Origin of the sequence: Pseudomonas sp. NBRC 111132 (genome assembly GCF_001320565.1) — a bacterium.
Taxonomy (GTDB): domain Bacteria; phylum Pseudomonadota; class Gammaproteobacteria; order Pseudomonadales; family Pseudomonadaceae; genus Aquipseudomonas; species Aquipseudomonas putida_P.
The window spans coordinates 115,344-170,228 of record NZ_BCBI01000002.1; the positions used below are offsets into that span (position 1 = coordinate 115,344).

General features: G+C 62.7%; 57 protein-coding genes (2 of these 57 running past the window's edge). 26 read left to right on the forward strand and 31 right to left on the reverse strand.

From position 1 onward, the window contains the following. The 6 genes from APH35_RS01660 to mcpP form a co-directional block, all read right to left on the reverse strand. Positions 1-1,104 carry the 5' portion of a hypothetical protein gene (locus APH35_RS01660; RefSeq protein WP_060514103.1) on the reverse strand. Its footprint begins 348 nt before the window's first position, so only the first 1,104 of its 1,452 coding nucleotides appear in the window; the start codon lies at positions 1,102-1,104; the stop codon falls past the left edge of the window. Positions 1,105-1,153: 49 nt separating this feature from the next. Continuing rightward, positions 1,154-1,732, reverse strand: coding sequence for a hypothetical protein (locus APH35_RS01665; protein ID WP_012272552.1), 579 nt, complete (start codon positions 1,730-1,732; stop codon positions 1,154-1,156). Position 1,733: 1 nt separating this feature from the next. Further along, a complete protein-coding gene (locus APH35_RS01670) occupies positions 1,734-2,174 on the reverse strand; it encodes a hypothetical protein (RefSeq protein WP_012272551.1) in 441 nt (146 codons plus the stop codon). A 297-nt stretch (positions 2,175-2,471) separates the two neighbouring features. Continuing rightward, positions 2,472-3,041 carry an AAA family ATPase gene (locus APH35_RS01675; protein WP_012272550.1) on the reverse strand — a complete coding sequence of 190 codons (570 nt, stop codon included), beginning with the start codon at positions 3,039-3,041 and terminating at the stop codon, positions 2,472-2,474. After that, a complete protein-coding gene (gene pnuC, locus APH35_RS01680) occupies positions 3,038-3,604 on the reverse strand; it encodes a nicotinamide riboside transporter PnuC (protein WP_060514104.1) in 567 nt (188 codons plus the stop codon). The genes APH35_RS01675 and pnuC overlap by 4 nt, the downstream gene beginning before the upstream one ends. Before the next feature lie 194 nt (positions 3,605-3,798). Beyond that, a complete protein-coding gene (gene mcpP, locus APH35_RS01685; protein WP_060514105.1) occupies positions 3,799-5,433 on the reverse strand; it encodes a methyl-accepting chemotaxis protein McpP in 1,635 nt (544 codons plus the stop codon). A 299-nt stretch (positions 5,434-5,732) separates the two neighbouring features. On the opposite strand from mcpP, the gene APH35_RS01690 reads away from it, so the two are divergent. Next, on the forward strand, positions 5,733-6,563 hold the full coding sequence (locus APH35_RS01690; RefSeq protein ID WP_012272547.1) for an undecaprenyl-diphosphate phosphatase: 831 nt from the start codon (positions 5,733-5,735) through the stop codon (positions 6,561-6,563). Beyond that, positions 6,556-6,969: a DUF1294 domain-containing protein gene (locus tag APH35_RS01695; RefSeq protein ID WP_012272546.1), complete on the forward strand. Its 414-nt coding sequence runs from the start codon at positions 6,556-6,558 to the stop codon at positions 6,967-6,969. The genes APH35_RS01690 and APH35_RS01695 overlap by 8 nt, the downstream gene beginning before the upstream one ends. Before the next feature lie 38 nt (positions 6,970-7,007). On the opposite strand, the gene APH35_RS01700 is transcribed toward APH35_RS01695, so the two are convergent. Further along, entirely contained in the window at positions 7,008-7,367 is a 360-nt protein-coding gene (locus APH35_RS01700) for an MmcQ/YjbR family DNA-binding protein (RefSeq protein ID WP_012272545.1), read from the reverse strand. Further along, positions 7,360-8,262, reverse strand: a complete 903-nt coding sequence (locus APH35_RS01705; protein ID WP_012272544.1) for a LysR substrate-binding domain-containing protein — start codon at positions 8,260-8,262, stop codon at positions 7,360-7,362. Before APH35_RS01705 ends, APH35_RS01700 begins: the two co-directional genes overlap by 8 nt. Positions 8,263-8,395: 133 nt before the next feature. Between APH35_RS01705 and APH35_RS01710 the strand changes: the two genes are divergently transcribed. After that, positions 8,396-9,007 carry an FMN-dependent NADH-azoreductase gene (locus tag APH35_RS01710; protein ID WP_012272543.1) on the forward strand — a complete coding sequence of 204 codons (612 nt, stop codon included), beginning with the start codon at positions 8,396-8,398 and terminating at the stop codon, positions 9,005-9,007. Positions 9,008-9,068: 61 nt separating this feature from the next. On the opposite strand, the gene APH35_RS01715 is transcribed toward APH35_RS01710, so the two are convergent. The 3 genes from APH35_RS01715 to APH35_RS01725 all read right to left on the reverse strand — a co-directional run bounded on the left by APH35_RS01715 (position 9,069) and on the right by APH35_RS01725 (position 12,943). Next, entirely contained in the window at positions 9,069-10,271 is a 1,203-nt protein-coding gene (locus APH35_RS01715) for an NAD(P)/FAD-dependent oxidoreductase (RefSeq protein ID WP_060514106.1), read from the reverse strand. A gap of 80 nt (positions 10,272-10,351) precedes the next feature. Then, positions 10,352-10,951, reverse strand: a complete 600-nt coding sequence (locus APH35_RS01720) for a helix-turn-helix domain-containing protein (RefSeq protein WP_060514107.1) — start codon at positions 10,949-10,951, stop codon at positions 10,352-10,354. A 39-nt stretch (positions 10,952-10,990) separates the two neighbouring features. Then, on the reverse strand, positions 10,991-12,943 hold the full coding sequence (locus tag APH35_RS01725; RefSeq protein ID WP_012272540.1) for an oxidoreductase: 1,953 nt from the start codon (positions 12,941-12,943) through the stop codon (positions 10,991-10,993). A 177-nt stretch (positions 12,944-13,120) separates the two neighbouring features. On the opposite strand from APH35_RS01725, the gene APH35_RS01730 reads away from it, so the two are divergent. From APH35_RS01730 to APH35_RS01750, 5 genes are all read left to right on the forward strand, one after another. Continuing rightward, positions 13,121-14,164 (forward strand): ABC transporter substrate-binding protein, encoded by a 1,044-nt coding sequence (locus tag APH35_RS01730; protein ID WP_012272539.1) that lies wholly within the window; start codon positions 13,121-13,123, stop codon positions 14,162-14,164. A gap of 240 nt (positions 14,165-14,404) precedes the next feature. Next, complete coding sequence (locus APH35_RS01735; protein WP_012272538.1) at positions 14,405-15,289, forward strand: O-acetylserine/cysteine exporter; 885 nt, start codon at positions 14,405-14,407, stop codon at positions 15,287-15,289. Between the two features lie 70 nt (positions 15,290-15,359). Next, positions 15,360-15,680, forward strand: a complete 321-nt coding sequence (locus APH35_RS01740; protein WP_012272537.1) for a YbjQ family protein — start codon at positions 15,360-15,362, stop codon at positions 15,678-15,680. A 138-nt stretch (positions 15,681-15,818) separates the two neighbouring features. Beyond that, on the forward strand, positions 15,819-16,007 hold the full coding sequence (locus tag APH35_RS01745) for a hypothetical protein (RefSeq protein ID WP_003253897.1): 189 nt from the start codon (positions 15,819-15,821) through the stop codon (positions 16,005-16,007). A gap of 140 nt (positions 16,008-16,147) precedes the next feature. Further along, positions 16,148-16,459 (forward strand): hypothetical protein, encoded by a 312-nt coding sequence (locus APH35_RS01750; protein ID WP_012272536.1) that lies wholly within the window; start codon positions 16,148-16,150, stop codon positions 16,457-16,459. Between the two features lie 46 nt (positions 16,460-16,505). On the opposite strand, the gene APH35_RS01755 is transcribed toward APH35_RS01750, so the two are convergent. Further along, complete coding sequence (locus tag APH35_RS01755) at positions 16,506-16,838, reverse strand: hypothetical protein (RefSeq protein WP_012272535.1); 333 nt, start codon at positions 16,836-16,838, stop codon at positions 16,506-16,508. A gap of 301 nt (positions 16,839-17,139) precedes the next feature. After that, the gene (gene ampC / locus APH35_RS01760) at positions 17,140-18,282 is read right to left on the reverse strand and encodes a class C beta-lactamase (protein WP_060514108.1); all 1,143 of its coding nucleotides are present in this window, start codon (positions 18,280-18,282) and stop codon (positions 17,140-17,142) included. 118 nt (positions 18,283-18,400) lie between these two features. Between ampC and APH35_RS01765 the strand changes: the two genes are divergently transcribed. Then, positions 18,401-19,393 carry a bile acid:sodium symporter family protein gene (locus APH35_RS01765; protein ID WP_223296380.1) on the forward strand — a complete coding sequence of 331 codons (993 nt, stop codon included), beginning with the start codon at positions 18,401-18,403 and terminating at the stop codon, positions 19,391-19,393. 46 nt (positions 19,394-19,439) lie between these two features. Here APH35_RS01765 and APH35_RS01770 read toward each other — a convergent pair whose 3' ends face one another. Next, entirely contained in the window at positions 19,440-20,033 is a 594-nt protein-coding gene (locus tag APH35_RS01770; RefSeq protein WP_012272532.1) for an eCIS core domain-containing protein, read from the reverse strand. Continuing rightward, entirely contained in the window at positions 20,020-20,583 is a 564-nt protein-coding gene (locus tag APH35_RS01775) for a TetR/AcrR family transcriptional regulator (protein WP_012272531.1), read from the reverse strand. The genes APH35_RS01770 and APH35_RS01775 overlap by 14 nt, the downstream gene beginning before the upstream one ends. Before the next feature lie 89 nt (positions 20,584-20,672). Between APH35_RS01775 and APH35_RS01780 the strand changes: the two genes are divergently transcribed. Continuing rightward, positions 20,673-21,404, forward strand: a complete 732-nt coding sequence (locus tag APH35_RS01780; RefSeq protein WP_060493133.1) for an SDR family oxidoreductase — start codon at positions 20,673-20,675, stop codon at positions 21,402-21,404. 29 nt (positions 21,405-21,433) lie between these two features. Then, a complete protein-coding gene (locus tag APH35_RS01785) occupies positions 21,434-22,048 on the forward strand; it encodes a 2-hydroxychromene-2-carboxylate isomerase (protein WP_012272529.1) in 615 nt (204 codons plus the stop codon). On the opposite strand, the gene APH35_RS01790 is transcribed toward APH35_RS01785, so the two are convergent. The 5 genes from APH35_RS01790 to APH35_RS01810 all read right to left on the reverse strand — a co-directional run bounded on the left by APH35_RS01790 (position 22,021) and on the right by APH35_RS01810 (position 25,824). Further along, positions 22,021-22,320 (reverse strand): DUF7693 family protein, encoded by a 300-nt coding sequence (locus APH35_RS01790; protein WP_256213698.1) that lies wholly within the window; start codon positions 22,318-22,320, stop codon positions 22,021-22,023. The two genes, APH35_RS01785 and APH35_RS01790, sit on opposite strands and share 28 nt — an antisense overlap. A gap of 2 nt (positions 22,321-22,322) precedes the next feature. Beyond that, positions 22,323-22,868, reverse strand: coding sequence for a cupin domain-containing protein (locus APH35_RS01795; protein ID WP_003248033.1), 546 nt, complete (start codon positions 22,866-22,868; stop codon positions 22,323-22,325). An 81-nt stretch (positions 22,869-22,949) separates the two neighbouring features. Beyond that, the gene (locus APH35_RS01800) at positions 22,950-24,155 is read right to left on the reverse strand and encodes an MFS transporter (protein WP_012272527.1); all 1,206 of its coding nucleotides are present in this window, start codon (positions 24,153-24,155) and stop codon (positions 22,950-22,952) included. Between the two features lie 86 nt (positions 24,156-24,241). Beyond that, positions 24,242-24,775: a cytochrome b gene (locus tag APH35_RS01805; protein WP_012272526.1), complete on the reverse strand. Its 534-nt coding sequence runs from the start codon at positions 24,773-24,775 to the stop codon at positions 24,242-24,244. Beyond that, positions 24,772-25,824, reverse strand: a complete 1,053-nt coding sequence (locus tag APH35_RS01810; protein WP_060493134.1) for a catalase family peroxidase — start codon at positions 25,822-25,824, stop codon at positions 24,772-24,774. Before APH35_RS01810 ends, APH35_RS01805 begins: the two co-directional genes overlap by 4 nt. Positions 25,825-25,948: 124 nt before the next feature. Here APH35_RS01810 and APH35_RS01815 point away from each other — a divergent pair, with 124 nt between their 5' ends. Together APH35_RS01815 and APH35_RS01820 are read left to right on the forward strand one after the other, a co-directional pair. After that, positions 25,949-26,470, forward strand: coding sequence for a sigma-70 family RNA polymerase sigma factor (locus APH35_RS01815; protein ID WP_012272524.1), 522 nt, complete (start codon positions 25,949-25,951; stop codon positions 26,468-26,470). Next, entirely contained in the window at positions 26,467-27,219 is a 753-nt protein-coding gene (locus APH35_RS01820) for an anti-sigma factor family protein (protein ID WP_012272523.1), read from the forward strand. Before APH35_RS01815 ends, APH35_RS01820 begins: the two co-directional genes overlap by 4 nt. Positions 27,220-27,258: 39 nt before the next feature. Here the strand turns inward: APH35_RS01820 and xthA are convergent, their stop codons facing one another. Next, positions 27,259-28,071 carry an exodeoxyribonuclease III gene (xthA, locus tag APH35_RS01825; protein WP_012272522.1) on the reverse strand — a complete coding sequence of 271 codons (813 nt, stop codon included), beginning with the start codon at positions 28,069-28,071 and terminating at the stop codon, positions 27,259-27,261. A 162-nt stretch (positions 28,072-28,233) separates the two neighbouring features. Here xthA and APH35_RS01830 point away from each other — a divergent pair, with 162 nt between their 5' ends. From APH35_RS01830 to APH35_RS01840, 3 genes are read left to right on the forward strand one after another with little or no spacing between them, the layout of a single operon-like run. After that, entirely contained in the window at positions 28,234-28,884 is a 651-nt protein-coding gene (locus APH35_RS01830; RefSeq protein WP_012272521.1) for a GNAT family N-acetyltransferase, read from the forward strand. A gap of 52 nt (positions 28,885-28,936) precedes the next feature. Continuing rightward, positions 28,937-30,679 (forward strand): autotransporter assembly complex protein TamA, encoded by a 1,743-nt coding sequence (locus APH35_RS01835; protein WP_012272520.1) that lies wholly within the window; start codon positions 28,937-28,939, stop codon positions 30,677-30,679. Beyond that, a complete protein-coding gene (locus APH35_RS01840) occupies positions 30,676-34,350 on the forward strand; it encodes a translocation/assembly module TamB domain-containing protein (protein ID WP_060514109.1) in 3,675 nt (1,224 codons plus the stop codon). Before APH35_RS01835 ends, APH35_RS01840 begins: the two co-directional genes overlap by 4 nt. 19 nt (positions 34,351-34,369) lie before the next feature. Here APH35_RS01840 and APH35_RS01845 read toward each other — a convergent pair whose 3' ends face one another. The 4 genes from APH35_RS01845 to APH35_RS01860 all read right to left on the reverse strand — a co-directional run bounded on the left by APH35_RS01845 (position 34,370) and on the right by APH35_RS01860 (position 36,796). Next, positions 34,370-34,924, reverse strand: coding sequence for a DUF2589 domain-containing protein (locus APH35_RS01845; RefSeq protein WP_060514110.1), 555 nt, complete (start codon positions 34,922-34,924; stop codon positions 34,370-34,372). A gap of 74 nt (positions 34,925-34,998) precedes the next feature. Continuing rightward, entirely contained in the window at positions 34,999-35,643 is a 645-nt protein-coding gene (locus APH35_RS01850; protein ID WP_012272517.1) for a DUF2589 domain-containing protein, read from the reverse strand. A gap of 64 nt (positions 35,644-35,707) precedes the next feature. Then, on the reverse strand, positions 35,708-36,088 hold the full coding sequence (locus tag APH35_RS01855) for a Mor transcription activator family protein (protein ID WP_012272516.1): 381 nt from the start codon (positions 36,086-36,088) through the stop codon (positions 35,708-35,710). A gap of 249 nt (positions 36,089-36,337) precedes the next feature. Next, on the reverse strand, positions 36,338-36,796 hold the full coding sequence (locus APH35_RS01860; RefSeq protein WP_060514111.1) for a hypothetical protein: 459 nt from the start codon (positions 36,794-36,796) through the stop codon (positions 36,338-36,340). 151 nt (positions 36,797-36,947) lie between these two features. Between APH35_RS01860 and APH35_RS01865 the strand changes: the two genes are divergently transcribed. Next, positions 36,948-37,136 (forward strand): hypothetical protein, encoded by a 189-nt coding sequence (locus APH35_RS01865; RefSeq protein ID WP_003248064.1) that lies wholly within the window; start codon positions 36,948-36,950, stop codon positions 37,134-37,136. Between the two features lie 36 nt (positions 37,137-37,172). Here the strand turns inward: APH35_RS01865 and APH35_RS01870 are convergent, their stop codons facing one another. Next, on the reverse strand, positions 37,173-37,547 hold the full coding sequence (locus APH35_RS01870; RefSeq protein WP_012272514.1) for a hypothetical protein: 375 nt from the start codon (positions 37,545-37,547) through the stop codon (positions 37,173-37,175). 196 nt (positions 37,548-37,743) lie between these two features. On the opposite strand from APH35_RS01870, the gene pvdQ reads away from it, so the two are divergent. Beyond that, a complete protein-coding gene (pvdQ, locus tag APH35_RS01875) occupies positions 37,744-40,053 on the forward strand; it encodes a bifunctional acylase PvdQ (RefSeq protein ID WP_060514112.1) in 2,310 nt (769 codons plus the stop codon). Between the two features lie 66 nt (positions 40,054-40,119). Here pvdQ and APH35_RS01880 read toward each other — a convergent pair whose 3' ends face one another. Both APH35_RS01880 and APH35_RS01885 read right to left on the reverse strand, forming a co-directional pair. Next, positions 40,120-40,842: a UDP-2,3-diacylglucosamine diphosphatase gene (locus tag APH35_RS01880; RefSeq protein WP_012272512.1), complete on the reverse strand. Its 723-nt coding sequence runs from the start codon at positions 40,840-40,842 to the stop codon at positions 40,120-40,122. After that, entirely contained in the window at positions 40,839-41,339 is a 501-nt protein-coding gene (locus APH35_RS01885) for a peptidylprolyl isomerase (protein ID WP_060493140.1), read from the reverse strand. Before APH35_RS01885 ends, APH35_RS01880 begins: the two co-directional genes overlap by 4 nt. Before the next feature lie 248 nt (positions 41,340-41,587). Here APH35_RS01885 and APH35_RS01890 point away from each other — a divergent pair, with 248 nt between their 5' ends. Then, positions 41,588-43,291, forward strand: a complete 1,704-nt coding sequence (locus APH35_RS01890; protein WP_060493141.1) for a glutamine--tRNA ligase/YqeY domain fusion protein — start codon at positions 41,588-41,590, stop codon at positions 43,289-43,291. 9 nt (positions 43,292-43,300) lie between these two features. After that, positions 43,301-44,683 (forward strand): cysteine--tRNA ligase, encoded by a 1,383-nt coding sequence (gene cysS / locus APH35_RS01895; RefSeq protein ID WP_060514113.1) that lies wholly within the window; start codon positions 43,301-43,303, stop codon positions 44,681-44,683. Positions 44,684-44,716: 33 nt separating this feature from the next. On the opposite strand, the gene APH35_RS01900 is transcribed toward cysS, so the two are convergent. The 3 genes from APH35_RS01900 to csiR form a co-directional block, all read right to left on the reverse strand. Beyond that, positions 44,717-46,108, reverse strand: coding sequence for a sensor histidine kinase (locus APH35_RS01900; RefSeq protein ID WP_012272508.1), 1,392 nt, complete (start codon positions 46,106-46,108; stop codon positions 44,717-44,719). Further along, positions 46,086-46,766 carry a response regulator transcription factor gene (locus APH35_RS01905; RefSeq protein WP_012272507.1) on the reverse strand — a complete coding sequence of 227 codons (681 nt, stop codon included), beginning with the start codon at positions 46,764-46,766 and terminating at the stop codon, positions 46,086-46,088. The genes APH35_RS01900 and APH35_RS01905 overlap by 23 nt, the downstream gene beginning before the upstream one ends. A 74-nt stretch (positions 46,767-46,840) precedes the next feature. After that, positions 46,841-47,536: a DNA-binding transcriptional regulator CsiR gene (gene csiR, locus APH35_RS01910; protein ID WP_012272506.1), complete on the reverse strand. Its 696-nt coding sequence runs from the start codon at positions 47,534-47,536 to the stop codon at positions 46,841-46,843. 196 nt (positions 47,537-47,732) lie between these two features. Between csiR and glaH the strand changes: the two genes are divergently transcribed. The 6 genes from glaH to proP form a co-directional block, all read left to right on the forward strand. After that, positions 47,733-48,710, forward strand: a complete 978-nt coding sequence (gene glaH, locus APH35_RS01915; RefSeq protein WP_012272505.1) for a glutarate dioxygenase GlaH — start codon at positions 47,733-47,735, stop codon at positions 48,708-48,710. Between the two features lie 114 nt (positions 48,711-48,824). After that, on the forward strand, positions 48,825-50,075 hold the full coding sequence (lhgO, locus tag APH35_RS01920) for an L-2-hydroxyglutarate oxidase (RefSeq protein ID WP_012272504.1): 1,251 nt from the start codon (positions 48,825-48,827) through the stop codon (positions 50,073-50,075). A gap of 150 nt (positions 50,076-50,225) precedes the next feature. Next, positions 50,226-51,617, forward strand: a complete 1,392-nt coding sequence (gene gabP, locus APH35_RS01925) for a GABA permease (RefSeq protein WP_060493701.1) — start codon at positions 50,226-50,228, stop codon at positions 51,615-51,617. 87 nt (positions 51,618-51,704) lie between these two features. After that, a complete protein-coding gene (locus APH35_RS01930) occupies positions 51,705-52,598 on the forward strand; it encodes a PA4780 family RIO1-like protein kinase (protein WP_012272502.1) in 894 nt (297 codons plus the stop codon). Positions 52,599-52,771: 173 nt separating this feature from the next. Further along, a complete protein-coding gene (gene hemB, locus APH35_RS01935; RefSeq protein WP_012272501.1) occupies positions 52,772-53,746 on the forward strand; it encodes a porphobilinogen synthase in 975 nt (324 codons plus the stop codon). Positions 53,747-53,886: 140 nt separating this feature from the next. Further along, positions 53,887-54,885 carry the 5' portion of a glycine betaine/L-proline transporter ProP gene (gene proP, locus APH35_RS01940; RefSeq protein WP_060514114.1) on the forward strand. It continues 504 nt past the right edge of the window, so only the first 999 of its 1,503 coding nucleotides appear in the window; it begins with the start codon at positions 53,887-53,889; the stop codon falls past the right edge of the window.

The window sequence follows — 54,885 nt, forward strand, 5'->3', positions numbered from 1 at the left end:
GTCGTAGTTGGAGTCGAAGGCTTTCTCGAACGACGAGTCGTAGGCACTTTCGTGCGACTTGTCGACCGAGACATCCAGCGATGCATTCAACGAACCGTCGAAGGTGCTGGAGCGGGTGCGCTCGCGACGGCCATCATCGGTGGTGAGGGTGCGGGTAGCGTTGGCTGCTGCATCCAGCGATGCGTTGAGGTTGGCGCTGCTCGACGAGCTGTTGCTGCCGCTGGCTGAGCCGTTCAGGCCCCAGCTGTTGGAGCCACTGGCGCTGGAGTTGTTGGAGCCGCTGGCGTTCGAGCTGCTCGAACCGCTGGAATTCCAGCCACTGGAGCCGCTGGAGCTGGCGCTTTGCGCGCCGGCCACGCTGAAGCTCGACGACGAGCTGCGGTCGTCGGTCGAGTTGAACGTGCCATCACGCGAGCTCGAGCCGCTGGCCGAGGTGGTGATGGTGATCGTATCCACACGGTAGGTGCGGTCGGCGCCGTTGTTTACCGTCAGGCCTGGCCCGTCCTGATTGGCCGAAGCGGTGGCGGTGGCGTTACCCAGTGGGGCGCCGGTGTTGGCGATGGCCATGGTGTTTTTCTGCTGGTTGAGGTCGCCGCCGGCGATGTTGATGCCGATGTTGCCCTCAGCCCCGCTGGCCGAGCCGCTCATCACAGCCGAAGACTGGGTCGAGTAATTGTCGACCCGGTTGTTTCTGCTGGTTTGCTCGACGTCGGCGGTGGCGTTGGCCATGCCGAATACGAAGCTGTTGTCCAGGCTCGACTCGGAGCCGGCGTTGGCAATGGCCGCGGCGTTATCCTGCTGGTTACCGTTACCAGCCGCCACGTTGATGCCGACGTTGCCGCTGGAGCCTGTGCCAGAGTCACTCATCTCGGCTTCGTTGATGGTGCCTTGGTTGGTGATGCGGTTATCGGTGCTGGATTGGGTATCCCAGGCATTGGCCGTTGCATACACAGGGATTTTGGTGGGTGGAGGCGTGTGCTGACCATTGTTATGGTGGCCGTTATGGTGGTCATTACGCCGATCGTTTTGCCCAGCTTGTACAGCAACAGCCATGACCGCAGCAATTGCGAAAACCAGAGGCTTGATTGCCATCGAGGGTTTCATGGTGATTCTCCGTACTCTATTAGGTTAAGTGTCGTTCTTAACTGAAGGGTCAATCCGCGACCCGGATGCTCAAGGTGTTGGCCATGCGGTTTCCCACCCCGGCACTCTGGTTCAACTGGATCACGCCACGGCTACCGGTGAAGGCCTGATCACTGGTGGTGACCTGGCGATAGCCGGCTGGAATGTCAGTTGCTCCGGAGTTGTTGATCAGCGCCACGTTCTGTTGCATGAGGACGCTGTCGTCGATGCTTTGCGGCTGCGCACCAATACTGATGCTCAGTGCGTTGGCTTGCTGGGTGTTGGCGCCGGCGCTCTGGTTGACCCCCAGGGCGCCACTGCCGTTGCTGAAGGCGTTGCCCTGGATGGTCGAGCGGGCATCCATCGCGGGGTCGGCGGGGGTGTTCAGGCGTTGGCGGATCTGCGTGCTGGCGTTTGCTTCAGGGCCGACGGCGATGGCGCGCGCATTGACCTGTTGCTGCTTGTCGCCAGCGGCCTGGTTGACCGACAGGTTGCCCTGATAGCGGCTACCGGAGCTGTCGATGTCGGCGTTGTTGATGACTGGAACCAAGGATTGCGCGAAGGCCGGTGCGCTGCACAGGGCGGCCAGAATCAGCAGCATGTGCTTCATCTCACTTGCCCCCGCCGGTCAGGATCTGCAGCGGTGCGAGGCCACGCTGCACACTTGAGTTGACCATGTTGGCGATGCCGTTACCTGAGCCACCGGTGCCGCGCCCGCCCGACAGATTGGGTAATTGGTTCTGGTTACCGAGGTTACCGCCCAGGTTGTTGGTCTGCTGGGTGATCATGTTGCTGATGCCTGCGCCGCTGCTGATGCTGGCGAAGTCGCCATCACTCAGTTCGTTGGTTTGCTTGAGCACGTAGGCAGAAGGGTTGGCGTTGACCGTGGTAGGGCTTGGGTCTGGGATCAGGGGAGGGATCGTCGCGTTGCGTACCTGCACGTCGCGCTTGATGATGATGATCCCGTTGTCCGCTTGGGCCGTCAGGCTCAATGACCCCAATACGCAACCTACCAACAGCAGGTGATGGAGGCGTTTGTCTCTTTTCCTCACGACGGCAACTCCTTCTTTGAGCGCTGGCCCTGTTCAGCGATGCGAACAACAGAGCAGAAGGTGTGCCGTTTTTGAGAAGCGTTTGCAGATCAAGCGGTTAGCCTGGATGGCTAACAAACTGCGGCGTATTCTGTCTCAGTGATGAAACAGCTGGCCGCAAGCGTTGCTAGGCAAGCCAGCAGTGGCCTTGATTGGAAGGGTTTTTGCAAGGGTGTTTCATGAGCTTGACACTGTGCCCGAAGCGGGGGAAAGCCCCGCAATTTCGGGGGCTTTGCCCCAGCGGAGTGTGTCAGGGGCTTAACACTCGGTCGGGCAGGCTGGCGTATCGCTATCAAGCAGCGTAGCAACTGCTTGCAAGGCCAGCAATTGGCGCTGTGGCCAATTGCCCTCAAGTATCTGGTGCGGCTGATTGTGCCGCTTCAGCCAGGCCAGGCTGTCGTCGAAAAAGCGTTGGCGGTCGCCAAGGTCGGGCTGGCAACGCTGGCCATCGCCAACCCAATCCACCCCTTGCGGGCTAAGCAACAGGTGCAGGTCGTAACGCCGCGCCAGCAGTGCCTGTTCAAGCCATGTCGGGCAGTCATCGAACAGCGCTTGGCTCCAGAGCATATTGCTGAGCAGGTGGGTGTCCAGAATCAGCAGCGGCGGTGCCTGCTCGCGTGCCCGGTCTTCCCAGGCCAGTTGCCCGCGGGCGATGGCGGGAATGTCGGCGTAGCAGGTATCGCGGCGTTCCTGGTCGATGAAATGGCGCACGTACTCGGCCACTACCACGCCACCGAAATGCGCCTGGATCACCCCGCCAAGCCAGCTTTTGCCGCTGGACTCGGGGCCGCATAGCACCAGTACCTTCATGGCCTGCTCTGCGTTCATGGCTGCACCAATGCCGGGTCACGGCGCCATTCCAGCCAGCCGCGCAGGGCAATCAGGGTGAGTACGGCGAAGAAGCCTGCGGTGAAATACAGCTGCTGGTGCAGGTATTGGCCTACATAGATGATGTCGACCACCACCCACAATGGCCAGCACTGCAGGCGTTTCTGTGCCATCCACAGTTGCGCCACCAGGCTGAAGCCGGTCAGGGTGGCGTCCAGCCAGGGCAGGGCAGCATCGGTCCAATTGGCCATGGCCGCGCCCAGGGCGGCGCTCAGCAGCAACCCGGCGGCCAGGCCGGTGAACAGCGCCGGGCGTTGCAGGCGGGAGACCTGGCGGGCTTCTTCTGCGTGCTCGGGGCGCTTCCACTGCCACCAGCCGTACAGTTGCAGGATGGCGTAGGCCACTTGCAGCAGCATGCCCGAGTACAGCTTTACCTCGTAGAACAGCCAGCCGTAGATCAGCACCATGACCAGACCGATCGGCCAGCACCAGGCGTTCTGCTTGACCGTGAGCCAGACAGCGGTGACGCCGAGGACGGCGGCGATGAGTTCAAGGCCGGACATCGGCGATCCTTGGAGAGACTATCGGGGAAGGGGCGCGATTGTAACGGGTCGGCCGGGGAAGGTGTAGGGCCGTGAGGGAGCGGCCTTGCGTCGCGAAAGGGCCGCAAAGCGGCCCCAGGATTACGGCGTCAGCGCATAGATTGCCGGCCTTTCGCGGCACAAGGCTCCCACAAGGGCTGCGCTGCGTTCTATCGCTATACCCGAAACTGCCGCAGTAACTGCTCCAATTCCTCGCTCAACTGCCCCAACGCCATCCCGGCATCGCTGGACTGCCGCGCCGCATCAGCGGTCTGCTGGGACAGCCCTGCGGTGTCCAGCACGTTGCGGTTGATTTCTTCGACCACATGCGCCTGCTGCAAGGTGGCACTGGCGATGGATGCATTCAATGCAGTGAGGTTGTTCAGTGCCTGGTTGATGGCGTCCAGGCTTGCTCCGGCCTCGCGGGCTTGCTCGACGGTCTGGCGTGACGCCTCGCTGCTGGTGTCGATGGCCTTGACCGCAGCGTCCGACTGGCTTTGCAGGTGCTCGATCATGGTGTGGATTTCGGCCGTTGACTGCGCCGTGCGCTGGGCCAGCAGGCGCACCTCGTCGGCGACCACGGCAAAACCGCGGCCTTGCTCGCCGGCCCGTGCCGCCTCGATGGCCGCGTTCAGCGCCAGCAGGTTGGTCTGCTCGGCAATGGAGCGAATCACCTCCAGCACGCCGCCAATGCGTGTACTGTGCCCGGCCAGGTCGCGGATTACCTGCACGGCCTGCTCGATGGTCAGCGACAGCCGATCGATTTGCGCCAGGCTGCCGTGAATGGCCTGCTGGCCGTGCGTCACCTGCTGCTGTGCGGTGCGCATTTCCCCGGCGGCTTGTTCGGCAGTCTTGGCCACGTCCTGCACGGCGTAGGTCACCTCATTCACCGCCGTGGCCACCTGGTCCATCTGCAGCGATTGCTGGGCGCTGTGTTGTTGTGCGGCGCCCGCATTGTCGCCGACGTGCCCAGCGGACTGGGCCAGCGCATGGGCCGCCCCCTGCAGCTGGCCGACCACGCCTTGCAGCTTGCCGTTGAAGCGGTTGAAGTGCTCGCCCAGGTGGGTGATTTCATCGCGGCCATGGGTGTCCAGCCGTCGAGTAAGGTCGCTTTCGCCGCTGGCGATGTTGCCCATCGCCTGCACCGCTTCTTGCAACGGGCGGGCGATGCTGCGGGCAATCAGCATGACCAACAGCGCCATCAACAGGGCAATGCCCACGCCGACCAGCGAGGCGTCGCGTAGCTGGCGAGCGAACTCGGCCTGTACGTCATCGACGTACACGCCCGAACCGATGATCCAGCCCCACGGTTTGAACAGCTGTATATAGGAGGTTTTAGCGACCGGCTCGCTGGCGCCGGGCTTGGGCCAGCGATAGTTGACCGGGCCGGCGCCCTGCTGGCGGGCCAGGGCGACCATTTCGTTGAACACGGCAAAGCCATCGGGGTCGCGGATGGCGGAAAGGTCCTGGCCGTCGAGCTTGGGGTTGGCCGGATGCATGATCATCTTCGGCCCCAGGTCGTTGATCCAGAAATAGTCGTCGTGGTCGTAGCGCAGCGCTCGCACCACTTGCAGTGCTTGCTGCTGGGCGGCTTCGCGGCTGAGCGTGCCGGCCGCCTCCAGGCCTTGGTAATAGGCCAGCACACCGGCGGCGGTCTGCACCACATGACGGGTCTTTTCTGCCTTGGCCTGGTACAGGTCACCGTGGATCTGGCGCAGCATCAGCAGGCCCAGCACCACCAGCATGGCCACCGCCACTACAAGGATCAGCCACAGGCGACGACTGATCGACATCGATCTCAGAGTGTTCATCCACCAGCTCCCGCATTGTTCTTTTTATTGAGGTGCATCGAAGCATGCTTTGCAGCAAGCCCCCACTCGACTAATGGCTAAGTGCTATCTTCGTAATAGTCTGCAGCAGGTCGCGTAAAGCGATTGCAAAGGCGCTCTGCTAGGATTTCGGCCGCGCAAGATGAAACCTTTAACAAGCGTGAACTTTTCTACTGGCGTTGCGCCCAACAGTCGCTGTAAAACAGCCGGGCCGCGTGCGGCAATCACAAGCAAATCAAGAACAAGGGGCCTGCAACGAGCAGCGCTCCATCGGGGGAATGATGGATTTTTGGACTGCCTTCCAGGCAATCATCTTGGGCGTGGTCGAGGGGTTGACGGAGTTTCTGCCGATCTCCAGTACCGGCCACCAGATCATCGTCGCCGACCTGATCGGTTTTGGCGGCGAACGGGCCATGGCTTTCAACATCATCATCCAGCTGGCGGCGATCCTGGCGGTGGTGTGGGAGTTTCGCGGCAAGATTCTCGAAGTGGTCTTCGGCCTGACCAGCCAGCCCAAGGCGCGCCGCTTCACGGGCAACCTGCTGTTGGCGTTCATGCCGGCGGTGGTCCTGGGCGTGCTGTTCGCCGACCTGATTCACGAGTACCTGTTCAACCCGATCACCGTGGCAACAGCACTGGTGGTCGGTGGCGTCATCATGCTCTGGGCCGAGCGCCGCGAGCATCGTGTGCAGGTGGACCATGTGGACGACATGCGCTGGAGCCATGCGTTGAAAATCGGCTTTGTCCAGTGCCTGGCGATGATCCCGGGCACGTCACGCTCCGGCTCGACCATTATCGGTGGCCTGCTGTTTGGCCTGTCGCGCAAGGCAGCGACCGAGTTCTCGTTCTTCCTGGCAATGCCAACCATGGTCGGTGCAGCGGTGTATTCGGGCTACAAGTACCGCGACCTGTTCCAGCCCGCTGACCTGCCGGTGTTTGCGATTGGCTTCGTGACTTCGTTCATCTTCGCCATGATCGCCGTACGGGCGTTGCTCAAATTCATTGCCAACCATAGCTACGCGGCATTCGCCTGGTACCGTATCGTGTTCGGCCTGCTGATTCTGGCGACCTGGCAGTTTGGCTGGGTTGACTGGTCGACCGCACATGGCTGAGGCACTGCGCGGGCAACGAGCCGAAGGCGTGCGCAATGTGCGCCTGAAGCTGTTGCTGTTAGGTCTGCTGTGCCTGTTGCCAGGCTTGGGTGCGGCGCGCATGGCCTGGAACGACCAGGCCTGGTGGCCGCTGGCGCTGTACCCGGCGATGAGCCTGATCAGCCTGTTGCTGTACTGGCAGGATAAACAGCAGGCGCGTACCCAGGCCTGGCGCACACCGGAAAAAGTGCTGCATGCCAGTGAATTGCTGGGCGGCTGGCCGGGAGCGCTGTTGGCGCAGCAGCTGTTCCGACACAAGACCCGCAAGGTCTCGTACCAGTTGGTGTGCTGGGGGATTGTGCTGGTGCACCAAGTGTTCTGGGCCGACTGGCTGTTTTTTGAAGGGCGCTATCTGCCTTTTGCTTGAGGTTTACCTGTACCGGCCTTTACGCGGGTACAGGTCGATCACATGACCAGCCCCACTTGCAACCGCTTGGGCAGGCGTCGCACCACCAATTGATGCGAGCGCTGCAATAAGTCACACAGCTCATCACGCCCCATTGGGTAGGGCAGTGCCATGCTGACCCACTTTGCCCGCGCCAGGTATGGCGCCGGCCGAACCCCCGGGCGGTCGCAATAGCCGAGAAACAGCTCGTCGGCCACCTTGAACGACAAGCCTGCGCCGGCCAGGTCGAGTACCGCGAACATCTTGTTGCCCGCCACCGAGAACACCCGGATGCCGCCCCATTTGTAGTCTTCCCGCGCACCCGGCAGGCTCAGGCAAAACGCCGCCACCTGGGCTTGGCTCATCTTTCGCTCAGACATACCGCTCTCCACAGGCTTCGAATGATGCCGCCAGGTGATCGATCCACACCCGTACTGCAGGCAGCAAACCACGCCGATGGGGATACACCGCCTGCAGATAGCCACCCGGTAGCGACCAGTCTGGCAGCAGGCGCACCAGTTCGCCGCGCTCCAGTTCTTCTTCACAAAACATGCTGGGCAACGCAGTGAAACCCAGGCCGGCTCGTACAGCAGCATTACGTACTACGAAATCATCGATCGCCAAGCGTGGCTCCAGGGCGATTTCCTGCTGCTTGCCATCGGGGCCGAGCAGGCGGAAGTGCACCAGCCGGTCTGCCTCGGCGGCGCCCAGCACCGGTAATGACGCCAACTCGCCTGGTTCACGAATGTGGTCAGCGAAACCGGGCGCGGCCACCAGTTGCATTTGCGCCTGGCGCAGGCGGCGGGTAACCAGGGCCGGGTCTTCGTCGCCCAGGTCGCGTACGCGCAACGCCACATCGATACCTTCGGAAATCAGGTCTACCCGGCGGTTGATCAGCACCATGTCCAATTGCACCAGCGGGTACTGCTCAAGAAAGCGGCTGATCACATCCGGCAGGAACGCATGCGCCAGAGCTACCGGGCATGACACGCGCAAACGCCCGCGTGGTTCGCTGCTCATGCTGGCCACGGTTTCATCGGCAGCTTCGGCCTCCAACAGCATGGCCTGGCAATGATGCAGGTAGCGCTCACCTACCGCGGTGAGCTTGAGTTGCCGGGTGGTGCGTTGCAGCAGGCGTGTGCCCAGGCGCTCTTCAAGTTCGGCGATACGCCGTGACAGGCGCGACTTGGGGATGCCTAGCTGGCGCCCGGCGGCGGCGAACCCGCCGGCTTCGACCACGCGTGCGAAGTAAAAGAGGTCGTTGAGGTCTTGCATGGGAATGTCTCACTGTTCCACCTGTGGGACAAACTAACGCATTTTTGCCAGCTTATCAGCCATTGTTCACCTCGGTAGGATTCTCCCCATCGTGATCGCCCACTGATGCGGTCTTCAATAACAGGAGAGTCCCATGAAACTGTTGCACATCGATTCGAGCATCCTGGGCGACAATTCCGCCTCCCGCCAGCTGAGCCGCGAAGTGGTCGAGGCCTGGAAGGCTGCAGACCCAAGCGTCGAGGTGGTTTACCGCGACCTGGCGGCCGATGCCATCGCCCACTTCTCTGCCGCTACCCTGGTAGCTGCGGGCACCCCTGAAGACGTGCGTGACGCCGCCCAGGCTTTCGAAGCCAAGCTGAGCGCCGAGACCCTGGAAGAATTCCTGGCTGCCGACGCTGTTGTGATTGGCGCGCCGATGTACAACTTCACCGTGCCGACCCAGCTCAAGGCCTGGATCGACCGCGTCGCTGTCGCCGGCAAGACCTTCCGCTACACCGAAGCTGGCCCCGAAGGCCTGTGCGGTGACAAGAAAGTGGTGCTGGTTTCCACCGCCGGTGGCCTGCACGCTGGCCAGCCGACTGGCGCCGGGCATGAAGATTTCCTGAAAGTGTTCCTGGGCTTTATCGGTGTCACCGACCTGGAAATTGTTCGCGCCCATGGCCTGGCCTATGGCCCGGAGCAGCGCAGCCAGGCGATTGATGCTGCACAGGCGCAGATTGCCAATGAGCTGTTTGCTGTGGCCTGATTCAACGGCCCTGCTCGGAACATGAAGGTTTTCGCGCCCCCACAGCGGGGGCGCGACAGCCTTACGCTACCGGGATCGCCGGATCAGCCGCAGCCAGTGCTGCTGTGCGATCGGCTGCTGGCGGGTAAATCCACACGGTATTGATTTGCGATTTCAGTATTTTGGCCTCGGCCTTGTCCTGCGGTGGTGACACCGTACGTTCCCATCCCTCGGTATACACCGCACCCCAGGCGCCCAGGTCAAGGCAAGTCACGTACTTGGGCTGGCTATAGGTCTTCGGCGCCACGCCAACCAGTTCGGCGGCCGCATTGTTGCCCGCATGACGCCCCAGCGCAATCGCGTGCTGGCAAGACATCACCGCATGGTTGCCAAGTTCGTCACAGGCGGCGTAAGCCACGTCTCCAGCGGCATACACCGAATCACTACCCTTGACCTTGAGGTTGCCATCGACGTGCAGGCGCCCCTGATGGTCGCGCTCGCCACTGATCTGCTCGGTGAGCGGGTTGGCCTTGAAGCCCACAGTCCAGATCACCGTACCCGCGTCGATGCGTTGGCCGTTGTCCAGCAGCACGCCGGCAGGGTCTACCGAAGCCACCGTAGCGCCACAGATCCATTCCACGCCCAACGCCTCGCTTGCCTGCTCGATGCTCGGGCGGATGCCGTCACCCAGGGCCGCGCCAATCCTTGCGCCTCGGTCGACTATCACCACACGCAACGCAGCGTCTTCACCCAGTATCGCGCGCAAGCGGGCCGGTAGTTCGGTGGCGGTCTCTATGCCGGTAAAGCCGCCCCCGGCCACCACCACGGTATTGCGTGCCGGCGTGTCGGGCAGCCTTGCCAGCGACTTGAGATGGGTTTCCAGGCGTGCGGCACTCTCGAGTTTGTCGACATCGAAGGCATGTTCGATACCGACCCTGTCAGGCCGGTTCAGCTCGCTGCCACAGGCCATGATCAGGCGGTCGTAGGGCAGGGCGCACGACGTGCCGCTGGGGGTGCGATAGCTGACTCGGCGCGCCCCTTCATCAATATGGCAGGCGGTGCCTTGCACGAAGCGGACATTGACGGCATCGAACAGCGCCTGCAGCGGCGCGGCCATGGTGTGTACGTCGGGTTCGTAGAAACGCGGACGCACATGCAGCTCGGCCTGAGGCGCAAGCAGGGTGACCTCGACATCCCTGCTGCCGTTGAGGTCAAGCTGACGGATGGCGCTGAGCGCGCTCCACAGGCCGGCAAAACCCGCGCCAATGATCAGGATCTGCTTCATGGTTGTGCTCCTTTGAAGTTCGGATGACAAGGTAGACCCAATTGCGGGTCAACGGTGTTACCAGCGCCTGCAGGAGTGCTTCAGAATGTTGGCGGCGTGATTACCCAGATCACCACGGCATCCACTTCACCGGGGTTGCCATAACGGTGTGGTTCCTGGCTCGAGAAGCTGAAGCTGTCGCCTTCGCTCAGTTGGAAATGGCGCTCGCCTACCCATAGCTCGAAGATGCCGCTCAGCAGGTAGCCGGCTTCTTCGCCGTCATGGCTGTAGCTTTGCTGGCTGTAGGTGCCCGGGGGGAAGCGTGAGTGCAGGATCTCCAGCTGGCGGTTGGGCTGCGGGGTGAGCAGTTGATCGACGATGCCGTCTTCATAGTGCACGCTCAGGCGGCTGTTGCGCCGCACCACATAGCCCTGGTCCTCGGGCGCGGTGGTGGCTTCGCTGGCGAAGAACCACTGGATGGTCACGCCCAGGCTGCGGGCGATGTTGAACAGCGCCGGGATAGACGGGTAGGAGAGGTTACGTTCCAGCTGGCTGATGTAGCCCGCAGTCAATTCACTGTGTGCGGCCAGCTCCGCCAGGGTCATGCCGCGGCGCTTGCGCAGGCCGCGGATGCGTGTGCCGAGAAACTGCGGCGCGGCGCCCCCGGTTTCGCTGGCGGGGGGCTGGGGGAGTTGGCTCATGCACGTCGGTCCATCGCAAAAGCCGCAGTATGTACAGCCTCAGAGCGCCCAGGCAACTGTCAGGCCATCGTGAATGGCCTCTTCGGCCGTGCGCGGCGCCAGGCAGTCGCCAATCCGTCGTACCTCCACCAGGCCTGCCAGTTCAGTGGCAAGGCGGTCTTCCGGTTGATGGCCCAGGCACAGCACCAGGGTGTCGATGCCTTCGAAGATCATTGGTTCGCCGCTGGCGGTGTGCTGCAGGTACACCGTATTGTCGTCGCTGCCATACAGGCGGGCATAAGGGGTGATGGGGATGCCCAGGCGATGCAGCTCGCCGGCCAGTTGATCGCGTACATAAAGCGGCAGGCTTTCGCCGCAATGGGTGCCGTTTACCGCCAATTGCACCTGATGGCCCTCGCGTACCAGGCGTTCGGCGATACCGGGGCCGATCCAGTCGCAGCGCCAGTCGACCACCAGCACCGAACGCCCCAGCTTCACTTCATTGCGCAGGACTTGCCAGGCGTCCACCACCTGCAGCTCCCCGGTACGCTCGAACGCCGGCCAGTATGGGGTGGCACCGGTTGCCGCGATGACCAGGTCCGGGCGCTCGCGTTCGACCAGGGCGCGGTCGACCCGGGTATTGCGCACTACCTCTACACCGGCCAGGGCCATTTCCCGCTGCAGGTTGGTGCTGGCACCGCCGAACTCGCTACGCCGTGGCAGCAGCTGGGCCAGCAACACCTGCCCACCCAGCTGCGGGCCGGCCTCGTACAGGGTGACCTGGTGCCCGCGCGCGGCGGCCACGGCGGCGGCCTTCATACCGGCAGGCCCGCCACCTGCGACCATGATGCGCTTGGGCGAAATGGCGGGCGTAAGTTGCCCGTATTGCAGCTCACGACCGGTTTCTGGACGCTGAATGCAGGAAATGGCCAAACCACGGTGGAAATGGCCGATACAGGCCTGGTTGCACGCGATGCAGGCACGTACGTCCTCGACCTGGCCGCGTTCGGTCTTGCTCGGCATCAACGGGTCGCAAATCAACGCTCGGGTCATGCCGCACACATCGGCCTGGCCGCGCGCCAGGATCAGCTCGGCTTCCTGGGGCTGGTTGATGCGCCCGGTGACGAACAGCGGTATATCGAGCTGTTGCTTGAAGGTGCCGGCCTCGCGGGCCAAGTAAGCCGCCTCGATCGCCATCGGCGGCACGATATGCACGGCGCCGCCCAGCGATGCCGAGGTGCCGGCGACGATATGCAGGTAATCGAGCTGGCCCTGCAAGGCCACGGCGGCCGCCAGTGACTCGTCTTCGCTCAGGCCCTGGGTGTCGCGCTCGTCAGCGCTGATGCGCAGGCCGATGATGAAATGTTCGTCGGTGGCGGCGCGCACAGCGGCCAGCACTTCGCGCAAGAACCTCAAGCGCTGCGCCAGTTCGCCGTTGTAGCCATCGCTGCGCAGGTTCACCCGCGGGTTGAGGAACTGCGCGGGCAGATAGCCATGGCTGGCGACCACCTCGACGCCATCCAGCCCGGCCTGGTGCAGACGGCGGGCGGCGCTGGCGTAGCCCTGGACGATTTCGTCGATCATCGCCTGGTCCAACGCACGCGGCATTACCCGGAAGCGCTCATTGGGCACTGCTGAGGCCGAGTAGGCCACCGCCAGCAGGCCGTCCGCCGACTCCATGATCTCCCGCCCGGGGTGGAACAGCTGCGACAGCACCACGGTGCCGTGCGCATGGCAAGCCTCGGCGAGCTGGCGGTAGCCATCAATGCACGCATCGTCGGTGGCCATCAGTACGTGTGAGGTGTAGCGGGCACTGTCGTGCACCCCGGCGACCTGCAGCACGATCAGGCCGACGCCACCGGCAGCACGGTCCCGCTGGTAGGCGATCAGCTTGTCGTTGACCAGGTTGTCGGTGGGCAGGCAGGTGTCGTGCCCGGTTGACATGATGCGGTTCTTCAAGCGTTTGCCGCGGATCTGCAAGGCTTCGAACAGGTGAGGGAAGGCGGTTTGCATTCTGGCGGCTCCGGTGCGGTGTTGTTCTTGTTTTTATTATGAAAGTGTAGCAACAGTAAAAAATCAACTTGTTTTTTTAATGGTGCACGACTAGGTTTTCGTCACCCTCTCAGCGAGGGTGTGACCTCACAACAACAAGAAAACGGGCCCGTAGGGCACCAGCAGAGGGAAACTACGATGCAGCTATTTCCACGTGTGACCAGCCTTTGTGCAGCCTTGCTGGCCCTTGGTCTGGGCAATGCGCATGCCGCGCCGCAGATGGTCGTGGTCGGTTACGGCGGCGCAGGCCAGAAAGCCCAGGATGAGGCGATCTTCAAGCCCTTCAGCGCCCAGGATGGCAGCAAGCTGATCCAGAGTGAGTACAACGGCGAGATGGCGCGCATTCAGGTAATGGCCGACACCGGTAATGTCGACTGGGACGTAGTGCAGATCGAGGGGCCGGACTTGATGCGCGGCTGCGATGAGGGCGTCTACGAGCACTTGGACTGGCAGCGCCTGGGCCATGCCGCCGAGCTGGTCCCTGACGCGGCGCAGGACTGTGGTTCGGCTGCGCTGGTGTGGAGCGTGGCCATCGCCTATGACCGTAGCAAACTAGCCCAGGCGCCGGCCTCGTGGGCCGATTTCTGGGACGTGAACAAGTACCCGGGCAAGCGGGGCCTGCGCAAGCGCGCGGTGTACAACCTGGAGTTCGCTCTGTTGGCTGACGGGGTCAAGGTCGAGGACGTTTACCAGGTTCTGTCCACGCCGGCGGGTGTCGAGCGGGCGTTCGCCAAGCTCAGTGAACTCAAACCCTACATCCAGTGGTGGGACGCCGGCGCCCAGCCAGCGCAATGGCTGGCGGCGGGGGATGTGGTGATGACGTCGACCTACAGCGGGCGTATCGCTGTGGCCGCGCAGCAGGGCAGCCCGCTGGCCGTGGTCTGGCCTGGCAGCCTGTACGGCATGGACTATTGGGCAATCATCAAAGGCTCGCGGCATGTCGACCAGGCGAAACGGCTGATCGCCTACGCCAACCAGCCAGATACGCAGGTGCGGTATGTGCAACAGATCCCCTATGGGCCGACCAACACCCAGGCAGCCGCCAAGCTTGACCCGGCCTTGGCCAGCTGGGTGCCTACGTCGCCGCAAAACCTGCAGGGGGCGCTGGCGATGAATGTGGAATTCTGGGTCGATCATGGCGAAGAACTGGAGCAGCGCTTCAATGCCTGGGCCAGTAAATAGCGCTCAGCACAGGCACAACCATGATGACTGCAACAAAAAAGCCAGCGGCAGGCGCTGGCGGCCTGGCTACGGATGCTGAGCAAGGTCTCGCCCGATTATCAAGCATGAACGTGCCGATACTGGTGAGTAGGAACAGTCACTGTTGCGCAACCCTTGGCCACAACTGTGCTGGTCCCAACTCAAGGAATAGCCTTATGCTGTAACGAAATATGTCTAGAAAGATTGCAGAAGGAAGTCGCAATGCCGCTCAAGGACCTGCTCATCGCCCTGGTGGTGATTGTCGCCTGGGGAGTCAACTTCGTGGTCATCAAAGTTGGCCTCGATGGCTTGCCGCCGATGTTGCTGGGGGCATTGCGCTTCTTGTTGGTGGCGTTCCCGGCGGTATTGCTGGTCAGGCGGCCGAAACTGCCGTGGCGCTGGTTGATCGCCTACGGCGCGACCATTTCGCTGGGCCAGTTCGCGTTCCTGTTCCAGGCCATGTACAGCGGCATGCCGCCAGGGTTGGCTTCGTTGATCCTGCAGTCGCAAGCCTTCTTTACCCTTGGTTTCGCTGCGCTGTTCCTCGGTGAGCGGCTGCGCCTGGCCAGCGTGCTTGGGCTGTTGGTAGCGGCCAGCGGCCTGGCGTTGATCGGCAGCGAGGACGGCGGCCACGTGCCAATGCTGGCGCTGGTGCTGACCCTGTGTGGCGGTGCCATGTGGGGGCTGGGCAATATCATTACCCGGCGTTTTGGCTCGGTTGACCTGGTGGCATTGGTGATCTGGGGTGGGTTGATCCCGCCGCTGCCATTCCTGGCGCTGTCCTGGTGGCTGGAAGGCCCTGAACGCATCGGCCATGCCCTGGCCAACATCAGTTGGAGTTCGGTACTGGCCCTGGCGTACCTGGCGTTTGTCGCCACCATGCTTGGCTACAGCCTGTGGAGCACACTGCTGTCGCGTCACCCGGCAGGCAAGGTGGCACCGTTCTCGTTACTGGTACCGGTGATCGGCTTGAGCTCGTCGGCGTTGCTGCTGGGCGAACGCCTGACCACTACCCAGGGCTGGGGCGCATTGCTGGTGATGGCTGGTTTGCTGGTAAACGTGTTTGGTGCGCGGATCGGCCAGCGTTTGCGGGCTGCCATGGCATAAAGGGCTTAAATTCATTGAGCTGCGCTCTGTTAGAATCGGTCTCTTTTGGCCAGACCTGCGGAGCGCATTCATGATCATTTCCACCACCAGCCAACTCGAAGGCCGCCCGATTGCCGAGTACCTGGGCGTGGTCAGCTCCGAATCGGTGCAAGGCATCAACTTCGTGCGCGATTTCTTTACACGCTTTCGCGATTTCTTCGGCGGCCGTTCGCAAACCCTGGAGAGCGCGCTGCGCGAGGCCCGCGAGCAGGCCACCGAAGAACTCATGGCACGGGCACGCCAGTTGCAAGCCGATGCGATAGTGGGGGTGGATTTCGAGATCAGCATGCCGTCGGTACAGGGCGGCATGGTCGTGGTATTTGCAACCGGTACGGCAGTGCGCCTGAAGTAGAGCCGTCTGCCACTGGTCGGCGGCAAGGTGCTTGTCCGAGCGGTCTGCAAATGACCAGCTAGTCTCACTTTCACAGGCCGCGTTTCCTGGGCAACTTTTCTGGTTGCCGGCGCGACCGCCACTGGAGGGAGACAGGGCATGAGCGAATCCTTTTTCGAAGACCTGAACGATGCGTTCCCGATCAACAGCCAGGTGCGTTGCGGCCAGGCGGCATTCCGCCTGGGGTTCGCCCACATGACGCTGGATGATTCCGAACAGCTCCAGCCTGCACATCTGCAGCGCAGCAAAAAAGGCCGCTTCATGCCGCGGGTACCACTGAAGAAGTAAGCCCGCTCCAGCAAAGCCCCGCCCAATGGCGGGGTTTTTTTTGCCATTCGTTGATACGCCTCATGGTATTGCCGGGTAACGCTCGCCGGATGGCCAAGGCTGTGGTTTTCTGATGCGGCATTCCAGTAACGGAGGATTGAATGCTCATGCGAGTCAGGGAACAGACCTATTGGCAGTGGGCCGACGCCCAGCTGCACAGCCGCTGCCACGACGAAGCACTCAGCGACGGCACCACACTGGACGTACAGGTGCGCTTGTCGCGCCTTGGGGCGACGCAGCTGTTTCTGGGTTTGTACGCCGGGGATGGGCGGGCGTTGCTGGAAGAGTATTACCCCGCCCGGCCAGGCGAGACCATGACCCGCGCGCTGGTATGGGGTGTCGACCGCGCCCGAGCGATGGCAACGGGCGCCTTGCCCTTGCCGGAAACCCGCCTGCAGCGGCGCCAGGCATGAAAAAGCCCGGCCTATGCTGGCCGGGCTCTGGTAAGGGTGCGAACCCTCAGTTAAGCGGTTCGATCACCTTGACTGCCTGCTGCTCACGGGCAGCGGGCCATTCTTGTTGCAGGGTCTGCAGCACGCGGCCAACGAACTCGGTGTCGGCGGCGGCCTTCTTGCCGACGTAGCCTTGGCCACGGCGGTAGACCTTGAAGCGGGCACGCATGCTGGGCAGGTGCTCTTCAAATTCATCTTCGACGGTGTTCGGTGGCAGGCGGTCGAGGCGCACTTCACCGGTTTGGCTAACCCACAGCAGGTGGTCGTCGAGGCTGTCCTTGCGGATGGCGAACAGCTGAGCCAATTGGTCGATAGTCGGATTGTTGTTCAAGTTCATCATAAAGCCCCCATTACCCATTCGTAGGTGATTTTCACAGTTGGCGCTACCACGGTGTAGCGCACTACCAAGGCTGCTACAGCAGCATCGCAACAGGGGCTTTCTCACGCTGCCTTTTGGACAGTTTCCCTCTCCACGGACGGCCTGCGTTACCGCGCAGGCCGTCTGGAACACCCTTGCCACCGCTCCCGATCGGGGAGACGGCTTCATCATGCACAAGCGCGATGAACGGCGTCAACTATTTTGTAGTGAATATTTTCGAGCACTACATTTCTGTCGTTTTGTTCGACAATCGCGGCTTCGGCTACAGCCCGGACAGTATTTCGAAGGCCGCGCGAACCCGCGCTTCGTTCGGATAATTCCGGTTGGCCAGCAGCACTACTGCCAGCTGTTCGGAGGGGACAAACGCGGCATAGGCGCCGAAGCCATTGGTTGAACCTGTCTTGTTGTACCAGGCTGCCGACAGCGCGGGCAGGGCCGGTTGCAAGCGTGTGGTTGCCTGCGGTTCACGGATCAGCCGTGGGCTGTTGCCATCGACCAGGGTGCTCAACGTAACCGGGTAGGGGTAGCGTTCCCAGCCCAGGCCTTGGGTCATGGCGCCGACCTGGAAGTAGCCCTGCTGGGTAATGGCCGTGGCTTTCACCAGCGCCGCTGGCAGGCCCTGTGGCTGCATCTGCAGGCGCACATAGCGTAGCAAGTCGCTGGCGCTGGTCTTGATACCGTAGGCCTCGTCGGCATAAGGGCCGGGGCCGACGCGCACTGGCTTGTCGGTGGCGTCGTAGCCTTGGGCATAAAGGCCGTGGGCACTGGCTGGAACCTGCAAGTAGGTGTTCTCCAGGCCCATTTTCGCCAACAGGCCTTCGCGCATCAGCATGGCGAACGGTTGGTGCTGTGCGCGGGCGGCCAGGTCACCGAACAAGCCCAGGCTGGGGTTGGAATAGCAGCGTTGGGTGCCGGGTTTGGCGCGAGGTTGCCAGTGGCGGAAGAAATCGACCACCTGCTGTGGTGTTTGCACCGTATCCGGGAACTGCAGCGGCAGGCAGTCGGCGCTGTAGGCGCCCAGTTCCAGCACGGTCGCGTCGCCAATGGGTACGCCGGCCAGTGCTGGATGATAGCGCTTTGCCGGGGCATCGAGGTCCAACTTGCCTTCGGCACTGGCCAGTGCGGCGAGGGTGGCGGTGTAGGTCTTGCTCAGCGAGCCGATCTCGAACAGCGTGTCGCGGCTTACCGGCACGTTGTCGGCCTTGCTGGCCACGCCGTAGCTGAAGTAGTGCGCATGGTCGCGGGCATAGATGGCCACAGCCATGCCGCTGATGCCTTGTTCCTGCATCAGCGGGCGGATGATCTGGTCGACCTTGGCCTGCAACTGGTCGTCGGCCTGTGCGCAGGCGTGACCCAAAGTGAGGGTAATGGCGGCTGCAAGTGCAGCCAGGCGAGGGCGGGGCATGGCGGGTCCTTTTATGGCACGTGTCCGTTGAGCGATACCGCTGGGGGTTCCGGCGTTAGCAGCGAAAAGCCGCAGACCTTATCGTCTGCCCTTGCACAATGACAAGATGGACACAGTGATGAAGTATCTACGCATGTTATTCGACAATTTCACCCTGGCCTTGCTCGGGGTGGTGCTTATCGCCACCGTGCTGCCTTGCTCGGGCGATGGCGCGGTGTATTTCGGCTGGCTGACCAACCTGGCCATCGGCCTGCTGTTCTTCCTGCATGGCGCCAAGCTGTCGCGTGAAGCGATCATTGCCGGTGCCGGGCACTGGCGCCTGCACCTGCTGGTGTTTGCCTGTACGTTCGTGCTGTTCCCGCTGCTGGGCCTGGCATTCAAGCCGCTGTTCGTGCCACTGGTGGGTAACGAGCTTTACCTGGGCGTGCTCTACCTGTGCGCCTTGCCGGCTACCGTGCAGTCGGCCATCGCCTTCACCTCGTTGGCCCGTGGCAATGTGCCGGCGGCGATCTGCAGTGCGGCGGCTTCCAGCCTGCTGGGTATCTTCCTGACGCCGTTGCTGGTGATGATGTTGCTGGGCGCCAGTGGTGATACGGGCTCTGGGCTGGATGCGGTGTTGAAGATCACCCTGCAACTGCTGGTGCCGTTCGTTGCTGGCCAGATTGCGCGGCGCTGGATTGGCGCCTGGGTCAAGCGCAATGCGCGTTGGCTCAAGGTGGTGGACCAGGGGTCGATCTTGCTGGTGGTGTACACGGCCTTCAGCGAGGCTGTGGTGACCGGCCTGTGGCACACCGTATCGCCGCAGCACCTGGCCGGCTTGTTCGTGGTGTGCGGTATTTTGCTGGCGGTGGTGCTGTTTGGTACTCGCCTGCTTGGCAAGGCATTGGGCTTCGACCTCGAGGACCGCATCACCATCCTGTTCGCCGGTTCCAAGAAAAGCCTGGCTACCGGCGTACCCATGGCCCAGGTGTTGTTCGTGGGCAGTGGTATTGGCGCGATGATCTTGCCGCTGATGCTGTTCCACCAGATTCAGCTGATGGTGTGTGCTGTGCTGGCGCAGCGTTACGCCAGCCGTGAGCAGGTGGCGCAAGAGGCTTCGGCGGCGCCCTGACTGTCACGTAGCAGCAGATGCCGCACCCGCGCAGCGGCAACTGCGGCTATCTGGCCTGCCCGGAAGTACGCTCGCGCAGCGCCTTGCTCACCTCGGCCTCGATCTTGTAAGCGGGGCCTTCCAGGTCGTCATAGTTGCGCGTATAGCGTCGGGCAAACTCCTCCACGCCCAGTTCCTGGTACTGCTGCACATGCTTGAGTTCGTGCGCCCACAAGGCCACGTTGTCCTCGGCATCGTTGGCACGGCGGAAGATGATCGTGTCGATCAATGTCACGGCGTTCACATCGGGGTTCTGCAATAGCGCATTGGCTGCGCTCATCTGTTGCTCATCCCCCACCCGAAAGCGCGCCGCATCGAGCACGGCAAAGTCGTACCAAGGTTCAAGTTGCGCCCGAATATGCAACGGAATCGGCTGCACTCCGCTGGCCGTGGCCTCGTCGCGAGCCTGGCGCAAGGCGTAGGTCAGGCTGGACGAGGCCATCACCTCAACATCCTTGAGGATCTGCCCGGCCTGGCCAGGGTCGATCGGGGCGCAGAAGCAGCCCATCAGGCACACCTGGTACTGGCCTGGCGGGCAGGCCTGTTCGGCGAACGCTGGCAGGGCCAGCAGCAACCCCAGCAGGGCACTAATCCGCCTCATGCAAGGCCTGTTCGACAAATTGGCGGCTGGCGTCCAGTACCTGCGCTTGTACGCTTTCACTGGCCAACATGCGCCCGACCAGCAGTGCGCCGACGCACTGGCTGATCAGCACCCAGGCCAATTGTTCATCCTCCAGGGTTGTGCTCCAGGCACGGTGCAGTTCCAGCAGCCAGTGCTCAGCCACTTCACGCACTGGTGCTTCGGCGCGGGCAATTTCCACTCCCAGTGGCGGCAGTGGGCAGCCACCCTCGGCATTGTGCAGATGGGCCAGGCTCAGGTACTGCTGCAGGCAGCGGCCCAGGCGCTCGCGGTTGGCACCTTGGCTGGTCAGGCGTGTCAGCGGGCTGTTGCACAGCTCCTGGCGTACTACCTCGGTGAACAGGTCGTCCTTTGACGGGAAGTGGTTGTAGAAGGCACCGCCGGTCAGGCCAATCGCCTTCATCAGCCCTGCCACGCCGGTACTGGCGAACCCTCCGCGTTTGGCCAGCGCGCCGCTGCTGGCCAGCAACCGGTCGCGGGTTTGCTGTTTGTGTTCGTTGGAGTAGCGCATTCACATGCCTCTGCAAGCGGGCTTGACGAAGACCGCAATCATAACATAGCGTTCGTTTACTAAACGATCATTCACCAATGGAGGCGGGCATGACAGAACAACAAAAAGTGGTGCTGGTGATCGGGGCAGGGGACGCCACCGGGGGCGAGATTGCCAAGCGCTTTGCCCGTGAGGGCTACATCGCCTGCGTAACCCGGCGCCAGGCTGAGAAATTGCAGCCGCTGCTGGAGGAGATACGCGCCACTGGCGGCCAGGCCCACGGGTTTGGCTCTGATGCGCGAAAAGAAGATGAGGTAGCTGCACTGATCGAGACCATCGAGCGCGATATTGGCCCAATCGAAGCTTTTGTCTTCAATATCGGCGCCAATGTGCCGTGCAGCATTTTGGAAGAAACCCCACGCAAGTACTTCAAGATCTGGGAAATGGCCTGCTTTGCCGGCTTTCTGACGGCCCAGGCGGTGGCCAGGCGCATGGTCCAGCGTGAGCGCGGCACGATTCTGTTCACCGGTGCCACTGCCGGTACCCGCGGCGCGGCTGGTTTTGCTGCCTTCGCCGGGGCCAAGCATGGCCTGCGTGCCCTGGCGCAGAGCATGGCGCGCGAGTTGGGGCCACGCAACATCCATGTCGCCCATGTGGTGGTGGACGGTGCCATCGACACGGCCTTCATCCGCGACAGCTTTCCCGAGCGCTATGCCCTCAAGGACCAGGATGGCATCCTTGATCCGGCACACATTGCCGACAGCTACTGGTTCCTGCACGCCCAGCCCCGCGATGCGTGGACGTTCGAGCTGGACCTGCGCCCCTGGATGGAACGCTGGTAAGCCCCTATCACCCCGCAAGGACCCTAAGCATGAACAAGACTGTCGATTTCTATTTTGACCTGGGCAGCCCGGCCAGCTATCTGGCCTGGACCCAACTGCCGAGCCTGTGTGCCCGCCAAGGTGCCACACTGCGCTACCAGCCAATTCTGCTTGGAGGGGTGTTCCAGGCCACCGGCAACGCCTCGCCGGCGACGATCCCGGCCAAGGGGCGCTACATGTTTACCGACCTGGCACGCTTTGCCGCACGCTACGAGGTACCGTTCGGGATGCCATCAGGGTTCCCGATCAATACCCTGGCCTTGATGCGCGGCGTGCTGGGTACCCAGTTGCGTTCACCGGAGCGGTTCGAGGCCCTGTTGTCGGCGCTGTTCAATGGGCTATGGGCACAACGCCGCAACCTGGGCGATAACGCAGTTCTGGATGAGACGCTGACCCAGGCAGGCTTCGACCCGCAGGTATTTCACGGGTTGACGGCTGACGGTGAGGTAAAAGCTGCGCTGAAGCAGGCAACCGAGGCGGCTGTGGCGCGCGGGGTGTTTGGTGCGCCCACCTGCTTTGTGGGCGATGCGATGTTCTTTGGCCAGGACCGCCTGGACTTTGTCGAAGAAGCGCTGCGTCAGGGCGCCAGCAGCTTCTCCAGCTGAGTGCGCTCCCACAGGCTAAGCAGGTCGGTGGGGTTGGTGCCGTAGCGCTGCCAGTCCTCAAGCCCGGCCTGTTCACCGCCGGGGGCCTGGCAATGAATGCAATGTGCCAAGCCTTCGGCATCCAGGGCCAGCGTCAATCGCCAGCCCTGGATGTCGACATCGACCAGACCGCCATCGTGGCGTGCACTCACCTCCAGGTGCTGCACACCAAGGGCCGCGTTGCGCAGGCGCTGGTAAATATCCCGAGTGTTCAGTGCACCGCTGCGCGCCAAGATCAGAAATTGGCCGGCGTGTTGGCGCTGATGATCTCGGCCTCGTCCGGGCCGATGTTCTTGAAACTGTGCGGCAGGGTAGTGGGGATGTAGTAGCCGTCGCCCGAGTTGAGCACGCTGACCTGCCCATCGACCCACAGCTCTACGGTGCCGCGGGTGACCAGGCCACATTCTTCGCCCTCGGCATGCACGATCGGCTCGCCCGAATCGGCGCCGGGTGCATACAGCTCGCGCAGCATGCGCATCTGCCGGCCTTCGACGCTGGCGCCGACCAGCAGCATGCGCAGGCCGTTGCGGCCCAGATCCGGTTGTTCGCCACCCCGGAACACGTAGCGCTCTTCACGCACCGGCTCGTCGAAGCTGAAAAACTCCGCCAGGCTCATGGGTATGCCTTCGAGCAGCTTTTTCAGGGAGCTGACCGAAGGGCTGACGCGATTCTGCTCGATCTGCGAGATCGTCGAATTGGTCAACCCGCTGCGGCGGGCCAGTTCCCGTTGGGAGAGGTTGTTGCGTTCACGCACCAGTTTGAGTCGCGTCCCCGTGTCCATAGCCGCCTTGTAATCAGAGGTGTCAATAATAATGAGCGATGCGCATTAAAACACACTCTGCGCGCTTGCGCGCTGTGCTTGTCAAACCCGCTGTTCACGTGGCATCGGCCACAGTCCGACGAGCAGCAACAGCACGGCTACGGCCAAGAATGGCAGGCGCGGATCAAGGGCATATACCAAGGTGCCGGCCAGCGGCCCGATCACCGCACCCATGCCCTGGGCAGCTCCCACGGAGCCGGCTGTGGCGCCCTGCTCGGAGGCGTGCATGGCATTGGCTGCCAGTGCCGAAAACGCTGGGAACACAAAGCCCATGCCGGCTGCCGCAACAAAGTAGCAAGCCCATAGCCAAGGGGCCGTGGTGGCCAGCGACCCGCAGGCAAAGCCCAGTGCCGATACCGTGGCACCTACCCGGATCATCTTCAGCGGTGGCCACTCCAGCTGGCGCAGCAATACCTGCGCCAGCATCAGCGCTACGCCCACCGTGGTCAGCGCGATGCCGGCAGCCTGGGCCGCTTCGGCGGGGCCCAGATGCAAGCGGTCGAGGGCAAAGAAACCGACGATGATCTGCGACACGGTCACGCTGAGCATGGCGCTGAATGCCACCAGCAACGGCCTGCGCAGGCGCGGGTCGTTCAGCCGCACCGGGCTGGGGGCGTGGGCGTGCGGCAGCGCCTGTGGTTTTAGGGTAAAGAGCAGCACGAGGAAGGCCGTGGCCGGTAGCAGCGACATGATGTGGAACGGCAGGCTCAGGCTGTGCCGTGCCAGTAGCGCCGCCAGCGCTGGCCCGACCACCAGGCCGACGGCGTTGGCCGCGCCCAGCGAGGCCATGGCCCGGGCCCGGCGTTGCGGCTCGACATGGTCGGCTATCAGCGCATTGCAGCCCACTGGGATGGCGGCGTAGAAGGCGCCGATGCAGCCGCGGGCGACGATCAGGCCGATGAACGCCAGGGTCGCGCCCGGCAACCAGCGCAGCGCGCCTTCAACGAACAGGCATAGCAGCCAGTAAGCCAGGGTGAAGCCGGCGCTGCCCAGCAGCAGGATGCGCCGGCGGCCGAGGCGATCCGATAATCGCCCCCAAGGCCGGGCCAGCAGCACCCAAACCACGCCAGCCACGGTTACGGCGGCGCCAGCTTGCCAGGTGGCCATGCCGAGTTGGCGGGCAATCGGGCCGATCAAGGCGACGAAGGCCATCATCGACATGGTACAGGCCATGTTGGCCAGCAGCAGCGGGCGCAAGTCCAGGGTGCTGGCAGGTAGCAGGGTTGCAGGATCCTTTGCGACGTTCATAGGGCAGTCCAGGGCAGTACGGCAAATAGAAAGCCGATCTTATTAAGAATGATTATTGATTGTCGAACCCCCCGGCATGCAGCAGGTCATTCGCTGCGGCGCAAGGGGCCAGGCCACATGCTACGCAACACACCGTCGCGGCGCACCCATGCATGCATCAAGGCTGCACCCACGTGCACCAGCACCGTGGCAAACAGCAGGTAGCCGGCCCAGCCATGGGCCTGACGCAGCACGGCATACAGCTGCAGGTTGTGCGGGGCGATGGCGGGTAAACCGAGCGGGCGCGGGTAGTCGCCCGCCGATAGCATGGCCCATCCCAGCAGCGGCATGGCCAGCATCAGCCCATAGAGCAGCAGGTGCGAGGCCCCGGCGGCCCAGCGCTGCAGCACTGGCAGGTCGTGTGGCAGCGGTGGGTGCGGCACGCTCAGGCGCACGGCGATGCGCAACAGCACCAGCACCAGCAGGGCCAGGCCGGTGGCCTTGTGCAGGCTGATCAGCAGCGGGTGGCGTGGCGACAGGTCGGCGACCATGCTCACGCCGATGAACAGCATGGCCAGGATCAGCACGGCCATCAGCCAGTGCAACAGACGGGCGAAGGGGTGGAAGGCTTCGGGTTTCATGGACGGGCTCCAGTGCTGAGCGATTCACGGCTGCGGCGGTTGAAGGATTCCGAATAGGCGGCGGACCGGGCGGCGAGGATCGGGTCGCCGGACGCTTCGATACCCCGTGGCAGAATCAGCGGGTCGAAGTTCAGGTCGCGGCAGGCCCCTTGCTCTGGAGCGTCGACGTGCTCCAGCACCAAGGTGCCGGCGTCCACGCTACGACGCTCGGCGGGCCAGAGGCGGGCAGGGTCATCCACGGCATCGCCCGGTTCGGCCAGCACCAAACGCAACGTCCAGCGCAACGGGGCCTGGGCCAGGCGTTGCTGCAGGTCGTGTTGCAGGAACTGTTTGTCATCAACCTGGCCAGGTAGTGCGGCAAACGCGGTTTGTGGCTCGAGCTGCCAACGCACCGGGTGGGCCGTGCCAGCTGAGTCGATCAGGCGGAAGGCATTGATGCTGTGATACTGCGTGCTGGCGAAGCTGTCACTTGGCTTGTAGCTCGCCGCCCACTGGCGAAATGCCGCGCTTTCGGGGTGGGCGGCGAAGAACGCTTGCATCTTGGCCGGGTTAGGTTTGCCGGTGGCCGGGTCGGGCGCGCCCGCGAGCACTTGCTCATAGAACCCTTGCGGGGTACTGACCGCCAGCACTGGCGGGTTGTTCATGCCGGTACGCCAGACCTGGCCGTCGTCGGTGCTGAGTTGAACTGCCAGGCTGCGCACCGGGATGCCTGTATCCGGGGCGAACGGGTTGGCACCGCCGATGGCGAAACGGCCGATAACCGGCACCCGTTGCTGGCTGAAGGCGCGTGCAATGGACAGGTTGGCGGCCTGCCCGCTGGGCTGGAAGTAGCCGCTCACGCACAGGCCCTTGGCGTGGTTCTTGCGGTAGCCCGGGTAGTGACCGGCCTGGGCCTCGAAGGTGTCGATGATGCGCTGTGGCGTCAGCCGGGGTTCGCCGAGCCAGCCGGCGGCATAGGCAAAGCCGGCACCTGCGGCCAGCATCACGGCGCCAATGGCTGCCAGGCGCAGCGCTTTGGCCGGGCCGTGCAAGGGTGAGTTCATGGTCATCGTCCGGTTCAGGGAAGGTGCCAGTACGACGGAGCAGGGAAAAACTTATTCCATCGCCGGGAATAGAATTTGTTCACAGGCGTCTGCCCTTTACACTGACAATCCCAAAGGCCGGTACCTAGCGATGCATGACCTGGACGACCACCAGTGGCGCGAACTGCTTGCCCGTCTGCGACGCTTTGCCGTGTGGCTGACCCGCGAGCCGGGCAGCGCCGACGACCTGGTGCAGGCAACGGTCGAGCGGGCCCTGAGCCGGCGCGACCAGCAACGTGACGCCGATGCCCTGCGCGCTTGGTTGTTCACCATTCTTTATCGACAGTTTCTCGACGGTAAACGCCGCGAGCGTCTGCATGCGCGTTGGTTGTCCTGGTTTGGCGGCAGCGGGCACGACGAGGAGCCTGTCGGTGACAACCTCGAAGCCATCGTCCTGGCCCAGGCCGACCTGCAGGCGTTTGCCCGGCTGACGGCGGAGCAGCGTGCCTTGTTGCTGCTGGTCAGCATCGAAGGCCTGAGTTACAAGGAGGCCGCCCAGGCTTTGGGCATCCCAATCGGCACTGTGATGTCGCGCCTGTCGCGCGCGCGCAATGCCTTGCGCGAATTGACCGAGGGCAACCCCCAGCCACCGGCCTTGCGGAGACTGAAATGACCCGTCTGATCCCCAGCGAAGACGAACTGCATGCTTATGTCGATGAGCGCCTGGAGCCTGTGCGCCGGGCCCAGGTGCAGGCCTGGCTGGAGGCCAACCCGCAGGCGGCGGCACGGGTGGAAGGCTGGCGTGCCGATGCCCGCCGGCTACGCGCGGCGTTGGCCGGGTTTGATGACCTGCCTGGTGCCGCGCAGCTGGAATTGGGCCCGTTGCGTCGGCAATTGCGCCAGCGCCGGCAACGGCGTTGGGCCGCTGCGGCGGTGGTGATGTTGGCGCTGGGTGTGGGTGGTTTAGGCGGTTGGCAAGTGCGCGATGCAAGCTTGGCGCGCGTTGACTTGCCCATGGCCGACGCTGTGCAGGCGCATCGCTTGTTTGCTGGCAGTGAAGCCTTGGATATCCAGGCCAGTGACCCAGGGCAGTTGCGCGACTGGCTTGGGCGCCATTTCAGCCGCGTGGGCCAGCTGCCGGACCTGGCGGGCTACGGCTTCAAACCGGTGGGTGCGCGCTTGCTCAGCAACGAGCAAGGGCCGGCAGCGTTGCTGGTGTTTGAAGATGGCAAGGGCCAGCGCATCAGCCTGTTCCTGCGCTCACCCGGCGAGCAATATCGGCGCATGCCGGACGGTCAGCGGGTCGACGGTCAGCTGGAGGCACGGTATTGGTCGCATGGGGCGTACAACTTTGCTTTGGTCAGCGCGGCGGACGATGTGCGCGGAGCGGGGGTGGGGGAGGCGTTGCGGTTGGGGTTGTGAGTGAGGCCAAGGCATGCACCTTGGCGCCCACCCTCCGACTCAGCTCAATTCCAGCCAGATCGGCGCATGGTCCGACGGCTTTTCCATTGCGCGCAGTTCATAGTCCACACCTGCTGCCTTGATGCGTGGCACCAGATGCTGCGAGGCCATGATCAGGTCGATGCGCAGCCCGCGCTTGGGGTCGTCCTCGAAGCCGCGGCTGCGGTAGTCGAACCAGCTGAAGCGGTCCGTCACCTCCGGGTACAGGTGACGGAAACTATCGACAAGGCCCCAGCCTTTCAAGCGTTCCATCCACTCGCGCTCTTCCGGCAGGAAGCTGCACTTGCCGGTCTTCAGCCAGCGCTTGGCGTTGTCCGCACCGATGCCGATATCGCAGTCCTGCGGCGAGATGTTCATGTCGCCCATCACCAGCAGTGGCTGGTCGTTGCGGAACTGGCCTTCGAGCAGGGCCTGCAGGTCGCTGTAGAAGCGCTGCTTGGCCGGGAACTTGGTGGGGTGGTCGCGGCTTTCACCCTGGGGGAAATAGCCGTTCATGATGGTGATCGGGTTGCCGTCGGCATCAGGGAAGGTGCCCCAGATAAAGCGGCGCTGGGCGTCGTCTTCATCGGTGGCAAAGCCTTTGTGCAGGCTCAGCGGCGCCTGGCGCGACAGCAGCGCCACGCCGTAGTGGCCTTTCTGGCCATGGTAGTGCACGTGGTAGCCCAGTGCCTGCACGTCGGCCAGCGGGAACTGATCGTCGCTGACCTTGGTTTCCTGCAGGCCGATCACGTCCGGCTGGTGCTTTTCGATCAGCGCCGCCAGCTGGTGCGGGCGGGCCCGCAGGCCGTTGATGTTGAAACAGACGATCTTCATGGAAAGACAATCCCGGTAAAAGCCGCGATGCTAGCCGACATCGTCCATCATCACCAGCATGGCGGCATGGTCATCCTGCTGCTAACGTGCTCCAGGGGGTGAACGAAGCGCGCAGGGGCACCTCCAAGGCACTGTACGCCCATTCCAGGAGGTCTGCCCGCAATGCCCGAAACCACAGCCGCTCCGGCCCGTGTCTGCTTGCTCGATGATGGTTACAGCCGCGAAGCGCGTTCATTGCTGTACAACGCTTACCGCCATGAGCCTACCTTCGCCTACATCTTCGAGGCCCAGCGCCCCGGTTATGAGCGGCGCTTGCGGGTGATGGTGCGCGAATGGGTGCGCCAGCACTTCTATCTGCAACTACCCGCCATCGGCTTGCTGGTAGAGGATCGCCTGATTGCCCTGGCCCTGATCGTGCCGCCACTGCGCCGCCTGGGCGTGGCCGACAGCTGGGCCTGGCGCCTACGCATGATGCTGGGTACAGGCCTGCGCTGCACGCGGCGCTACATGGACTACCAGGCCGCGCTGGCCACCTGCCTGCCCACTGACCGGGTGCATGTGCTGCCATTGCTGGGGGTGCACCCGCAATTCCAGGGCAAGCACTACGGCGAGCAATTGTTACAAGCTGTGCACGACTGGTGCGCGGAGGACCCAGGCACCCAAGGGGTCGTGCTGGATACCGGTAACGAGCACTACCTGGCTTTTTATCAGCGCCAGGGTTATGAAGAGATAGGCGAGGTAGCTGTAGGACCAATCCGAGAAAGGGTGTTCTTTCATCCTAATCCAATCTCTTCAAATTCCGCTTTTGCCTGAACAGGCCGCCAGGCGGCTCCCTTGAGCGCCTGGCTCTGGTAGCATTCGCCGCATGACGTATTCAGGAAGATTCACCTGGGGCCTGGTTTTCTGGGCCGCCAGTTTCGCAGCGTGGGGCCAGAGCGAGTTGCTGGTGAAGGTAAAACCGGCCAACAAGGCGCTCAAGGCCAATGTCGAAGGCTATATCGGCACCTTGGGTGACCGCGATGAAGAAGCACTTTTACGCTTCAGTCGCGGGGCCGAGGAGCAGGCGCGCAAAGCGGCGCAGGCACTTGGTTACTATCAGGCACAGATCGATACCGAGGTAAAACCCGCCAGCGACGCTGACCATTCCCCGCAACTGATCATCAGCATCAACCCTGGCGAGCCCATTCGCCTGCGCAACGTGACTGTGCGCATCGAGGGCCCGGCCAGCGAAATGAAGGCCTTCCGCGTGCCTGACAGCAAGGCGCTGCGCGCGGGTGAGCAACTCAATCACGGCCTTTATGAGGATGCCAAACGGCTGATCCAGAACCAGGCGTCGCGCTACGGTTTCTTCAGTGGACGCTTCAGCAGCCAGCGCCTGGCTGTGGACCCGCAGGCCGGCGTGGCCGATATCGAACTGGTCTACCAGAGTGGCCCGCGCTATCGCCTGGGCGCTGTCACCTTCGGGGGCGACACGCCGTTGGATGACGATCTCTTGCAGCGTATGGTGTCATTCAAACCGGGCACCCCCTACGACTCGGAACTGGTCGCCGAGCTGAACAATGACCTGCAATCGAGCGGCTATTTCGAAGGTGTGCGCGTAGACGCGGCGCCTACTGCCGCCGTAGGTGAAGAAGTCCCGGTGGATGTCCGTCTGGAAACCCGTAAACCACGCACCCTGGGCCTGGGCCTGGGTTTCTCGACTGACGTCGGGCCGCGCGGCAAGGCCAACTGGACCCGCCACTGGGTCAACCCGCAGGGCCACAGCTACGGTTGGGAAACCGAGCTGTCCGCACCACGGCAGAACGTCGGCCTGTGGTACGACATTCCCCTCGACCCGCCGCTGACCGACAAGCTGCGCTTTGCCGGTGGCTACCAGAATGAAGAGCTTGCCGGTACCGACACGCTCAGCAAGCTGTTGACGGTCGGCCCCGAGTGGCACAGCAAGCTGCCCAGTGGCTGGCAGCGGGTGATATCGCTCAAGTACCAGCGCGAGGAGTATCGCCTGGGCGACGACTCCGGGTTGAGCAACTTGCTGATGCCTGGCGTGAGCTATTCCTTCCTGCGCAGCGACAACCGCATCGACCCACACAACGGCTATCGCCTGCAATTCGATGTGCAGGGCGCCAAGGAGGGGCTGGTTTCCGATACCAACCTTCTGCACGGCAACGTATTGCTCAAAGGCCTGACCACGCTGGGCCAAAACCATCGCTTTCTCGGTCGCGTGCAGTTTGGCGGCAGCGCGACCAATGGCTTCAAGAACAGCATTCCGCCTTCGCTGCGCTTCTTCGCCGGTGGCGACCAGAGCGTGCGCGGCTACGACTACCAGACCCTGTCGCCGAAGAACAGCGACGGCGACCGCATTGGCGGGCGCTACCTGGTGGCTGGCAGCGTCGAGTACCAATATTCGCTGACCGAAAAGTGGCGGGTTGCGACGTTCGTCGACCAAGGCAACTCGTTCAACAACCTGGAGCTGCCCAGCCTCAAGACCGGTGTTGGTTTTGGTGTGCGCTGGGTGTCGCCGGTGGGGCCGTTGCGCCTGGACCTGGCCAAAGCGCTGGATGACGAAGGGGGCATTCGCCTGCACTTTTCCATGGGGCCCGAGCTGTGAAACGCGTGATCAAATACATTCTGCTGGGCCTGCTTGGGGTAGTCGCGAGCTTGGGCCTGGCACTGGGCCTGCTGCTGGGGACCGAGGCTGGCAGCCGCTGGGCACTGGGCAAGGTGCCCGGGCTCGAAGTGGCCGATTTCCAAGGGCGCCTTGCGGGCAGTTGGCAAGCTAGCCAGCTGATCTGGGCCGACGCCGGCAGCAAGGTAGAGGTACAGGCGCCGATGCTGGCTTGGTCGCCTGCTTGCTTGCTACGCGCCACGTTGTGCATCGACCGGTTGCAGGCCGAACGCATCGACATGGCCTTTGCGCCAAGCCCCGAACCCACCGACAACGCACCGCTGCAATTGCCGACCCTGCGCTTGCCACTGGCTATCGAGCTGGGCGAGGTCAAGGTTGGTCAGCTGCGCCTGGATGGCAGCGAACTGCTTGGCGACTTGCAGCTCGCGGCGCACTGGACCAACAGCGGGATGCGCATCGACAGCCTGCGGCTGCAGCGCGACGACCTGAATTTGAACCTGCAAGGCGACCTGCAGCCCGAAGGTGACTGGCCGCTGCAACTGCAGGCGCAACTGCAGTTGCCTGCGGTAGAGGGCAAGCCTTGGCAGCTGGCACTGACTGCCAGCGGTGAATTGCAAAAAAACCTGAAACTGGCTGGCAGCAGCAGTGGTTACCTCGATGCCACGCTGAGCGGCCAATTGCAGGCATTGGCCGAACACCTGCCAGCTACCTTGCAGATCCGCTCCGAGGCATTCAAGCCGGCTGGCACGTTGCCCGACACTTTGCAGCTGAACCAGCTGAAGCTCGACGCCCAGGGCGATTTGCTCAAGGGCTATCACCTGTCGGGCACGGCCAGCCTGCCCGCCGAACAATCGCCGATCGCCCTGGCCTTGTCCGGGTTGGTGGACAGTAAAGGCGCCAGGCTCGATGCCTTGGACCTGACCGCCAACGACAACCAACGGGTCAAGTTGCAAGCGACGGCTGACTGGCAGCAAGGCCTGAGCGCCGATGCGAAGCTGGACTGGCAGGATTTCCCGTGGTGGCGCCTGTACCCCTTGGAGACTCCGCCTGAGGTCACCCTCAAGCGCTTCAATACCCAGGTGCATTATCGCGATGGCAATTACCAGGGCACCTTCAAGGGTGAGCTGGACGGCCCGGCGGGGGCGTTCAGCCTGGCCAGCCCGTTCGAAGGCGACCTGAGCCAGGTGAAACTGCCACAGTTGGCGCTGACTGCCGGCCAGGGCAAGGCCGCCGGCAGTGTCGCCGTGCGTTTTGCCAACACGCTGGCCTGGGATGTCGACTTGCAGCTTTCCGCGCTCGATCCGGCCTATTGGCTGGCCGAGCTACCGGGCACCCTGGCGGGGCCACTGCGCAGCAAAGGCGAGCTTAAAGGCGAGGCGCTTACCCTCGATGCCCAGCTCGACCTTAAAGGCCGCCTGCGTGGCCAGCCAGCCGTACTCAAGGCCGAAGCCCAGGGGGCAGGGCAAAACTGGACCCTGGGCGCACTGGCTATCCAGCTGGGTGACAACCGCATCAACGGCAGTGGCAGCCTGCAACAACGGCTGGCCGGGCGAATCGACCTCGACTTGCCGCGCCTGGGCCAGTTGTGGCCGAGGCTGCAAGGGCAGGTCAAGGGGCGGCTGGATGTCGCCGGGACGCTGCAGGCTCCGCAAGGTACCCTGACCTTGCAAGGTCAGCGCTTGGCCCAGGCCGAAAACCGCCTGCAGCAGCTGGACCTGGAGGCGCGCCTGGACAACGCTCAACGCGGCGTTGTCGAGCTCAAGGCCACAGGTATTCACCTGGGTGACACGGCCTTGGGCACGCTGCAGGCCAACGGCAAAGGCGACATTCGCCAACAGGCCGTGACTCTGGCGTTGGACGGCCCGCAACTCAAGCTCGACCTTGGCCTGGATGGCCAGTTGAACAAGGGTGACTGGCGTGGTCGTCTGGCCAGCGGGCGGATTCAGGCCGGCGGCCAGGATTGGCAGTTGCAGGCCCCGGCACGCCTGCAGCGGCTGGCCAGCGGTCAGCTGGACTTCGGGGCCCACTGCTGGCGCTCCGGGCAGGCCAGCCTGTGTGGCGAGGACCAGCGCCTGGCCCCCGAGCCCCGCCTGCGCTACCACCTCAAGCAGTTCCCGCTGGACAGCCTGGCCCAGTGGCTGCCGAAGGACTTTGCCTGGCAAGGCCTGCTCAATGCCGATATCAACCTGGACATCCCGGCCAGCGGCCCCAAGGGTACTGTCGTTGTCGATGCCAGTGGCGGCACCCTGCGGGTACGCGACAAGGGCCGCTGGATCGACTTCCCGTATCAGGCCCTGCGCCTGGACAGCGCGCTGGCACCGCGACGCATCGATACGCGCCTGGCGTTTCGCGGTGAGCGTCTGGGGGAACTGAGCGTCAACGCCCGGCTCGATCCGCTAGGCAAGAACAAGCCATTGTCGGGTGATTTCCGCCTGGCCGGGCTAGACCTGTCGGTGGCCCGTCCGTTTGTGCCGATGGTCGAACGCCTGGCCGGGCAGCTCAATGGCAGTGGCCGGCTTTCAGGTACTTTGCTGGCGCCGCAGGTCAACGGTAACCTGATGCTCAGCGGTGGTGAAGTCAGTGGTGCAGAGCTGCCGGCCAGCCTGCAGGACCTGTCACTGCAGGCACTGATCAGCGGTGAGCAGGTGCAGCTCAACGGCAATTGGCGCAGTGGCGAGGCTGGGCGTGGGCAGTTGAGTGGCAACCTCACCTGGGGCCAGGCGTTGGGCATGGACGTGCGTTTGCAAGGCCAGCAACTGCCGGTCACGGTCGAGCCCTATGCCGCACTGGAGGTGGCCCCAGACCTTACCTTGCGCCTGATCGACGACAAGCTGGCGGTGACCGGCAAGGTTCAGGTGCCCAAGGGCAAGATCACCGTCCGCGAGCTGCCGCCGTCCACCGTCAAGGTGTCGGATGACACGGTAATCGTCGGTCACCAGACCGAAGAGGGCAAACCGCCCATGGCGATGGCCATGGACATCGACGTCGAAGTGGGCCAGGACAAGCTGTCGTTCAGCGGCTTTGGCCTTACCGCCAACCTGCTTGGCCATGTGCACATTGGTGATAACCTCGACACCCGTGGCGAGCTGAGCCTGGCAGACGGCCGCTACCGTGCCTACGGTCAACGCTTGACCATCCGCCGAGCGCGGCTGCTGTTCGCCGGCCCAATCGACCAGCCGTACCTGGACATCGAAGCAATCCGCAAGGTTGACGATGTGATTGCTGGTATCCGCCTGAGCGGCAGCGCCGAACAGCCCACCACGAAGGTGTTCTCGGAGCCGGCCATGAGCCAGGAGCAGGCGCTGTCGTACCTGGTACTGGGGCGGCCATTGGGCACCTCCGGCGAAGACAACAACATGCTCGCCGAGGCGGCCTTGGGCTTGGGGCTGGCCGGCAGTGCCGGCATTACCGGCAGCCTGGCGTCGAGCCTGGGTATCGACGACTTCCAGTTGGATACCGAAGGGTCGGGCAACAGCACCAGCGTGGTCGCCAGCGGCAACCTGACTGAAAAGCTGAGCCTGCGTTACGGGGTAGGGGTGTTCGAACCCGCCAACACCATCGCCTTGCGTTACAAGTTGAGCAAGAAGGTCTACCTTGAAGCCGCCAGCGGGCTGGCGAGTTCACTGGATATCTTCTACAAACGCGACTTCTAGGCCTGCGCCGGGGCGGTCGTCAACGGACGATGGCCGCCTCGATGAACTCATTGGTGTCGGTTGGGGGCGGCGATTGGGTAGCGCGTACCGGGACGATCAGGCTGGTGTATTCCTCGATCAACCGGTTCAGCGCCTCCGGCGGCTCACTCGCCTGGAACTGCATGCGAATCTGCACTTCGTCTGGGTCCCGGCTTTCACCCTGACGGCCCTGGCCGCCGATGGTCACCTTGAAGCTGGCGGCCTTCCTCTCGGCTGCCGTCAGCAGCGCCTGTTGCGCTTCAGTACCTTTGACCCTTACAGACAAATCGACCTGCATGCGCTCCAGGGCCAGGCCCTTGGGTGATACCAGGGCGAACAATGGAACGCGCATGATGTGCTGGCCGTCCATCGCCACCTCGACCATCTTGGCCTTCATAGGGGCGCCCAACGCCTCGGTGTCGCATTCGAAGAACTGGTCGAAGAGGTTGATGTACTGCTGGGCGATCAAACTGTTGGTGGCGCTGGCGGCCTCTTGCAGGCCACGGGTGATCTCGCGCAGGTCGATGGAGGTCATGGGGGCAGGGGGCTTTTGCAACGATCCGACTCCTCAAGCCAGGTTATGCCCCTCTCATTGCGGGAAGAGGGGCTCGAGGGTGAAGTGCAAGGGTCTTAAGGGGTCGGTAGTTTTTCAGGCTCAGGCCCTTTCAAGGTATCGGCCTGGGAAATTTCGTCCGGGCTTTCCAGCGCGGCCGTTCTGACAACGGTTGGCTTGGTCGCGGCGTCAGTCAGAAACTCGATTACCCTCATCATCGCTTCGGGCGGTTCCTGGCGTTTCAAGGTCGTGTTGAAGGCATAGCGGGCGCGGGTATCTGTCTTGCGGGTTTGCGTGGACTTGTGGCTCACGCTGCCTTTCACGTTCAGCTTGAACGGCCCCCAGCCCAGGGAGGCGGTCGTTTCTGCATTCATGTCCTTGCTGGATACATCTTCGGACATCTGGCTGATGACCAGCTCGAACTCGACATTACCCTCTTCAATGGAAATGTTCGGGTGGGTAATGGCCGCCAGCAGCGGCACTTTCATGGTCTTGCTGACCACACCCTTGTATTCGCCTTGTTCGTCGACGATGGTTTCGTCGTAGTCGAACTGGATGGCGACGGCCTTGCCATCCTGGACGCACACCTGCATCAGGAAGTCGGCGTACGATTTACTGGCAGTTACCTGCGCCTGGACCATGGCCTGCAAGGGGCCAGCAATCAGGCGGTCCATCGGCAGGGCGTTGATGACGGAGCCAATCAGGCTGTTATCTATCGACATATAAGGAAACTCATCTTCTGGTGGGTTGAGGCAACCGCATAAGGGCTGCTACGGTGCTTGGGTATCAGCGAGTGCAAGGCTCCTGGCGCCGGATGTTGCCGATCTGGCGCAGGCTCAGGCCGTACTTGTTCGCCAGCAGGCTGCGTGACAAGCCGTTGGCGCTTTCCTTCTGGATCTGCTGGTTGCGCAGTTGGCGCAGAAAGTGGTCAGCCTTGGGAATTTCCAGTGCGACCCCGGCAAAGCGCTTGATCAGTGCGTCTAACGCTTCGGCTGGCAGCACGTCGGCGAGCTTGGTGCGCTCGCGGTGCTTGGGAATGTATTTGGGCCTGCCGCCGTAGGCGCAGGTGAGCTGGTAGGCGTTTTCGATACCGATACACTCGATCAAGGCCTGCAACGAGTGGGGCAGTTGGCTGATATCGATCTGGCTCAAATCTGGCAGTTGCATATGGCGCTCCTTCGGGATGGGTGGATGTGCGACCCGATCACCCACGGCGTTATGTCGAAGGTGTGAGCAAATTCTGTGCGACAGCCAAGGCGCGTCGCTAGGCGACATAGGGGCTGGGGGTTGTAGCTTCGGTGAGTAGGTTTTGCAGGCAACGATATCTGGCGGTGTAGGAAATCGCGTTGACTTCCGGCTGTACCGTAAGGCGACCCATCTGGTTACTCCCATTGATGCGAATGGGTCAGGCAACCATCAGTCGCACGGATAGCTGCTCAGCAAGCTGGCGCTAGCCAGGTAGGCGTGAGGGGTGGCGTGCATGCCTTGGGGCAATGTGCGCCAATCGACCAACAGGCAAAGCGCATGCAACGGCTGCCCGTTGCGCTGGCCAATGGCCGGGCCGGCAAAGCTGCGGCGGTACAGTGCCTGTGTCTGGCGCAGTGCCTGTACCTGGTCGGCCTGGGCCAGGGTTTGCCGAGCCAGGTCGGGTAACCGGGCCGCAGGCACGCTGAAATGTACCGGCGCAGCACCAGCCTGCAGGTAGCCGGCCTGGCGGACACGTTGCCACAATTGTTGCCATTGGCTGGCACCGGCATGGGTAGCCAACTGGTGGCCCAGTTCGAGCAGGTGTTCGTCAGGCGTCTGCTGGGTGTCCAGCGCATGAAGGGAGAGGGGGGACAGAAACAGCGATGCGAACAGCAACGTTTTGTACATGGTGCCTCCGGCATGGGTGCTTGGAACTCCCATGCTTTCAGGCCCGCGCTGCCCCACCCAGCAGGAAATACAGCGCTGTGGGCAGTGACCGTTGTATCATTGCCGCCGCTCGTTGCGAGCCATTTGCCCCTGATGTTGCAAGGAACCTTCGATGACACACGTGCAGCGCCTCAAATATTCACTTTTGATCATCCTGGTGGTACTGGGCCTGATGCTGGGCCTGTCCCATCTGCAGAAGCAGGGCACAATCAGTGAACAGACCTTCCAGATGCTGGCCATCGCCATTGCCGTGGTGGTCGTGGTGATCAACGGCATTCTGCGGCGCAAGGTCAAGCCCTGATCTGCGCGGGCCGGCCAGGCATGGCCGGCCATGCGCTCAGCGCGAGAGTGTTTGCTCCAGTACGGCACGCGCCTGGGGGTTGAGGCTGTAACATTTGTCGCTACCCAGCTGGATGACGCCTTCGGTGCACAGGCGCTTGAGTACTTCGCGCACACTGAGGAACGACAACGGGATATCCAGTTGTTCCAGTTGTGCATGCACACCGCGCACGCCAATACTGCGGCCATTGCGGTCGGCGGCGTGCAAAGCGTCGATCACCTTGAGGCGGATCAGGCTGGTGCGCAGGCCGAAGGTGCGCAGCAGCTCGCGGATCTGTTCATTGCCGATGCGTTCTTCAGAAAAAGCGTCCTGTCCATTGGGCGCTTTGCCTGGGACGCGCCCGGCCTGGATCGAGGGTTGCGGGTTGTACATGTGAATGCTCCTTTTCGTGGACGAACCCGAAATGTGGTTGCCTCACTTACTAGGACGAATGAGAACGCAAAAACTGCAACCCACTCGTAAAAAAAATGCCTGCTCCTCATCAAGACGTTCCATCGCCTTGTAATACGTAAAATTTTCATCTGGCCATTCGTCTGATCGGGATGACCCCCGAATCCGAGGAGTGCCCGTGTTTCCACTTTCCCGTCCCATGACGTGCGCCGGCCTGGCCGCTGCCCTGGTGGCCTTCAGTATCGGCGTACAGGCGCAGCCCGCCGTAGCCGATACCAGTGCCCAGATCCGCCGCACCAGTTTTGGCGTGCCGCATATCGTGGCCAAGGATGAGCGCGGCCTGGGTTATGGCGTTGGCTATGCCTATGCCCAGGACAACCTGTGCCTGCTGGCCAATGAAGTGCTGACCGTGAGCGGTGAGCGATCGCGCTTTTTCGGCGCCAAGGGCAAGACCCTGGAGCAGCGTGACAACCTGGCCAGCGACCTGTTTTTCACCTGGCTCAACAGCCCTGCGGCGGTCGATGCGTTCCTGCAGGCACAGCCAGCGCCGGTACAGGCACTGCTGGCGGGTTATGCCAGCGGCTACAACCGGGCATTGGCCGAGCGCCGTGGCCAAGGGCTGCCCGCCGAATGCGGCGAGGGTGAGTGGGTGCGGCCTATCAGCAGCCAGGACCTGGTCAAACTGACCCGCCGGTTGCTGGCCGAGGGCGGTGTCGGGCAGTTCGTCGAGGCGCTGGCGGGGGCACACCCTCCAGCACTGACCCGCCAGGCATCCTCAGCGGGTTTTGCCGCTGCGCTGGCCCGGCAGGAGCGGTTCGCCTCGGAGCGTGGCAGCAATGCTGTGGCAGTAGGTGCGCAGCGTTCGGCCAATGGCCGCGGCCTGTTGCTGGCCAACCCCCACTTCCCGTGGATGGGCGGCATGCGCTTTTACCAGATGCAACTGACCATTCCAGGCCAGCTCGACGTGATGGGCGCAGCATTACCGGGCCTGCCGATGATCAACATCGGTTTCAACCAGCACCTGGCGTGGACGCACACCGTCGACACCTCTAAGCACTTCACCCTCTACCGCCTGCAGCTCGACCCCAAGGACCCGACGCGCTACTTGCTCGATGGCAGGTCGCTACCGCTGGCCCGGCAAACCATCCGTGTGGCGGTCAAGGCCGAGGATGGCAGCCTGAGCCAGGTAGCGCGGCAGGTCTACAGCTCTCAGTTCGGCCCGGTGGTGCAATGGCCAGGTCGCCTGGACTGGGATGTGCATGCGGCCTACAGCTTGCGTGACGCCAACCTTGAGAACACACGTGTATTGCAGCAGTGGTACCAGATCAACCGTGCCGACAGCCTCGCGGCATTGAAGGGTTCGGTCGAGCAGTTGCAAGGCATCCCTTGGGTCAACACGCTGGCCGTGGACCAGGGTGGGCGGGCTTTGTACCTGAACCAGTCGGTCGTGCCCTATGTCGACCAGCAACTGCTGGATACCTGCAGCAACCCGCAGGCGCAAGGGCGCGTGGTGGTGCTGGATGGTTCGCGTAGCGCCTGCCAGTGGAAGGTGGACGCGCAGGCGGCGCAACCGGGCATTTTCCCGGCCCGCTTGCTGCCGAGCCTCGAGCGTGAAGACTTCGTGCAAAACTCCAACGACCCGGCCTGGATGGCGAACCCTGCACAGCCGCTGACCGGCTACTCACCCTTGGTCAGCCGCAATGACCAGCCGCTGGGCATGCGTGGCCGTTTTGCCCTGCAGCGTTTGCAAGGCACCGCCCGGTTGGGTGTGGATGAGCTGCAGCGCATGGTCACCGATGACGAGGTCTACCTGGCCAGCCTGGTGCTGCCGGACCTGCTGCAATGGTGCAAGGGTGCCAGCGCGGATGTGCAGGCCGTGTGCAGCAGCCTGGCTGCCTGGAACGGCAAGGCCGACCTGGACAGTGGCATTGGCCTGGTGCATTTCCAGAATCTGTTCACTGCCTTGGCCGAGCACCCGGAAAGCTGGCGGGTGGCGTTCGACCCGGCCGACCCGCAGCACACCCCGCGCGGCCTTGCGGTCGAGCAAGCCGCGGTGCGTAAGCTGGTACACGATGCAGCACTGGCGTCGATCAAGCAGGTAAGTGAGAGTGGCGTGGCCGGGGAGGCGCGTTGGGGGCAGGTGCAGCAGGCGCTTGATGGCACGCCGGTACCGGGTGGCCCGCAGGCGCTGGGGGTGTACAACGCCATTTACAGCGTGCCGCACGGGCACGGCAAGCGGCTGGTGGTCAGTGGTACCAGCTACCTGCAACTGGTCAGCTTCACCGACAAAGGGCCAGAGGCGCGTGGGCTGCTGGCGTTCTCGCAGTCCAGCGAGGCCGCTTCGGCGCACGCCAGTGACCAGACCAAGGCCTTCGCGGCCAAGCAACTGGCGCTGATACCGTTTACCGAGGCACAGATCAAGGCGGACCCTGAGTACCGGGAATCGGTGATCAGTGAGCGGGACAAGGGGGCAATGGCGCAGCAGTAAGGCATGCTGGCCACTTCGCGGGTCACCCCCGAAGTGGCCAGTGCTGGCAACCCGCTGGTGTCGGGGTCAGGAAAACTCGAACGGCGCCAGCTGGAACCCTTGCTCGTCAACCTGCAGGGCCCAACCCCGGCGGTCCCAGTCGCCCAGCACGATGCGCCGTGCTGGCTGCCCATCGACCATCAGCTTGTGGATCGCCGGGCGGTGGGTATGGCCATGCACCAGCGTGCGCACGCCATGCGCCGCCATCACCTTCGGTACTTCCTCCGGCGTGACGTCGACAATTTCGGTGGATTTCATCCGCGTTTGCGTGCGGCTTTCGCTGCGCAGCTTGCGCGCCAGCTTGTAGCGGGACGACAACGGCAGGTGGCGCAAAATCCACAAGCTCAGCGGGTTGCGCAGCAAACGGCGCATTTTCATGTAACCCAGGTCGCGGGTGCACAAAGTGTCGCCATGCATCAGCAGCACCTGTTCACCGCCCAGCTCGATCACGCTGGGGTCGCTCAGTAGCGTACAGCCTGCGGCGTCGCAGAAGGCCTGGCCAATCAGGAAATCACGGTTGCCGTGCATCAGGTAGATGGCCGTGCCGCTGTCGCTCAGCCGGCGCATGGCCTGGCAGATCGACTGCTGGAAGGGCGTCATGGCATCGTCACCGATCCACGCTTCGAAAAAGTCGCCAAGAATGTACAGCGCCTTGGCGTGGCGGGCACGGCCATCGAGCAGATCAAGAAACGCCCGGGAAATATCCGGGCGTTCTTCTTGCAGATGCAGATCGGAGATCAGCAGTATCACTCAATGATCTCGGCTTTCTCGATGATCACGTCGTCTTTCGGTACGTCCTGGTGACCCGCTTTGGAGCCGGTGGCGACTTTTTCGATAGCGTCGACAATTTCACGGCCTTCGATCACTTCGCCGAACACGGCGTAGCCCCAGCCCTGCACGTTCTTGCCGCTGTGGTTGAGGAAGTCGTTGTCGGAGGCGTTGATGAAGAACTGCGCCGAGGCGGAGTGCGGCTCCATGGTGCGGGCCATGGCGATGCTGTACTTCTTGTTCTTCAGGCCGTTGTCGGCTTCGTTCTGGATGCTGGCGCGGGTTTTCTTCTGGCTCATGCCGGCCTCGAAGCCGCCGCCCTGGATCATGAAGCCCTTGATGACACGGTGGAATACGGTGCCATCGTAGTGGCCGTCCTTGACGTACTGAACGAAGTTTTCGGTAGTCAGAGGCGCTTTCTCGGCGTCCAGCTGCAGGACGATGTCGCCGTGGTTGGTGCTCAGTTTGACTTTGGACATGCTGAAACTCGCTCTTTCAAGGCAATCAGAAATTAGGGTGCGCAGTGCGCGGGTTATCACCTGACGCAGGATCAAGCGAACTCGACACATGGCGCGCACTGGCCATTTTGCCAGGCTGCGGCAAAAAGCCGTGATAAATCACATCAGTTTGTTTGGGCCCGACTGTCAGCAGCTTGACTGCTTCGGCTATGATAGGCCCTTTGATTCAATCGGCCTACCCAGGCTGGACACACGCATTCAAGGATCCTATGAGCAAGCCCACTGCCGACAACGCGCCCAACGCCGCTGCCAAAGGCGCCCCCGCTGTCCCTGCGAACTTCCTGCGGCCGATCATCCAGGCCGACCTGGACTCGGGCAAGCACAGCAGCATCGTCACCCGTTTCCCGCCGGAGCCCAATGGTTATCTGCACATCGGCCACGCCAAGTCGATCTGCGTCAACTTTGGCCTGGCAAAGGAATTCGGCGGCGTCTGCCACCTGCGTTTCGACGATACCAACCCGGCCAAGGAAGACCAGGAGTACATCGACGCCATCCAGAATGATGTCAAGTGGCTGGGTTTCGACTGGGCCGGCGACGTGCGTTATGCCTCCGACTACTTTGACCAGTTGCACGACTGGGCGGTCGAGCTGATCAAGCAGGGCAAGGCCTACGTCTGCGACCTGACCCCTGAGCAAGCCAAGGAATACCGCGGCAACCTCAAGGAGCCGGGCAAGAACAGCCCGTTCCGCGAGCGCAGCGTGGAAGAAAACCTCGACCTGTTCGCCCGCATGAAGGCCGGCGAGTTCAAGGACGGCGAGCGCGTGCTGCGGGCCAAGATCGACATGGCCTCGCCGAACATGAACCTGCGTGACCCGATCCTGTACCGCATCCGCCATGCCCACCATCACCAGACTGGTGACAAATGGTGCATCTACCCCAACTACGACTTTACCCACGGCCAGTCGGACGCCATCGAGGGCATTACCCACTCGATCTGCACCCTGGAATTCGAAGGGCATCGTCCGCTGTACGACTGGTTCCTCGACAACCTGCCGGTGCCGGCACATCCGCGCCAGTACGAGTTCAGCCGCCTGAACCTGAACTACACCATCACCTCCAAGCGCAAGCTCAAGCAGTTGGTGGACGAGAAACACGTCGACGCCTGGGACGACCCACGCATGTCGACCCTGTCGGGCTTCCGTCGCCGTGGCTACACCCCGGCCTCGATCCGCAATTTCTGCGAAATGATCGGCACCAACCGTTCCGACGGCGTGGTCGACATGTCGATGCTGGAGTTCAGCATCCGTGACGACCTGGACCGCACCGCACCGCGCGCCATGTGCGTGCTGCGCCCGCTGAAAGTGGTCATCACCAACTACCCCGAAGGCCAGGTCGAGCAGCTTGAGCTGCCACGTCACCCGAAGGAAGACATGGGTGTGCGCGTGCTGCCGTTCTCCCGCGAGCTGTACATTGACCGCGACGACTTCATGGAAGAGCCGCCGAAGGGCTACAAGCGCCTGGAACCGGCTGGTGAAGTGCGCCTGCGTGGCAGCTACGTGATCCGCGCCGACGAAGCCATCAAGGATGCCGACGGCAACATCGTCGAGCTGCGTTGCTCGTACGACCCGGACACCCTGGGCAAGAACCCTGAAGGCCGCAAGGTCAAAGGCGTGATCCACTGGGTGCCGGCCGAGGGCAGCGTCGAGTGCGAAGTGCGCCTGTACGACCGCCTGTTCCGCTCGCCGAACCCGGAAAAGACCGAGGAGGGCGGCAGCTTCCTGGACAACATCAACCCTGGTTCGCTGCAAGTGCTCAGCGGTTGCCGTGCCGAGCCGTCGCTGGCGCAGGCGCAGCCCGAGGACCGCTTCCAGTTCGAGCGCGAAGGCTACTTCTGCGCCGACCTGAAAGACAGCCAGCCGGGCCGCCCGGTGTTCAACCGCACTGTCACCCTGCGTGACTCCTGGGGCAGCTGAGGAACCACCGTGCTTACCATTTACAACACCCTGAGCAAAGCGAAGGAAACCTTCAAGCCGCTGGATGGCAACAAGGTGCGCATGTACGTGTGCGGCATGACCGTGTACGACTACTGCCACCTGGGCCATGGTCGCAGCATGGTGGCCTTCGACCTGGTCACCCGCTGGCTGCGCAAGAGCGGCTATGACCTGACCTACGTGCGCAACATCACCGACATCGATGACAAGATCATCAATCGGGCCAACGAGAACGGCGAAACCTTCGACGCGCTCACCGCCCGCATGATCGACGCGATGCACGAAGACGAGCGTCGCCTGAACATCCTGCCGCCGGACCAGGAGCCGCGTGCCACCGACCATATCGCCGGCATGCACGCGATGATCCAGACCCTGATCGACAAGGGTTACGCCTACGCCCCGGGCAATGGCGACGTGTACTACCGCGTCGGCAAGTTCGTCGGCTATGGCAAGCTGTCGCGCAAGAAAATCGAAGACCTGCGCATCGGCGCACGCATCGAGGTCGACGAAGCCAAGCAGGACCCGCTGGACTTCGTGCTGTGGAAAGGCGTCAAGCCGGGCGAGCCGAGCTGGGAGTCGCCATGGGGCCCAGGTCGTCCGGGCTGGCACATCGAGTGCTCGGTGATGTCCACCTGCTGCCTGGGTGAGAGCTTCGACATTCACGGTGGCGGCAGCGACTTGGAGTTCCCGCACCACGAGAACGAGATTGCCCAGAGCGAGGCGGCCACTGGCAAGCAGTACGCCAACGCCTGGATGCACTGCGGCATGATCCGTATCAATGGCGAGAAGATGTCCAAGTCGTTGAACAACTTCTTCACCATCCGTGACGTGCTCGAAAAGTATCACCCGGAAGTGGTGCGCTACCTGCTGGTGGCCAGCCACTACCGCAGCGCGATCAACTACTCGGAAGACAGCTTGCGTGATGCCAAGGGCGCGCTGGAGCGCTTCTACCACGCCCTGCGCGGCCTGCCACGGGTGGCGGCCAAGGGTGGCGAAGCGTTCGTCGAGCGCTTCAGCGTGGCGATGAACGACGACTTCGGCACCCCTGAAGCCTGCGCTGTGCTGTTCGACCTGGTGCGCGAGATCAACCGCCTGCGCGACAGCGACCTGGAAGCGGCTGCCGGCCTGGCTGGTCGCCTGCGCGAGCTGGGTGATGTGCTGGGTGTGCTGCAGCTGGAAGCCGATGACTTCCTGCGTGCGGGTGCCGAAGGCAAGGTCGATGCTGCCGAGGTGGAAGGCCTGATCCAGGCGCGTCTGCAGGCGCGTACGGACAAGAACTGGGCAGAGTCGGACCGTATTCGCGACCAGCTCACCGCCATGGGCGTAGTGCTGGAAGACAGCAAGGGCGCGACTACCTGGCGTCTGGCTGACTGATCGGCGTATAGGGGCCGCAAAGCGGCCCCGCTTTTACTTGGCCAGCCCCGCGAGCGGGCAGTGCAGCACTAACCTGGCCCCACCCAGCTCGCTCTCTCCAATCTCCAGCCCAAACCCATGCAGGTCGACGATCGCCGCAACGATCGACAACCCCAGCCCGAACCCGGCATGGCGGTGGCCTTCATCACTGCGGTAGAACCGCTTCAGCACCGCAGTACGCTCTTCTTCGGGAATGCCCGGCCCGCTGTCCTCGATGGCCAGGTGCACGCCGGTATCGTCCTGTGTCGCGAAAATCCGCACCTGCCCACCCTCGGGTGTAAACTTGATCGCATTGCCTACCAGATTGGCCAGCGCCTCGAACAGCAGTTCGCGGTCACCGTGCAGAGCCGGCAGCTGTGCGGGCTGGTGCAATTCCAGATGAATGCCGCCATCCTCGGCCAATGGCAGGTAAAAGTCGTGCAGTTCGACCAGCAGTTCATGAGGGTCCAGCTGGACGAAACCAGCCCGGCGCTGGCGGTCTTCCAGCTCGCTGATGCGCAGTAACCCACGAAAGCGCGCCATCAAGGTGTCGGTTTCGCCAATGGCCTGGTCCAGCGCCTCGGCTTGCGCGGAATCCACGTCGCTTTGCTGGCGAATGCGGTAAAGCTGGGCGCGCAGGCGGGTCAGCGGGGTGCGCAGGTCATGGGCAATGTTGTCGCACACGCCTTTGACCTCGTGCATCAACCGCTCGATGCGGTCGAGCATGGCATTGACGATGGCGGCCAGCATGTCCAGTTCGTCGCGCCTGGCCGACAAGGGCAGGCGGTGAGTCAGGTCACCCGCGACGATAAGCTCGGCCTGGGCCTGGATCGCACGGATACGCTTGAGCGGGCGGCGGCGCAACAAATACCAGCCGGCAAAGCCTGGGATCAGCGTCAAGGAGATACCCCAGAGCAGGGCATCGAGAATGATCCGGGTAACCACGAACAGTGAGCCGTTGTCGCGGAACAGTACCAACCAGCGGCCATCCTGTACCTTGATCGCTACCGCGTCGCAGCTGTCGCGGGGCAGGTGTGGGTCGTCGGCATCCAGGCAGCGTTTCAATTCATGGATCTTGCCGTCCAGCCTGAGCTCCGGGGGCAAGGCTCGCACACTGCCGCCAATCGGGTTGAGCTGGGTGTCGAACAAGCCATAGGCATCGAAGCTGCGCTCCTCGAAGGCCTGGCTGGCGATCAGGGCGTCGTCCAGTTGTTTGCCGCTCATGTGCGCGAACAGGTGCTGACGCTGCAGCATGGAGTGGCGGGTGAGTTTGTTCAGGTAGCTGGACACCTCGAAGTACAGCACCCCCATGAGGATGCTGCTCCAGGCCACGAACAGAAAGCTGTACAGCGCCAGCAGGCGGCTGGTCGAGGAACTCCAGCCTTTAGACGGGTTCAGCAATGGCATAGCCGGAGCCCCGTACCGTACGGATCAGCGGCGATTGGCCGGGGGAGTCGATTTTCTTGCGCAGGCGGCCGATGTGCACGTCGATCAGGTTGGTGCCCGGGTCGAAGTGGTAGCCCCAGACTTCCTCGAAAATCATCATCCGCGTGATTACCTGGCCGCTGTGGCGCATCAGGTATTCCAGTAGCTTGTACTCGGTGGGCAGCAGGTTCAGCGTGTTGTCACCGCGACGCGCTTCGTGGCTGATCAGGTCCAGTTGCAGGTCGGCGACCTGCAGGCGGGTCTGGGTCATGGGCACGCTGTTGCGGCGCAGCAACACCTCGACCCGCGCGGCCATCTCGTCGGAGGCGAACGGTTTGGTCAGGTAGTCGTCACCGCCGGCACGCAGGCCGCGCACCCGCTCATCGACGTCGGAGAGGGCGCTGATCATCAGGATCGGCGTGGCGATCTTGAGGCTGCGCAGGGTGGTGACGATGGTCAGGCCATCGACCTCGGGCAGCATGCGGTCCAGGGTGATCAGGTCGTAGCCGCCGGCAATGGCCTTGGCCAGGCCCTCACGGCCATTGTCGGCCCAATCCACCTCCAGGCCGTGGCTGGTAAGTTCGGCGACGATTTCCTGGCCGGTGACGGCGTCGTCTTCGATGGTCAGTACGCGAGGCATGCTGGTTCCTGGGCATCTAATAGAGATTTGATTGTGCCAAAGAATAGACAACCGGCGATTTAAGAAAAATTCATCTAGCGTGCGCCGATACCTTCAGCATGCATGATCTGCGCAATGATCGGCACCGGGGTCATCAGGTGCGAGCGCATCATGGCGCTGGCGCGCTTGGCATCACGGGCGAGAATCACCTCGACCAGCGCTGCATGCTCCTGGCGCTTGAGCTCCAGCGCCTGCTCGGAAAACACCGTCTGCGTCAGCCACAGATGGCGGTAGCGTTCGGCCTGGTCGAACAGGTAGGTGCGCGCTTGCAGCAGGTGCTTGGAGCCGCAGCCCGAGGCGATGGCGGTATGGAACGCCTTGTGCCGTTCGTCCCACACGTCCAGGCGCTGTTCACGGGTTTTCACCTCCACCACTTTGGCCAGGGTGTGCGAGTGGGCCAGCACCGAGGCCTCCCAGGCGTCGTCGCCGCGTTCGATGGCCAGGGCGATGATCATCGCTTCCAGGTTGGCGCGGGCATCATAGATGTCGTTCATCTCGTCCAGCGACATGGGCGCCACCCGGTAGCCTTTCTGGCTTATCGCGTTGACCAGGTGCTCTGCCACCAGTTGTGACAGTGCTTCGCGCAGCGGGCCCACGCCCAGGTCGTAGCGTTCCTTGAGGGCGCTCATCAACAGTTTTTCACCGGGTTTGAACACGCCGCGGATGATGTCCTTCTTGAGCCTCTCATACCCGCTGAATGCTGAGTTTTGTCGGGGGGCGAGCGCTTCCAAGATCCTGTTCCTCAAAACGTTTTGCCGATCATACCGAAACCCTCTGCCGACGAAAAACAATGGACAAAAAAGTCTAATGTCGCTGAATGATAAAAATGTAGACATTTTGAGTTTGTAGCGATATTTTTACCTCGCCCGCACTGCTCCAGGTCACTACCGGACGGCGCCACACAACTTTTTTTGCCAGGACACTGCCATGAACGCCTTTACGCAGATCGACGAACTTGTCATGCCGCTGCCGCTCGAACCGCAGGGCTACACCATTGCCCCCTCGAAACAGTCGCCGCGCCTGCTGGAACTGACCTTTGCCCGGGAAACCGTCGAAGCATTCGTGCAGGCGGTTGCCCAATGGCCGGTACAGGCACTGGAGTACAAGTCGTTCCTGCGTTTTCGTGTAGGCGAAATCCTTGACGAGTTGTGCCAGGGCACCTTGCGCCCGGTGTTGCTCAACACCATCCTCGACCGCGCCAGCGGCGGCATGCTGATTACCCCTGTCGGCCTGGACGACGTGAGCCAGGCCGAGGACATGGTCAAGTTCACCACCGCTTGTGCACACCTGATCGGCCGTTCCAACTACGACGCCATGAGTGGCCAGTTCTACGCGCGCTTCGTGGTGGTCAACAGCGATAACTCCGACAGCTATCTGCGCCAGCCGCACCGGGTCATGGAACTGCACAACGACGGCACGTTCGTGAACCAGATCACCGACTACGTGCTGATGCTGAAAATCGACGAAAAGAACATGGAAGGCGGCAACTCGCTGCTGCTGCACCTGGACGACTGGGAGCAGTGCGACGAATTCTTCCGTCACCCGATGGCACGCCGCGAAATGCGTTGGACCGCACCGCCGAGCAAGAAGGTGGCCGAAGATGTGTTCCACTCGGTATTCGACACCGATGCCGAAGGCCGCCCGACCATGCGCTACATTGACCAGTTCGTGCAGCCGGAAAACTACGAGGAAGGCATCTGGCTGAACGCCTTGTCCGATTCGTTGGAAGGCAGCGAGAAGAAGGTTTCGGTACCGGTGGGGGTGGGCAGCTTCCTGCTGATCAACAACCTGTTCTGGCTGCATGGCCGCGACCGCTTCACCCCGCACGAGGGGCTGCGCCGCGAACTGATGCGCCAGCGTGGTTACGTCGCTTTCCCTAAACCGCTGTACCAGCGCGGGCAATAATGACAGGGCGCGGGGCGGGCGCCCGCCCACGCGTCTTTGCACAAAACGATGCCACCTGGGCCCGCGCGGGCCTCGGTGAGCAAGCCAGGCAATGCCTGCGTGTGAGGTAAGGCTGTGTACGATTTCATCATTATTGGCGGTGGCATTGTGGGCATGTCCACGGCCATGCACCTGATCAAGGTCTACCCGGACGCAAAGATTCTCCTGCTGGAGAAAGAGTCTGGCCCGGCCCGCCACCAGACCGGCCACAACAGCGGCGTGATCCACGCCGGTGTGTATTACACCCCCGGCAGCCTCAAGGCGCGCTTCTGCCTGGAAGGCAACAAGGCCACCAAAGCCTTCTGCACCCAGCACGGCATCCGCTTCGATGAGTGCGGCAAGCTGCTGGTAGCCACGAACGACCTGGAAATGCAGCGCATGAAGGCGCTGTGGGAGCGTACTGCGGCCAATGGCCTGGAACGCTACTGGCTGTCGGCTGACGAATTGCGCGAGCGCGAGCCCAACATCGTTGGCATGGGTGGCATCTTCGTGCCGTCCAGTGGCATCGTCAATTACGCTGAAGTCACTGCTGCCATGGGCGCCGAATTCCAACGTGCTGGTGGTGAAATCCGCTATGGCGCCGAGGTGGTCGGCCTGCAGGAGCAGGCCAGTGAAGTGATCGTGCGCACTCAGCGCGACGAGTTCCGCAGCCGTTTCCTGGTGACTTGCTCGGGCCTGATGGCCGACCGAGTGGTGAGCATGCTGGGCCTGCGCACCGAGTTCGTAATCTGCCCGTTCCGTGGCGAGTACTACCTGCTGCCCAAACAGCACAACCAGATCGTCAACCACCTGATCTACCCGATCCCCGACCCGTCGATGCCTTTCCTGGGTGTGCACTTGACCCGCATGATCGACGGCACCGTCACCGTTGGCCCCAATGCTGTACTGGCGATGAAACGCGAGGGCTACCGCAAGACCGACGTCAGCCCCAGTGACTTGTTCCAGACCCTGACCACCCCTGGCATCCTCAAGGTGCTGGCGAAGAACTTCCGCCCGGGCCTGATCGAGATGAAGAACTCGTTGTTCAAGGGCGGGTACCTCAAGCAAGTACAGAAATACTGCCCGAGCATCACCAAGGCCGACCTCACGCCTTACCCGGCTGGTGTGCGTGCCCAGGCAGTATCGCGTGATGGCAAGCTGATCGACGACTTCCTGTTCGTCAACACCGCGCGCAGCGTCAACGTGTGCAACGCACCGTCGCCAGCTGCCACCTCGGCTATCCCGATCGGCGCCTATATCGTCGAGAAAGTTTGCGAGCAGGTCAGCCTCCAGGGCGGCAGCTTCCCCAAAGCAGACCTGGCTGCCAACCAGCGGGCGGCTAGCTGACACCGCCGTAGCACCTCTTGCGGTTTCGTTTTACTCAACCCGAACTGCCCTACTCACCATTTAGGGCAGGGCGGGCTTTTTCGCGCCTGCGTCGGTGACGTGCAGCCGGCGGCCCCAGCGTGGGCATGACAAAAACAACAAGGTAGCGCCATGCAAACCCACAAGAACAATTTGAGTCATGGATTGAAATCACGGCATGTGACCATGCTGTCCATTGCCGGCGTGATCGGCGCCGGCCTGTTTGTCGGTTCTGGCCGCGCCATCGCCGAAGCAGGCCCGGCCACCATCCTGGCCTACATCCTGGCAGGCGGGCTGGTGGTATTGGTAATGCGGATGCTGGCCGAAATGGCGGTTGCCTCGCCGGATACCGGCTCGTTCTCGACTTACGCCGACCTCGCCATCGGCAAATGGGCCGGCTACACCATCGGTTGGCTGTATTGGTGGTTCTGGGTGCTGATCATCCCGATCGAGGCCAATATCGCCGCTACCATCATCAACTCCTGGGTCCCGCAGATGGAGATCTGGGTCTTGTCGTTGGTGATCACCTTGCTGCTGACCGCCACCAACCTGTTCAGCGTGAAGAACTACGGCGAGTTCGAATTCTGGCTGGCACTGGTCAAGGTGGTGGCCATCGTCAGCTTCATTGCCCTTGGCGTTTGCGCTATTTTCGGCCTGTTGCCGGGGTCCGGCGTCAGCGGCGTTTCGCGCCTTTGGGATACCGGCGGCTTCATGCCCAACGGCTTTGGTGCGGTGCTGAGCGCGATGCTGATCACCATGTTCTCGTTCCTCGGGGCCGAGGTGGTGACCATTGCCGCCGCCGAATCCGACGAGGCGGGCAAGCATATTTCCAAGGCCACCAATTCGGTGATCTGGCGGATTACCCTGTTCTACATCCTGTCGATCTTCATCGTGATCGCACTGGTACCGTGGACCGACCCTCGCTTGGCTACCGAAGGTTCTTATGTCACGGTGCTGGATACACTTGGCGTGGCTAATGCCAAGGCCATCATCGATTTCGTGGTGCTGACGTCGGTGACCAGCTGCCTCAACTCGTCGCTGTACACCGCCTCACGCATGGTTTATTCCCTGAGCCGGCGCGGTGACGCCCCGGCCTGTGCCCAGGTAACCAGCCGCAGTGGTACGCCGGTGGTGGCGGTGCTGTTGTCCACGGGTGCTGCATTTCTGGCGGTGATCGCCAACTACCTGGTACCGGCCAAGGTGTTCGGCTTCCTCATGGCAAGTTCCGGCGCCATTGCCCTGCTGGTGTACCTGGTCATCGCCATTTCCCAGCTGCGTCTGCGCCAGCGCCTGACTGCACAGGGTAAGACGTTGGGCTACCGCATGTGGTTGTTCCCGTGGCTGACCTGGGGCGTGATCCTGTTCATCAGCGGCGTACTGGTACTGATGCTGTTCCGGCCGGATCACCGCCTGGAAGTGGTGTCGACCATGGTGCTGGCGGTGCTGGTGGTGTGTTCGGGGCTGCTGGTGACCCGGCGTCGGGCGCGCGCGGTGGTGGTGGGGGGCGTAGGGCAGGGCGCCTGATGCGTCCGGCCTGAAGACAGACGAGCAAGTCGCATCAGGCTGTGAGAGGATGTCCGCCAACAAAGCCAGGACCCTGAACGCAGCCTGATGAAGACACCTAAAAGAATCGAACCCCTGATCGAAGACGGCCTGGTCGACGAAGTACTACGGCCGTTGATGAGTGGCAAGGAAGCCGCTGTGTATGTGGTGCGCTGCGGCAGCCAGGTGCGCTGCGCCAAGGTTTACAAAGAAGCCAACAAGCGCAGTTTCCGCCAGGCCGCCGAGTACCAGGAAGGCCGCAAGGTGCGTAACAGCCGCCAGGCACGCGCGATGGCCAAGGGCAGCAAGTTCGGCCGTAAAGAAGCCGAAGATGCCTGGCAGAACGCTGAAGTGGCGGCGCTGTTCCGTTTGGCCGGCGCTGGTGTAAGGGTACCCAAGCCCTACGACTTCCAGGACGGCGTGCTGTTGATGGAGCTGGTGACCGATGCCGATGGCGATGCGGCCCCGCGCCTGAACGATGTGCACCTTGAAGCCGAAGATGCCCGCGTATTCCATGCCTTTGTCATTCGTCAGATCGTGCTGATGCTGTGTGCCGGGCTGGTGCATGGCGACCTGTCCGAGTTCAACGTGCTGCTTGGCCCGGACGGGCCGGTGATCATCGACTTGCCGCAGGCAGTGGATGCGGCGGCCAACAACCATGCCTTCAGCATGCTGCAGCGCGACGTGGACAACATGGCCCATTATTTCGGGCGCTTTGCCCCGGAGCTGAAAAGCACCCGCTATGCGCAGGAAATGTGGGCGTTGTACGAGGCCGGCAAATTGCTCCCTGACAGCCCGCTGACTGGGGTGTTCGAGGATGACGAGCACGAGGCTGACGTGACCGGGGTAATGCGGGAGATCGACGCCGCCCGGATGGATGACGCCCGCCGTCGTGCGGCGCGCGCCGAGGCGGAGCATGGGCCGGCCAAGGCAGAGGAGCCGACGCCGCCCTGGCTGCAGTAACCGCTTGACTCACCGGCCTCTTCGCGGGCTCGCCCGCGAAGAGGCCGGCGCATGAGCGCACGCGACCGAAGCAGCCCTTGCCATTGACGCAAGACATAATCTCGTCATTTGGCCTTTTCACTGGCGCGCGACAGGCATAAGGTATACGCCGTTCAAAATGCCCTGGAGCTGTCATGTCCAACCAATTCCCGTCCGTTCGTCCCCGCCGCCTGCGCCAGAACGAGTCCCTGCGCACGATCTTCCAGGAAACCGAGTTCCGCCTGGAAGACCTGATCCTGCCGATCTTCGTCGAGGAGGGTATCGATGATTTCGTGCCGATCACCAGCATGCCCGGTGTCAACCGCATCCCCGAGAAGCTGCTGGCCCAGGAAATCGAGCGCTATGCCCGTGCCGGTATCAAGTCGGTGATGACCTTTGGCGTCTCGCACCACCTGGACGCCACTGGTAGCGACACCTGGAACGAAAACGGCCTGGTCGCGCGCATGTCGCGCATCTGCAAGGACACCGTGCCGGAAATGGTGGTGATGTCCGACACCTGCTTTTGCGAATACACCAGCCACGGCCACTGCGGTGTGCTGCATGACCACGGTGTGGACAACGACGCCACCCTGGCCAACCTGGGCAAGCAGGCGGTCATCGCGGCGGCGGCGGGTGCCGACTTTATCGCCCCGTCGGCGGCGATGGACGGCCAGGTACAGGCTATCCGCAGCGCGCTGGATGGTGCCGGTTTCCACGACACTGCGATCATGGCCTACTCGACCAAGTTCGCCTCGTCGCTGTATGGCCCGTTCCGCGAGGCCGGCGGCACTGCGCTGAAAGGTGACCGCAAGAGCTACCAGATGAACCCGATGAACCGCCGCGAAGCGGTGCGCGAGTCGCTGCTCGACGAGCAGGAAGGTGCGGATGTGCTGATGGTCAAGCCGGCCGGTGCCTACCTTGACGTGATCGCCGACATTCGCGCAGCCTCGCGCCTGCCGCTGGCGGCGTACCAGGTGAGTGGCGAGTACGCGATGATCAAGTTTGGCGGCCTGGCCGGCGCCATCGATGAAGGCCGGGTGGTGCGTGAAAGCATCGGCGCGATCAAGCGTGCCGGTGCCGACTTGATCCTGACTTACTTCGCCATGGACCTGGCCCGCGAAGGTATCTGAAGCCCAGCCTTCAGCAAACAAATGCCGCTGCTATTGCAGCGGCTTTTTTATGCCAATGCACAAAAAATCAGTAAGCGCTGAATTATTTAGTGTCCCGTTGTATCTGATCCCTTAGAGCATTCATCGACAGGGATACGGGTATGAAACCTCGCAAGAAAAGCGTCCAGCCAATCGGCCTGAAGGACATCACCATCGTCGACGACGCCAAGATGAAGAAGGCGATCACCGCCGCTGCGCTGGGTAACGCCATGGAGTGGTTCGACTTTGGCGTGTACGGCTTCGTCGCCTACGCCCTGGGCAAGGTGTTCTTCCCCAATGCCGACCCCAGCGTGCAGATGATCGCGGCCCTGGCCACCTTCTCGGTGCCGTTCCTGATCCGGCCATTGGGCGGGTTGTTCTTCGGCGCCTTGGGCGACAAGTTCGGGCGGCAGAAAATCCTCGCTGCGACCATCGTGATCATGTCGCTCAGCACCTTCGCCATCGGCCTTATACCGTCCTACGCCAGCATCGGCATCTGGGCGCCGATACTGTTGTTGCTGGCCAAGATGGCCCAGGGTTTTTCAGTGGGGGGCGAGTACACCGGTGCCTCGATCTTCGTTGCCGAATACGCCCCTGACCGCAAGCGCGGTTTTCTCGGTAGCTGGCTGGACTTCGGCTCGATTGCCGGGTTTGTGCTAGGTGCTGGAGTGGTGGTGCTGATATCCACCATTCTCGGTGAAGAGAAGTTCCTTGAATGGGGCTGGCGGCTGCCGTTCTTCCTGGCCCTGCCGCTGGGCATCATCGGCCTTTACCTGCGCCATGCGCTGGAAGAGACACCCGCGTTTCAGCAGCATGTCGACAAGCTGGAGCAGGGCGACCGTGAAGGCCTGGCTTCTGGGCCCAAGGTGTCGTTCAAGGAGGTGGCTACCCAGCACTGGCGCAGCCTGGTGACCTGCATTGGTGTGGTAATCGCCACCAACGTCACCTACTACATGCTGCTCACCTACATGCCCAGCTACCTGTCGCACAACCTGCACTACAGCGAAGACCATGGTGTGCTGATCATCATCGCGATCATGGTCGGCATGCTGTTCGTGCAGCCGATGATCGGCCTGCTCAGCGACAAGTTTGGCCGTCGGCCATTCATCATCGTTGGCAGT

What these genes read in the sequence shown, in the direction of transcription:
- APH35_RS01860 (WP_060514111.1), bottom strand. Translation starts at nt 36,796, where the DNA reads ATGTACAAAACGTTGCTGTTCGCATCGCTGTTTCTGTCCCCCCTCTCC.
- APH35_RS01750 (WP_012272536.1), top strand. Translation starts at nt 16,148, where the DNA reads ATGCTCATGCGAGTCAGGGAACAGACCTATTGGCAGTGGGCCGACGCC.
- APH35_RS01725 (WP_012272540.1), bottom strand. Translation starts at nt 12,943, where the DNA reads ATGCAAACCGCCTTCCCTCACCTGTTCGAAGCCTTGCAGATCCGCGGC.
- APH35_RS01720 (WP_060514107.1), bottom strand. Translation starts at nt 10,951, where the DNA reads ATGAGCCAACTCCCCCAGCCCCCCGCCAGCGAAACCGGGGGCGCCGCG.
- APH35_RS01905 (WP_012272507.1), bottom strand. Translation starts at nt 46,766, where the DNA reads ATGCCTCGCGTACTGACCATCGAAGACGACGCCGTCACCGGCCAGGAA.
- APH35_RS01850 (WP_012272517.1), bottom strand. Translation starts at nt 35,643, where the DNA reads ATGTCGATAGATAACAGCCTGATTGGCTCCGTCATCAACGCCCTGCCG.
- pnuC (WP_060514104.1), bottom strand. Translation starts at nt 3,604, where the DNA reads ATGTCCGGCCTTGAACTCATCGCCGCCGTCCTCGGCGTCACCGCTGTC.
- APH35_RS01765 (WP_223296380.1), top strand. Translation starts at nt 18,401, where the DNA reads ATGAAGTATCTACGCATGTTATTCGACAATTTCACCCTGGCCTTGCTC.
- APH35_RS01870 (WP_012272514.1), bottom strand. Translation starts at nt 37,547, where the DNA reads ATGTACAACCCGCAACCCTCGATCCAGGCCGGGCGCGTCCCAGGCAAA.
- APH35_RS01830 (WP_012272521.1), top strand. Translation starts at nt 28,234, where the DNA reads ATGCCCGAAACCACAGCCGCTCCGGCCCGTGTCTGCTTGCTCGATGAT.
- APH35_RS01800 (WP_012272527.1), bottom strand. Translation starts at nt 24,155, where the DNA reads ATGAACGTCGCAAAGGATCCTGCAACCCTGCTACCTGCCAGCACCCTG.
- hemB (WP_012272501.1), top strand. Translation starts at nt 52,772, where the DNA reads ATGTCCAACCAATTCCCGTCCGTTCGTCCCCGCCGCCTGCGCCAGAAC.
- APH35_RS01745 (WP_003253897.1), top strand. Translation starts at nt 15,819, where the DNA reads ATGAGCGAATCCTTTTTCGAAGACCTGAACGATGCGTTCCCGATCAAC.
- APH35_RS01715 (WP_060514106.1), bottom strand. Translation starts at nt 10,271, where the DNA reads ATGAAGCAGATCCTGATCATTGGCGCGGGTTTTGCCGGCCTGTGGAGC.
- ampC (WP_060514108.1), bottom strand. Translation starts at nt 18,282, where the DNA reads ATGCCCCGCCCTCGCCTGGCTGCACTTGCAGCCGCCATTACCCTCACT.
- APH35_RS01705 (WP_012272544.1), bottom strand. Translation starts at nt 8,262, where the DNA reads ATGCAAGACCTCAACGACCTCTTTTACTTCGCACGCGTGGTCGAAGCC.
- APH35_RS01930 (WP_012272502.1), top strand. Translation starts at nt 51,705, where the DNA reads ATGAAGACACCTAAAAGAATCGAACCCCTGATCGAAGACGGCCTGGTC.
- APH35_RS01770 (WP_012272532.1), bottom strand. Translation starts at nt 20,033, where the DNA reads ATGAGGCGGATTAGTGCCCTGCTGGGGTTGCTGCTGGCCCTGCCAGCG.
- APH35_RS01795 (WP_003248033.1), bottom strand. Translation starts at nt 22,868, where the DNA reads ATGGACACGGGGACGCGACTCAAACTGGTGCGTGAACGCAACAACCTC.
- APH35_RS01865 (WP_003248064.1), top strand. Translation starts at nt 36,948, where the DNA reads ATGACACACGTGCAGCGCCTCAAATATTCACTTTTGATCATCCTGGTG.
- APH35_RS01810 (WP_060493134.1), bottom strand. Translation starts at nt 25,824, where the DNA reads ATGACCATGAACTCACCCTTGCACGGCCCGGCCAAAGCGCTGCGCCTG.
- APH35_RS01855 (WP_012272516.1), bottom strand. Translation starts at nt 36,088, where the DNA reads ATGCAACTGCCAGATTTGAGCCAGATCGATATCAGCCAACTGCCCCAC.
- APH35_RS01805 (WP_012272526.1), bottom strand. Translation starts at nt 24,775, where the DNA reads ATGAAACCCGAAGCCTTCCACCCCTTCGCCCGTCTGTTGCACTGGCTG.
- APH35_RS01740 (WP_012272537.1), top strand. Translation starts at nt 15,360, where the DNA reads ATGATCATTTCCACCACCAGCCAACTCGAAGGCCGCCCGATTGCCGAG.
- APH35_RS01785 (WP_012272529.1), top strand. Translation starts at nt 21,434, where the DNA reads ATGAACAAGACTGTCGATTTCTATTTTGACCTGGGCAGCCCGGCCAGC.
- APH35_RS01780 (WP_060493133.1), top strand. Translation starts at nt 20,673, where the DNA reads ATGACAGAACAACAAAAAGTGGTGCTGGTGATCGGGGCAGGGGACGCC.
- APH35_RS01900 (WP_012272508.1), bottom strand. Translation starts at nt 46,108, where the DNA reads ATGCCATTGCTGAACCCGTCTAAAGGCTGGAGTTCCTCGACCAGCCGC.
- APH35_RS01735 (WP_012272538.1), top strand. Translation starts at nt 14,405, where the DNA reads ATGCCGCTCAAGGACCTGCTCATCGCCCTGGTGGTGATTGTCGCCTGG.
- glaH (WP_012272505.1), top strand. Translation starts at nt 47,733, where the DNA reads ATGAACGCCTTTACGCAGATCGACGAACTTGTCATGCCGCTGCCGCTC.
- APH35_RS01665 (WP_012272552.1), bottom strand. Translation starts at nt 1,732, where the DNA reads ATGAAGCACATGCTGCTGATTCTGGCCGCCCTGTGCAGCGCACCGGCC.
- gabP (WP_060493701.1), top strand. Translation starts at nt 50,226, where the DNA reads ATGCAAACCCACAAGAACAATTTGAGTCATGGATTGAAATCACGGCAT.
- APH35_RS01820 (WP_012272523.1), top strand. Translation starts at nt 26,467, where the DNA reads ATGACCCGTCTGATCCCCAGCGAAGACGAACTGCATGCTTATGTCGAT.
- mcpP (WP_060514105.1), bottom strand. Translation starts at nt 5,433, where the DNA reads ATGAACACTCTGAGATCGATGTCGATCAGTCGTCGCCTGTGGCTGATC.
- APH35_RS01730 (WP_012272539.1), top strand. Translation starts at nt 13,121, where the DNA reads ATGCAGCTATTTCCACGTGTGACCAGCCTTTGTGCAGCCTTGCTGGCC.
- APH35_RS01890 (WP_060493141.1), top strand. Translation starts at nt 41,588, where the DNA reads ATGAGCAAGCCCACTGCCGACAACGCGCCCAACGCCGCTGCCAAAGGC.
- APH35_RS01815 (WP_012272524.1), top strand. Translation starts at nt 25,949, where the DNA reads ATGCATGACCTGGACGACCACCAGTGGCGCGAACTGCTTGCCCGTCTG.
- APH35_RS01695 (WP_012272546.1), top strand. Translation starts at nt 6,556, where the DNA reads ATGGCTGAGGCACTGCGCGGGCAACGAGCCGAAGGCGTGCGCAATGTG.
- APH35_RS01835 (WP_012272520.1), top strand. Translation starts at nt 28,937, where the DNA reads ATGACGTATTCAGGAAGATTCACCTGGGGCCTGGTTTTCTGGGCCGCC.
- APH35_RS01710 (WP_012272543.1), top strand. Translation starts at nt 8,396, where the DNA reads ATGAAACTGTTGCACATCGATTCGAGCATCCTGGGCGACAATTCCGCC.
- APH35_RS01690 (WP_012272547.1), top strand. Translation starts at nt 5,733, where the DNA reads ATGGATTTTTGGACTGCCTTCCAGGCAATCATCTTGGGCGTGGTCGAG.
- APH35_RS01775 (WP_012272531.1), bottom strand. Translation starts at nt 20,583, where the DNA reads ATGCGCTACTCCAACGAACACAAACAGCAAACCCGCGACCGGTTGCTG.
- APH35_RS01675 (WP_012272550.1), bottom strand. Translation starts at nt 3,041, where the DNA reads ATGAACGCAGAGCAGGCCATGAAGGTACTGGTGCTATGCGGCCCCGAG.
- APH35_RS01755 (WP_012272535.1), bottom strand. Translation starts at nt 16,838, where the DNA reads ATGATGAACTTGAACAACAATCCGACTATCGACCAATTGGCTCAGCTG.
- xthA (WP_012272522.1), bottom strand. Translation starts at nt 28,071, where the DNA reads ATGAAGATCGTCTGTTTCAACATCAACGGCCTGCGGGCCCGCCCGCAC.
- APH35_RS01885 (WP_060493140.1), bottom strand. Translation starts at nt 41,339, where the DNA reads ATGTCCAAAGTCAAACTGAGCACCAACCACGGCGACATCGTCCTGCAG.
- APH35_RS01700 (WP_012272545.1), bottom strand. Translation starts at nt 7,367, where the DNA reads ATGTCTGAGCGAAAGATGAGCCAAGCCCAGGTGGCGGCGTTTTGCCTG.